We start from the raw sequence: 55,129 nt of genomic DNA, 5'->3' as shown, positions 1-55,129 counted from the left end.
GAAAGACGGGTATATCGCTTGCACCATTAACACCGACGCACAGGTTCGTGGCTTTCTGCACGTGACAGACCGGAGTGCGTTGCTGGCCGATGTCCGTTTCGCCACGGTAGCCAGCCGGGCCAGATATGTATTGGACTGGTTTGAAGTACGGGGGGCACCGCTGGAAGCCAGAACAACGGCTGAATGGCTTGCCCTGTTTCGGGAGGCCGACCTGCCCGCCATGCCCTGCCATACGCTCCAGACCCTGGTAGAGGACCCGCACCTGAAAGCCGTTGAACTACTGGACTACGAAGACCACCCCACCGAAGGCCGAACCGCCGTGATTCGCTCTACCATCCGCGTCGATGGGCAGTATCCATCCGCTCGTTCTGCTGCCGCCCCCTGTGGCTGGGACACGGGCGAATTGCTGGGCGAACTGGGCTTTTCACCGGCTGAACTGGACCGGTTTGTCGCGCAAAAAGCAGCGTACATTTATGAAAAATAACCCGCCGAACGAGGGCCAGCCATACAATTATCGGCTGCTGGATGACCAGGTTTGTGTTATTGTTGGGGTCGCATCGCTCCGTAGTATCGGCTACGCTACGGCCGCGCTTTTTACCGCCCACGGTGCCCGGCTCGTGCTGCTCGATCTGGCCATGACCCATCAGATCGCCAGCGACCTGACTGCCTCTATCGCGGCACAGGTTGGCCATACCCCAGACGTGCTTTGCCTACCCTGCGACATCCGCTCTGCCACCGACTGCGACAGGGCCATCGAGCAGGCCGTGTTAAGATTTGGCCGCATTGACTGCCTGGTGAATTGCGCGGGCATCGTCAGGTCTGAAGGCATGCTGTCCATCACCGACGAAGCCTATGAAACGATCATGAACGTGAATTTGAAAGGCACATTTAACCTCTGCAAAAGTGCCTTGAAACGCTTCGTTGACCAGAGAAGTGGCGTTATTGTGAATCTGGCCTCTCTGGCGGCCCAACGCGGCGGCGGGCTGGTAGGTGGGGCGCACTATGCCGCCTCGAAGGGGGGCGTGATCAGCCTGACCCGCTCCATTGCCCGCGAATTTGCTCCGCTGGGCATCCGGGCCAATGTAATCTGCCCCGCCATGATCGAAACCAGTATGCTGGATGGGCTATCGGAAGACCAGCTAGCGGCTGTTATCTCGGCGATTCCCTTAAAACGGGTTGGTAAAGCCAGTGAGCTGGCCGGGGCCTGCCTCTTTCTGGCGTCTGACCTGTCGGGGTTTATGACCGGAGCCACGCTTGACGTAAACGGCGGTATGCATATCCACTGAGGCACTGCCAGCTAGAGACCTACAGCATCGTCGTGGGTACTACCTCCTCAAATTTCGGTACCGAAATGACTGACTATCAATGGCCCTCATAGTGCAAAGTATGCCGTCGAGGTGGTCATATTCGTGTTGCAACAGTTCCGACAGCGCATCGGTCATGTGCCATTGCTGGGGTTGAAATTGCTCATCCAGGTAATTGATTGTCAATGACTTATGGCGATGTATGCGGACCAGTAGGTTGGGGAAGCTCATGCAGTCGTCCCAAAGCGTAAACTGCTCATCGCTGAGGTTGGTGAGCGTGGGGTTCACAAAGACCACGGGCTTGTCGATGTGCATATAAATCAGCCGTTTCATAATGCCCAGCTGTGGCGCGGCAATAGCCCGGCCAAAGCCGTAGTGGCTCCGCACGTCCTGCATGGCGCTGTGCAGGTCGGCCACCCAACCGGCCAGTAGTGGCTGCTCGTCGAGCCGTACGGGTTCGCAGGTTTCGTAAAGGCGCGGGTCGCCGAGGAGGAGAATGTCGTGGCGCGTTTTCATGCCAGCTTCTGATGCATCACAATGGCCGAATCGGGGCAGAGGCTGCTGAACTGCCGGGTTTGGGCAATGGCCTCGGGCACGGCGGCGCGGTCGATGATTTCGTAGCCCAGCTGCTCGAAAAAAGGCGCTGCGGTGGTTGTCAGCAAATATATGTCGGTGAAATCATGGGCCAGCGCTGCTTCCTGAACGCCTTCTACCAGCGTATGGCCGAGGTACTGCCCGCGAAAATCAGGAGCCACGGCTACCGACCGCAGCAGGGCCAGATCGCCCACCAGATCAAGCCCGGCGGCACCAACCAGCGTATCGGCCTCGTGGGCCAGCAGGAACGTAGACAGCTCGTCGGGCAGGTCGTCGGTGAGGAGGCTGGCCTGGGTTAGCAGTTCAAGTAGCGCGGGTCGGTCGGTGGCGTTGGCAGCGCGGAAGGTCATGCGATTGGGGTATTTTTGGTGGCGCAAAGGTACACGTTGCCCCGCCACTATCGTTGTTAAACCCCAGGCTATGATCCTCATCCAAACGCCCGACGCGGCCCCACCCGGAGGCCACTACTCGCAGGCCGTCGTTCACGAAAAAACGGCCTATCTGGCTGGTATTCTGCCTATTCTGCCCGATGGTACCAAGCTCACCGACGGCTCTATCACCGCCCAGACCGAGGCTGTTCTGGCCAATCTCAAGGCCATTTTGGCCGCCGCCGGTTCGTCGCCCAATGAGGTAATTCACGTACGCATCTATTTGACCGACATAGCCGAGTGGGGCACCATCAACGCCCTATACGCCGACTTTTTTGGCACCTACAAACCCGCCCGCGCCGTAGTGCCCGTACCCACGCTGCACTACGGTTTCAAACTGGAACTGGAAGCCGTGGCGGGGGTTCTTTGAAGACAGTAAGCAGAAGACTTCCTCTAAAATCGGTACTGTGTTCTGATTGTCAACAGGTTATCAGGGGTGTCGGTTTGATAGCTGTTTAGCGAGGTAGCTTCGTTTACGGGTATTTCGTACCAAAGCACCGTTTTCAGGTTGCTATTAACGGCGTAGATATAACCAATGCCGAAAGTATCGTAGCGGATGTCGGCCCAGGTGAGGGGGGCAGCAAGCTGCTTACCCGCCACCTGTTTGTTGGGGTCGTACCAGTCATATTTCAGCACAAGCTGATGGTTGGTGCTGCCCAGGTGTTGCAGGAAATAGAAATAAGCTCCGTCGAAACGGCGGGTGTAAAGTGGTGCGGCGTTAGGGGTAGATAGCGGGTTGGGAATCGTGCCAGGGGTTTCGCTGCTGTTTGCATTGGCCGTTTGCCAGCCCGTGATATATTCCGCCCGAAACTCGGTAAACCCTTTTCTGTTGGGTATCCGTAGCTGCACATCGACCCCGGTATACCGACGGGGGGCAAGCTGCCCTGTGCTCACCACCGTGCTGTCGCGCACAAAACGGGGCACATCGGCAGGGCCACCCATGCGGTAGAGTTCGTTGGTGAACCGCCCAATGCCACCCCAATAGCCCGATACGCTGCCCGTGATAGTGATACCGGCGTTAGTGAGCCTCTGGGGTTTCACCGAAAAACGGGCAATCACGTCTTTGTGGCCATCATAGTCGCTGAGGCTAGTCAGGCCGGGGCCGTTGAAAAGTCCCAGATCGAGCTTCAGCCAGCGTAGGGGGTGGTTTTTGCGACGGGCTTCCAGCGTCAGCATTGCGCCCAAGTCGCGTTCGGTGCGCATGAGCAACTGTGACATTCGGCCCCGTTCGGGTGATTCACGGTCGGCAGAACTATAGTTGATTTCGAAGCCAAAAGGTCGGGCAAATAAACCGGCCGTAATGTGAAAGAGATCGTATTTTGTCTCGTAGTAGCGGCCCCAGAAATCACGCGTTTGCACACCACGCTCGGTGCCGTCGAACTGGAACACAAAGAGCAACGTCTGTTCGCCATTGGGCGAGTAGGTGGCATAGTCGAAGCGCAGACGGCCCCGCCGCACACTGAATCGGCTATCTACGCCGGGGGCAAAATCACCTCCGTTGAAGCTTTGTTGGCCGGCAGTCTGGCTTACCTGAAACTGCGGCTGTATATAACCCGAAATGTTCAGGGACTCGTATTTCCGAAGCAGCCCGGATAACCGGCGTGTCGTGTCTATCTGACTTTCCGACAAGTTGCCGGTTTGCTGAGCGAGTATAGGGTTAAGGCATAAACTGCTGACAAACAGAATGGCAACTGGCTTGATAAATGACTTCGGATTCATGTTGGTTGATAAACAAGCATCACGAATTAGGGCCACGGTAAGCGCCCGTGTTCAGCTAAGAATAAGCCGGAACAAGAGGAACAGCGATGCCGAGAGGAGCACGGCTACGGGCAACGTGAGCACCCAGGCTAAGGCAATGCTTTGTACCGTTTTGGCCTGTAGGTTCTTAATTCCTTTGCTTGCCACCATGGCCCCCGCAATGCCCGACGACAGGGCGTGGGTGGTGCTAACGGGGGCTTTAAAACCCGGAATCAGGCCCGAGGCCAGACCAATGGTAGTGGCGGCCACGAGTTCAGCCGAGGCCCCCTGCGCGTAGGTCAGGTGCGACTTGCCGATCTTTTCGCCTACGGTGACCACAATGCGTTTCCAGCCAATCATAGTGCCAAAACCCAGCGACAGCGAGATCATCAGGATCACCCAAAAAGGGGCGTGGTCGGTGTATTTGCGCAGGCCCTCTTCTTCAATGGTAGCCGCCTTACGCAAGGCCGATTTGTCGGCATCGCTTAACTTAACATCTTCACTACCAATGAGTTGTTTAGTGTTGCCACTAATTGTAAGCAGCGCCCTCCTGATATTTAACCCGCCGTCTTTTGGGTAGACGCCCGTGGTTACGGCAGGTTGCAAATTGGCAATGCTTGTGTTGATTTTCTGAATGCGCTCAATATCGGTGTTGCTGAGTTGTCGGGTGTTGATCAGGGCAATTTTTTGCTGAACGGTGGCCAGATCAGGCTGAAGGCCCTTAATGTCGAGGCGCGTATCGATGGCAAAGTAAGCGGGCAGAATACCAATTAGAATCAGCATGATAAGACCAATACCTTTTTGGCCATCATTGCGCCCGTGAAAGAAGCTAACCAGCGTACAAGTAAGGATCAGCAACCCCCGTACCCACATGGGTGGCGCCTGACCGGCATGGGGTTCGTCGAATAATTGTTTGCGAAGGTCTTTGCTGAGGCTGCGGCGCAGAATGAACATGAGCACAACGGCCAGGCCGAAACCCAGCAGGGGCGAAAGAAATAGGGCCAAAAATACTTCCTCCGCCTTTGCCCAGTTAACAGCGGCCACCCCGCTGGTGTTTTCCGGCAGCAGCGCGTAGCCTAGGCCCACGCCCAGAATAGCCCCAATCAGGGTGTGCGAACTGGAAGCAGGCAACCCAAAATACCAGGTGCCAAAATTCCAGATGATAGCCGAAAACAGTAGCGCCAGTACCATGGCAATACTGTGGTAAACATTCTGGTCGATAAGCAAATCAACCGGTAGCAGATTGATGATGCTGATGCCCACACCCACCCCGCCAGTGACTACACCAATGAAGTTAACGATGCCCGACCAGATGACGGCCTGAGTGGGCTGGAGCGAGTTGGTGTAGATAACGGTGGCCACGGCATTGGCCGTATCATGAAAGCCGTTGATGAATTCGAAGGCACATGCGGCTAACAGACAGATAGCCAGAAGAATGAAAACGCCGGTCTCTAAGCCGAACATATTGTGTATGAGTTAATTGCAAAAATGCCTCAAAAAGGCTTCCGCAAAGTTGCCCATACTTTGAGGGAGTTCGGCTGACTGTTTGTTAAGAAATTGTTACGGGGGAAGAGGGAGTTTAAAGTCTAAGGTCTAACGTCTAAGGTTGCTGCGCGTCCGGCCCCTGCGAACGCGAAGTAACCTTAGATGTCAGACCTTAGACCTTAGACTTTAAACTCCCTCTTCTTCATCACCCAGCATATCCATTTCGGCTTCGAGCTTGGCTTCGCTGACGTTGTCGAGGTCGTTGTAGAGTTCGGCGGGGAGGTCCGTGTCGTCCAGGGCGGTGTCAGAGACCATGTCTGTCATGTCGGTGGCCACGGCGTTGTCAGTGTAGAGAATAGTGTCGGAGGCTTCTTCGTCGCCGGGGTTCATTACGTCGGGTTGCCCGTCGAGGCCAAATTCGGCGTAAACGGCGTTTTCTTCGTTGACGTCGTTGCCTGGCATGTTCACACTCTGGGGCGACATGCCTTCCAGCGGCCCGCCCGAATTTTGATCAACGCGCTGCTGATCGGGGTTATTTAGATTTTCCATAACGCTTGTGTTTACCGACCTAACACCACGCGGCTGACTTTTGTTGGTTGGCCCTCGGCCACCAGGCGCAGCAGGTACATACCCCCCGGCAGGTTGCCCAGATCGAGCCGAAATTCAGTCTGTTTCGATACCAACTGCCCCGCCAGCACCCGCCGCCCGTCGAGGCTCAGTACGTCGAGCATACCGGCGTTGGGGGCCAGGATCGTCACGAACCGGTCGGAAGGATTAGGGTAAGCCCAGGGCTTGGAAACGGCCTCTGTGGCCAGAATAAGGGGTTTTTCGGAAGTGTTGCGCACAAACCGAAGGCCCCCGGCCTGTGTGCCAATCATGAGGTCGGGCAGGCCGTCGCCGGTGAGGTCGGCGGTGGCGGTGAGCACGTTGAGGCCCGGAAAACCCAGGCCCGTGAGCGAGTCGAGGCGGATGCCGGGCTGTTCGGGCTTGTCGGCTAGTCGGTAGAAGTCTACCGTGCCGGGGCGGCTGATGGTGAGCAGTTCGGGCTTACCGTCGGCGTTCATATCGGCAAAAGCCAGGGTGCGGTTGCGGTTTGTAAAATCCACACCAATGCCCGCCAGCGCCGTGGTTTGCAGCGCAAACGTAACCGTTAGGCTGCTGCTGCCGGTGAGGCCAGTATTGCGCAGGTACGTCACGTTGCCCGGGCTGTTGCCCACCAGCATGTCGGGCTTACCGTCTGCATCGACATCGCCAAACGCCAGGGCTTCGGTAGGCGACATATAGATAGGCAGGCCAAAGCGTTGGGCATTTTTCCAGCTAAACGAAGCGGCTTGCCCCGCCGCCGCGCCGTTGGGTAGCCACCGCAGCAGATTGCCCGTTTGCGAGGCCGTTGAAATGACCAGATCGGGCGAGTTGTTGCCGTCGAGGTCCACGAAATAAGGCCGCAGGTTGGTGAGCGAATCGCTCTTGCTCAGGCCCAGAAAATCGGTGTCGGTCAGCGCAAAAGCAGGTTTGGTGGCCGTGCCGGTATTGTCGAAACGCCAGAGCCGGGCGCGGTAGCCGTTGGTGCCCATCGACCCCGCCTGCCCCACCAACATATCCAGATCACCGTCGCCGTCGAGGTCGGCAAAGGCGGGCGCGGCGTTTTCACCCACGTCGATCATGTCGCCCTGCAAAAAGTCGTTTTGGACGTACGTAAAGTTGGGCTTGGTGGCTGTTCCGGCGTTCTTATAAAACAGCGTAGAAGCCTTGAAGTCAAACAGATACCCTTCGTTGGAGGCCACGTTGGGCGTAGCCAGCAAATCGGCGAGGCCGTCGCCATCGACGTCTTCAAAATAAGCGGCGGGGAAAACGGGGAATCTAACGGGATTCACCTTCGGAAAGTCGGCGTCGAACCGGGTGAAGTTGGCTTTTTCTGAATTAGGACCGGTGTTGTAGATCGCCGCCAGGTTGTTGCAACTCACGTAGCCAAACACGATGTCTTTGCTGCCGTCGCCGTTCACGTCGAAAATTGTCAGCGCATTGCCTGAATGCTCGGGCCGGGCGTTGGGAATGCCCACGCGCCCGCCCGCGTCGCAATTGATGCCGAAGGTGAAATCGTTGCAAAGCTCTTTAGAGAAATTGCCCCAGCAAATGCCCTGCCGTTTGAAATCAAGACCCGGCGCGGCCACCGTCGTTTGCCGTTGCTTGCTCAGATTCTGGTAATACACCGCCGTGTTGCCCCCCGCGTAGTCAAAGGCTATGATGTCTACGTCGCCGTCGCCGTCATAATCCAGAATCGCGGGTACGTCGGTGGGATTGAGGTAAAGATTAGCCTGCCCGTAGAAACTTTCGTGGTAAAGCGGATTCACTGCACTTTGCCAGCTTACTATACCTCCTGCTGATGTGTTGCGCCACACCTGAACGCCCGCCGATGCCCACGAGAACAAATCTTTCTTGCCATCGCCGTCATAATCGCTCAGAATGAACCAGTTGGCCAGTTTAGGAAACGCGGCTTCGTACTGTGGGGCGTACTGCCAGGCGGTCTGTCCCGCGGCGTTAGTGACCGACAGGAAGGTGCTGATTTTATTGTTAGTACGGTCGAACACCACCAGGTCGGGCCGGGCGTCGGCGTTGAGGGGCATAGTAGCAAACTGCGCCGCGTTGAGTCCCCCCGCCCAGGCATTGGTCAGCGGCCGACCATTGGCCGTTACGGCGGGCTGCGTATCATATTGCACCGTAATGCGCGGCGCAGTTTGGGCCAAAGCACCCAGCACCAAAAAGAAGAGCAGTCCCGTAAATCCGTATCGCATACTACTTTTGAAAGAAAAGAAAGTTTATTGTTTGCTGTTTACTGTCTTCTGTTGGTAATCGGCGTAACCCAGACGCGGGACCGCCGATTACCAACAGCAAACTACATTTTATGCAACTATATAACGCATTTTTGGCCTGCCAGGGTATCTCCACCGACACTCGGCAGATTACGCCGGGCTGTCTATTTGTGGCCCTGCGCGGCGACACCTTCAACGGGAACGAATTTGCCCTGAAAGCCCTGGCCGACGGTGCTCGCTATGCCCTCATCGACGACCCCGCCGTAGCCGAGCAAGCTCCCGCCGCTGACCGTGATCGCTGCCTGCTCGTGCCCGATGCCCTTGCGGCTATGCAGGACCTGGCCCGGCACCACCGGCGGCAGTTTACGTTTCCGGTGGTGGGCCTGACCGGGTCTAATGGCAAGACCACCACCAAAGAACTCATTGCGGCGGTGCTGGCCAAAAAATACCGCGTAGAAGCTACAGCGGGCAACCTCAACAACCATATCGGCGTGCCCCTCACGCTGCTGCGCATCGACCCGAACACTACAGAAATTGCTGTGATCGAGATGGGGGCCAACCATCAGCAGGAAATCGCTATGCTCAGCCGAATCTGCGAACCTACCCACGGGCTGATTACCAACATCGGAAAGGCGCACCTGGAGGGATTCGGTGGAGTAGCGGGCGTACGCAAAGGCAAGGGCGAACTGTTTGATTACCTGGCCGAAACGGACGGCACCGTGTTCGTCAATCAGCAGGACGCTACCCTCCGCGACATGGTGGCCGAACGGCAACTTCGAGAGGTGGTTCCGTATTGGACCGACGGCCAATACGCCATTGAGCAGGAAGCCCCGGTAGTCATTTTTGAAGACGCCACTACCGATTTTGCCGCTAAGCCGCGCGTGGTGACGCACCTGCCGGGCCTGTATAATTTCGCCAATATGGCCGCTGCCCTGGCCATCGGGGCCTATTTTGAGGTGCCACAGACCGAGGCTCTGCAAGCCGTAGCCGACTACAACCCTACCAACAACCGGTCGCAGCTACTTACCAAAGGGACAAACACCATCTGGCTCGATGCCTACAACGCCAACCCCTCGTCGATGGCAGCGGCGGTGCAGCAGTTTGGACAGCAGCCCGCCACCCGCAAAGCCGTGATCCTGGGCGACATGTATGAACTGGGCGACGAAAGCGAAGCCGAACATGCCGCCCTCGGCGAACTGGTGGCCGCCCAACATTTCGACCTGGTGATTCTGGCGGGCCACGACATGAAATACGCTCTTTCTGCCCTGCCCAAAGCCTACTATTTCCCCGACAAGTTTTCGCTCCACAACTGGATCGCTGACAACCCCATGCACGACACCCACATCCTTATCAAAGGCTCGCGCGGTATGAAGCTGGAGACAGTAGTGCCGTTTATTTGAATGGAGAGGCAAGAGGTAAGAAACAAGAAGCAAGAGGTAAGAAACAAGAAGCAAGAGGTAAGAAACAAGAGACAAGACCATCTGCTCATGTCTTATCTCTTGTTTCTTATCTCTTGCTTCTTGTTTCTTACCTCTTGCTTCTTGTTTCTTACCTCTTGCCTCTCCGTGTTTAAACGTTTCCTGCCCAAATAAGTCTTACATACATTATTAACCATATAGACCATGACAAGTAAAGCTATAGCACTGCTCCTGTGCACCACGTTCCTGACGCTGTCGGGCTGGGCGCAGCAAACGCCCGCCTCCACAACGGTGGCCAATTATGAGCCAGAAATCGCCGCGTTTGAGGCAACCGACAAATCGACGCCCCCGCCCGCCAACCCGATTTTGTTTGTGGGTAGTTCGTCTATTCGGTTGTGGTCGGGGCTAAGCGAGGCGTTTCCGGGAAAACCCGTGTTGCAACGTGGCTTCGGCGGCTCGGAAGTGGCCGACGTGATCAAGTTTTCGCCCCGAATCATTACGCCCTACAAGCCCCGGCAGGTGGTGGTCTACGCCGGCGACAATGACCTTGGACAAGGCAAAAAGACCGCCCGCGAGGTGTATAATAACGTGCTGACGCTCTACATGCTGGTACGGAAAAACGTACCGGGCGCTACGTTTACCTACATTTCCATTAAACCCAGCCCCGCCCGTCGGCAGCAGATGGCCGTGCAGGCAGAGGCTAATGCATTGATTAAGAATTACCTGGGCGGCCAGAAAAACACGTCCTACGTAGACGTGTACACGCCTATGCTCAACGCCGCCGGGCAACCCCGCCCCGAACTCTTCATCGCCGACAGCCTCCACATGAACGCCGCTGGCTACGACATCTGGAAACAAGCCATCGCGCCGGTGCTGAAATAAAGAAACCAGAAACAAGAGGTAAGAGTCAAGAAACAAGAACTGGCTATTAGCTTGTTGTTCTTGTTTCTTGACTCTTACCTCTTGTTTCTCTCTCATGAAAGAACCCCTCTACGCTGCCTGCATGGCTTATGTGCAACAGCGCATCCAGACCGCTACTGAGGCCATGGTGGCGGCGCAGGAGTCGGCCAACGCCGAGTCGAAAAGTTCGGCGGGCGACAAATACGAAACGGGCCGCGCTATGGCCCAACTTGAGCGTGACCGCCATGCTCAACTCCTGGCCGATGCCCAGCACATGCGGCAGGAACTGGAACACATTGACCCCGCGGCCCCGCCGGGCCCTGTGGTGCGGCCGGGTAGCCTGGTGCAAACGTCGGCGGGGAATTTCTACATTGCTATCAGCGCCGGGCGCCTGCAACTCAACGGGCAATCGTACATGGCTGTCTCGCCCGCGTCGCCCATCGGGGCGTTGCTACGGGGGAAATCAGTTGGCGATACCGTCACGTTCAATCGGCAGGTGTACATAATCGAGAGTATTCTGTAGTGCCTTGTGAGGCTACCGGGGTATTTCGCGTGTCCAGAACTGCATAGGCTTGGCTGTCTCGGTCGTTTCGCCAATGTCGGGCCAGGAGAACGTGGTCTGCAGAGCAGGGTCGGGCCGGTAGCCGCGCTGCTGCCAAAACCTGTTGAGCGGGCGGTAGTTAACCGGACGAAGTAAATGGTTGTCAGGGCGTTGTACGACACAAAAGCACGTAAGCCTATAGGTGCCAAACGACCGGGCATGGGCTTCCCGAACGTCGAAAAAGCGGTGGCCGATGCCCCAACCCCGGTAGTGGGGCAAGAGCAGGCTTTCGCCAAAATAAAACACATAATCGAGGTCAATACCCGCCGTGATAAACGGCGCTTGCACTTCATCGGTCTCATCGCGGAGGGGCAGGCAGGTGGTAGCGCCAACCAGTTTTCCGTTGTTAACAACGGTCAACAACAGCGCCCGCTCCGACTGGGCGTAGGTATTCAGGTACGCTTTTTCGTAATCAACAGAGCCTTCATACAGGTACGGAAATTCCCGAAAAACGGTAATCCGTAACTGCGCCAGCCCATCGAAAACGGTAGCGATGTCAGCACCGGTATAGGTTTGGAAAAGGAGGTCAGTCATGAGTAGTAAACCTATAAGGACGAAGGAGACCTTATAGGTTTACCAACGACTCCCACAACGGCAGGTTATAATACGTCGTTACGCGGGTGATTTGGCCGTTGGCGATAGACAGAAAAGACCCGGCGGGCAGCACGTAGGGTTGACCGTGGGCGGGGGGCAGGTCGCCGTCGGTTTTTTTGTAGGTGCCGTTTACCACAAACTCGCAGGCCACGCGGGTGCCGGTGGGTTCGGTCAGGATTACCAGCTCGGTCAGGGTTTCGTCGTAGCAGTCGTCCATGTGCTGGAGAAACTGCGTGAAGTGGTCCTTCCCCACGTGCGTGGCCCCCTGATTGCTGTCGTGGCGCACGTCGTCGCTCAGCAGCGAAAGCATCATGGCCCAGTCTTTCCGGTTAAAGGCGTCGTAATACGTTGAGGCAATGTCGTGTGGGTTCATTTTAAACTCATTTAGCCATGACATCATAAATCTTCACCTGACTCCAGAGGTGTTTGCATTCGGCCACGAATTCGAGGTGAATAGGGTGGTCCTGATACACGTCGTGGGCGGCTTTGTCGGCGAAGTGCAGGATCAGGCTCAGGTCGTAACTGTGATCAATCACGGGGCGGCGGGTTTCGGCGGGACTACCAATGTAGCTGGCCTGAATGGCCGGAACACCGCGCAACGATTCCAGACCCGCCTGCAAGGCAGCGCGGTCGTCGGTCGACTCAGGGTTGCTGAGCCAGAAATAAACAGAGTGGAGGAACATAGACTACAGGATAGTTAGATACTGGACGTTAGATTTTGGACATCACAGCGTCCAGTATTCAAGATCTAATGTCCAGCGTCCAAGTTAAAGATTCTTCTCTAGCTGCTTCACCAGCGCGGCAAAGTCTTTGGGGTAGGGTGCTTCGGTGGTTAGTTCGTCGCCGTTGAGTTTGGCGAAGGTGAGCGAGTGGGCGTGCAGGGCCACGCGCTGAATCAGGGGCTGCTCGTCGGTGTCGCTTTTCAGGTTGAAGTTGCGTTTGATCTCCGAGAGGTAGACGGGCTTGCCGCCGTAGGTCGGGTCGGAGACGATGGGGGCTTTCAGGCACTGCAAATGCACCCTGATCTGGTGCATCCGGCCCGTGATGGGCTTGCATTCCACCAGCGTGTTGATCCGGTAAGCCCGCAGCGTGTCGAAGATTGTTTCGGCCACTTTGCCCTTTTCGCGGTCGATCTTTACCGAGGTGCCGTCGCGCACGGGGGCAATGGGCAGGTAGACCGAGATGCCTTCAAAATTATGCACGCCGTTGGTCACGGCATGGTAACGTTTAGTAACCTCGCGGTGCTCAAACTGCATGGCCAAGTGCCGATACGCCTCCGGGTGCTTGGCAATGGCCAGAATCCCCGATGTCTCTTTATCCAGCCGGTGCGCCAACTGGGCATCGTCGCTATAGGCCTTAGCCATGCGCAGGATGCTCACCCCCAACCGGTCGGGGGTGCGCTCATCGAGCGAGGCTACGTAAGGGGGTTTGTTGATGAGTATATAGTCATCGTCCTCATAGACGATGAGGTCGGCAAAATTCAGTTTCATACCACAAAGGTAGCCTCTGGGGGCGCAAGCCGATAAGGCCGACATGAAAATGAATAAGGAAGCCCGCGAAGCCGACAAGATGAGCGGTGACAAAGAAGCTCTCAAAGCCGACCGCAAAGCGGGTATCAAAAAAGAAGGTAAGCTGCTGAAAGACCAGGCCAAAAAAGACGTAAAAGTCGTGAAGTCGAAGGTGTAAGCTAATAGTCTGGGAAGTCGTAGAAGAAGGGAGTGCAGGTAGTCTGGGAAGTCGTAGAAGAAGAGACTTTCCAGACTACCTGCACTCCCTTCTTCTACGACTTCCCAGACTATTATTCCTTATCCAACTTAAAACGAAACTCGGTGCCTTTGTCGAGGCGGCTAAGCACGGTGATTTTTGATTTGTGGGCGTTCAGAATGTGCTTCACAATGGCTAGGCCCAGGCCCGTGCCGCCCTGCTCTTTGGAACGGCTTTTTTCTACCCGGTAAAACCGCTCGAAAATGCGGCTCAGGTGCTCGGGCGGGATGCCGGGGCCGTCGTCTTTCACCGACACCTGAACGTGTTTTTTGCCTTCGTCTTCCAGCACCACCACCACCTTGCCGCCGTCGTTGCCATACTTCACCGCGTTCTGAATCAGGTTGGTCATTACCTGCGCAATGCGCTGTTTATCAGCACGTACCCACACCGGGCCGGGCAGCGGCGTTTTCAGCCGTAGGGTGGTTTTTCGGGCTTGCGCCAGGCTCTCCAGCTGCTCGAAAATTTCGTCGGTGATGTGCCGAATGTCTACCCGGTCGAAGTGCATGCGCAGCTCACCAGTTTCTAATTGCGAGAGGGCCACCAGGTCCTGCACCAGGGCGTCGAGACCGTCGAGGCTGCGGGCGGCTTTAGCCAGAAACTTATCGCGCACATATTCATCGTCGACAGCCCCGTCGATGAGGGTATGAATAAAGCCCTGGGCGGCAAAAATGGGCGTTTTTAATTCGTGCGAAACATCGGCCAGGAATTCGCGCCGAAACTGCTCCATTTTTTTTAATTCATCAATTTCTTTTTGCTTACGCGCCACGTAAACAAATATTTCGTCGTTGAGCTTTTTAAACGGATTTCCCGTTTTTAAAATCGATTTTCGTGAAATAGAAAAATCGCGAACTTTTAATTTTCGAATGGCCTCATACAGCTTCGTAATTTCCCGATATACCAGAATATCGATGGTGTAAAGAATCAGGAAAAAGGACAGCAAAAATGCCGACACCCCTACCACAAAAAGCATACTACCCGTGGTACCCGGCACAAACGCCAGAAACACCATAGTCAGCCCCGCAATAAGCGACGCCAGCAACAAGGCAATAAACCGGGGGGAGAGGGACATAAAAGGGGGGAGGAGGGAGAAACGGACTAAAGGAGGAAAGGGAGCTTCGCGATTATACAGTAACTATGTTGGGCTTGCGAAGCTCCCTTTCCTCCTTTAGTCCGTTTCTCCCTCCTCCCTTAATTCGTTTCAAACATATACCCAACGCCTTTGAGGGTACGAATATAGCCTTCGCCGATCTTTTCGCGGAGCTTGCGGATGTGCACGTCGACGGTGCGTTCGAGGACGTAGATATCGGCGCCCCAGATCTTCTGGAGCAACTCGTCGCGGCTGAATACTTTGTTGGGCGTTTGGGCCAGGTAAAACAGTAGTTCGAACTCTTTTTTGGGCAGAATAATGGTCTGCTCGCCCTGGTTGACCGAGTAGTTCTGGCGGCTGATGCTGAGGTCGGCAATCTGAATCACATCGCCGGTGTCGGCTTTCTGGGCTTCGCGGCGGAAAAGGGCGTTGATCCGGCTCATCAACGCCCGCGGCTTAATGGGCTTGGTGATATAGTCATCGGCACCAACTTCAAAAGCAGCCACCTCCGAATACTCTTCTGAGCGGGCCGTGAGGTAAAGAATATACGTTTGCCGGAGTTCGGGAATGGCCCGCAGTTGCCGCCCCGCTTCAATGCCGTCTACGTGGGGCATCATGATGTCGAGCAGGACTAATTCGGGGAGAAAAACACGGCCAACTTCCAAGGCTTTTCGGCCGTCGGGGGCCGTTCTGACGTCGTAGCCTTCTTTTTGGAGGTTGTATTCGAGCAGTTCGAGAATGTCGGGATCGTCATCGACCACCATTACGCGGTGGGCTTGTGGTGAGGCTTTTGCCGTACTCATGGAGGTTATCGACAGGTGTCTTGAGCGCTAAAGGTAGACGGCGTTGTGGGCAAGTTAGCCGGAGGGTTTCATTCTTAACACAAAGATAACGAACAGGATGCCTTCGTTTTGGCACTGGCTTTGCGCCACTACCGCCTCTTGCTCAGCCTGTAAATACGCCCCTGTTCGTTGGTCATCAGCAGGTCGGTGTTGTTGATATACACCAGGGCTTCGGTCTGGGCGCGGGGTACTCGCAGGCAGGCGATGGGGTGACGTAGCCGGACGGGACCGGGGCTGCTGAGGTCGAAAAACAGGATTTTACCATATGTCAGCACCGCCAGCGTTTTATAATCCGGGCTGATGGCCGCCCCTGTCACCATCGACTTGATGTACACTGAATCGAGCGGTGCCAGGGCGCGGTTGCCGGGCTGGGCGGGCATCCCATAGAGCCTCACCGTGTGCCCCGAACGGTTTTTCGACAATAGAAACAGGCTGTCACGCGCATAAAAAACAGCCTCACAGTCGAAATTGCGTCCGGGCGGTGGAAAAGCCGTTTGGTCGGAGAAGGTAAAGGAGGAAAGAAAAAAGGGAGCGGTCCGACGGTTCGGAAAGGAGGAATTACGTAACGGGCTTGTTCTTTCCCCTTCCTCCTTTCCGAACCGTCGGACCGCTCCCTTTTTCCTTTCCTCCTTCACACCATACACCCCCAGATCCCGCCGGGTATTGGCGTTGTTACCCACGTCGGCAATAAAAAGGCGGGTGGTGTCTTGCTGGGCGAGGTCTTCCCAGTCTACATTTTTGGCACCGACCAGCGGCAGCGAGTCAATCAGGGTGCCGGTGAGGGTAATACCGTAGAGCGTGGGCCGCCCGCCGCCGTCGTTATGGGTCCAAAACGTGGGCGGGCTACCGGGCGGACCGTGGCGGCGGGCCAGTCCAGAGCTTTCGTTGACCACCTTCGGCAAGGTCCCCACCCACTCAACCCGATACTGCCCCCGCACACGCGCCACCCCCAGCCGATGAACTTCGGGCGTACACGAACAAAATCCGACCTTTATGCCAATTAAAACGTTGATGAGCCAGGGAAACATGTTTAAAGATAGTCGATAGTCGTAAGTCGTGAGTCGGCTGACGCGCAAGTATTGCTCTCGCGTCAGCCGACTCACGACTTACGACTATCGACTATCGACTTACGACTAGTTTTATGATCAATCGCGCTACTGAAGTGCAACAGCCGCTGTATGTGCGGTTTGCGTCTGTACTTATATCTATCGTTATCATTGTCTACGGCCTCTACGAGCTACAGTCGCTGCTGATTCCGCTGGTGTTTGCTATTCTGTTTTCGGTGTTGCTGTTCCCGCTTTGCCGTCGGCTGGAGACGTGGCGCATTCCCCGAATTGTGGCCATTATTATGTGTCTGGTGCTGGCACTGGCTGTGATCGTATCGGTGTTGTATGCGTTTACGACCCAGATCAGCAGCTTTGCCGAAGTGCTGCCGCAGGTGGTCAAAAAAGGAAACGACCTGCTGGCCAAGCTACAAACCTACGCCGACGATCATTTCAATATTGACCGAAAGCGGCAACTGACCGAAGCCCGTAAATACGTCAACACGCTGCTGGAGTCGGGTGGTACAGTGCTGAAAAACACCTTGTTAGCTACCACGAGCACCCTCACCGATGTGCTGTTGGTGCTGCTGTTTATTTTCTTTTTTCTGCTCTACCGCGACTTTTTCCGGTCGTTTTTCTACAAAGTTTTTGGTCAGCAACACCGCACCAAGGTAGACGGCGTAATGCAGCGGATCTACGCGGTGGTGAAAGATTACCTGGTGGGGTTGGTGCTGGTGATCCTGGTGATTGGTACGCTTATGACCGCCGGGCTGATGATTCTGGGTGTCGACTATGCCGTGTTCTTTGGCTTCTTTGGGGCCTGTCTGGTACTGATCCCATACTTTGGCATCTCGCTGGGGTCGCTGCTGCCCGCCGCCTATACGCTCGTCACGCAGGATAATCCGTTGAAGGCGCTGGGTGTTATTGGGGTGTTTTTGTTTGTGCAGGCGCTGGAGGGCAACTTCATCACGCCCTACATCGTGGGGTCGAAGGTGAGTATCAACCCCCTGGCCGCCATTATTTCGCTGCTGTTATGGGATAGCCTATGGGGACTGCCTGGTCTGATTCTGGCCCTGCCGCTGACGGCCATCATCAAAGTTATTTTCGATTCGGTGGCGGCGCTTAAGCCCTACGGATTTCTGCTTGGTGAGGCCGAAAAGCCCCGTCCGCCCATTAAAAACTTACAGGAACTGGCCGATCAACTGCCTAAGCGGGTGAAAAAAATAGGCAAAGAAGAAGAGAAAGTTGGTGAAGGGAAGAACGATGCCAAATTAGTTGGTTAGCCACTCCCGAGTTGACAGTCAGCGTTTCACTGACTCAATAAGCGAACCTACTACAGGTATTATGCTCATAACCAGCAGCAGGTAAGCGCCATACATATAGGCCGGAATGGGGGGATAATAAGGCGTAAACGTACCCACGGTGGCCAGTATCCCTATCACGTACTCCAGCTGCCGGTACCGCAGCAACAGGTACAGCACCACCAGGCCCAGCAGCGCCAGCGCGTAGTTGAGCCGGTCACCCCCGCCTACCACATACCCCACCGAAAAGGCCTGTAACGTGTTGCAAACGGCATTTTTCAGAAATAGCAACGGGTCTTTTTGAGCAATGTGCAGCACCGCCCGATGTGTTATAACGGCTAACCGCGTTTCCACCGCCGGGTCGGATGTGGCGTTGACCATAGCTTTCCCGGTTTGCTGCTCATACAGGTTGACGATGGCTCTGTCAGACAGGTTATCCTGATACGGATTATGGTACGCCGCAATGCCCAGATACACCACCCGCCATACGACCGAAGTTACGGGTTGGTAGAGCCAGGCACCCAGCAGCAGAGCCAGCGTTACCGAAATACCCGCCAGCACCGGGCGGCGCTGCCGTAGCCAGATCAACGCCAGCCAGCTTTCGGCCAGCAGCATAGACGGGCGCATCACAAACAATAACCCCAGCAGTGGTCCCCAAAGTAGCCCCCAAATGGCCCTCCCTCGCCAACCCAACAAGCATATGACCAGCATAAAGCTGGGGATCACCTGCCAGAAGTAATAAAAATCATAGGTAACAAATTGGATGATCACCGGGTTGCAGGCGTAGGTCAGCCAGAAAAACCAGCCTTGCCAGCCGACCGACAACCGAGACACGATCCAGCCGCAAAGCGCCAGGTGCACCAACACTTGGAGCCAGATAACGGCCATGCCATCGGGTGCAGCCGGGAAGATAGACCGGGCCAGGGCGCAGATATAGCCGTAGCCGATCTGCATGAATACGTACTGTGTCAGCGGCGCGGTGGTCGGGCCAAACCGAAAGGCAAGCTGTTGCGAGGGCGTCAAGCTGTCAAAGGCATCGACCTGTGCGGTGTCGACCAGGAAACGGGGTGCGCTGGGTAGCAGTCCCTGACTTTGTTGCCCGGCCTGTCGTGGCAGGTTAGCGGCGAAGGAGTAGAACGTACCCCGCCAGTGCGCCGCCTGATGTTTATGGGTACTGAACAGCCATAGGCTGACCACCAGCAACGACCCCATGAGCAGGTAAGAGAAGCGGCCGTTGAATCGAGATGGCTGTACAATTCTCATTCGTTGTTGCATTATACTCAGTTATTGTACCACACCGTCTTGGAAGGTTTTAACTTTCGCCCAAATTTCAGTTGTTAATCTCGACGCCAAGTTAACCGGCACATGTTTATTCACGCAGTTAGCCACTATTTGCCTCAGCAAGTAGTTGGCAATGATCATTTTACCCAACTCAACGGACTTTCCGACGAATGGATCACCACTCGGACCGGGATTAGCGAACGCCGAAAGGCCGCCCCCGGCGAGAATACCAATACAATGTCGGTGGACGTAGTGAACCGACTCATGGCCCAAGCCGACCTCTCGACGGTCGATCTGATCGTGGGCGCTACCTACACCCCTCACGACACCATCGTTACCCTGGCCCACGCTATTCAGCATCACCTGGCCATTGCCGATATTCCAACCGTGTCGGTGTCGTCGGCCTGCTCGTCATTGCTCAACGCCATTGAGATCGTAGAGGGGTATTTCGCCCTTAACAAAGCCTCGCGGGCGCTGGTGGTCGTTACCGAACATAACACGGCCTATTACAACGAAGACGACACCGTGTCGGGCCACCTCTGGGGCGACGGTGCCGCCGCCCTGCTCATCACCAAAGAACGCCAGTCGGAGAATGATCTCACCATTATGGGGCTGCTCACGGGCGGGGCTGCCCATGCGGGTAAAGCTGTGGAGGCGGTGGTGTTACAGCCGCTGGTACGGGGGGTAATCATGCCCTATGGCCGCGACGTATTCCAGAATGCGTGCATCTACATGCCCAAGGCCAGCCTCCAGATTCTGGAGCGCCACCAACTCACCGTGGCTGACGTAGACTACGTACTGCCCCACCAGGCCAACCTGCGCATTAGCCGCAACGTGATGCAAACGCTGGGCCTCCCCGAAGAAAAACTGATTTCCAACATTCAGTACTTGGGTAATACCGGTTGCGCGGGTTGCGCCATTGCCCTCTCCGAACGCTGGGACTCGTTCCAAAAAGGCGAGCACATCGTAGTCACAGTCTTCGGCGGCGGGTATTCCTACGGGGCCATGCTGATCGAGGTCTAACCCCAGCGTGGGCGTAGCCAGTAGGTGAGGCCCCCCACGGCTACAATGGCTAGTCCGATGAGGCTTTCGCGAGGTCGGTCGGCGAGGATGAAGCCCAACACGCACAGGCTGAAGAGGATGTAGCCCCATTGCAGCCACGGACGCCAGGGGCTGTGAAAGGCATGGGGTAGGCGAGGGGTGCATAGCAGGCTTGCCACGGCCAGCGTACCCATGAGTTGCAGCACAAACGAGGTGCAGAGCAACACCTGTTCCAGTGTTCCCGAAAAAAGCAACAGCAGCGTGATACCCGTCTGCAACCAGATGGCCCGCACCGGAATTTGCCGGGTCGATTGTTTACCGAAAAAGTGCCATAGCGGGAAATCCTGGGCCATTCGTTGCGTAACCCGGCTGCCGATCCAGACGTAGGAACTCATGGTAGCAACAAGCTGAAAGGCAATGCCCGCGCTCACCCAGCGGCGGCCCGACGGCCCCAGCAGATGCCCAAACGCGATGACGGCTACCTCGGTTTGTCCCTGTAGTTGAGCCAAAGTAGCTTGGCGGAGCATGACCAGTTGCAAACAAATGTAGATGGCCGTTACCCCCAACGTGCCCAGCAGCAGAGCCTTAGGCAAACTCCGGCGCGGGTCGCGGATTTCTGAGACAATGTAAGCCGCCGCATTCCAGCCGACGTAGGCATAGGTGACGTAGAGCAGCGACACCGCAAACGGGGCCGTGAATACTTCATCTTGGTAGCTGTTGTCCCACTGCAAGGCATTACCGGGTAGGGCCGCCATCCCAAAACCCAGGGCTATGATGCCGCCAATAAACCCGATTTTAAGCAATGTGGTCCCGTTCTGAAACACGCTGCTCTGCTTCAGACTGGCCGAATGCAGCACGCCAATGGCCACGATGAGGGCCACCGTCAGCGCTCGCGGGTTGGCCAGCCCGAACGGCGACAGGTAGGCTTCCATGGTTTTACCCGCAATAGCCACCGGTGCCGCAAACCCACCCACCAGCGATACCCAGGCCGACAAATACCCCAGAAATGGGTGTAGTCCTTTGGAGATAAAGACGTAGTCGCCGCCGTTTTCGTCGGGGTAATGGGTGCCGAGTTCGGCGAAGGTAAATGCCCCGATCAGGGCCAAAATACCCCCCAGCACCCACAGCAAAATGATGGACCAGGTGTTTTGCACGGCGCTGAGCTGAAACCCAAGGCTGGTGAACACCCCCGTACCCACCATATTGGAAATCACTAAAGCACAGGCTGTTTGCCAGGAAATTTTGGGGATGTGTGTAGGCATATGGTGTGGTTTGATGGTTATTGGTCATTGGTCCGGGGCGCGTAGCCCTGCGGGCGTCATTGGGCTACGCGCCCCGGACCAATGACCAATAACTGTTTAAAACTGAATTTCCTGGGTCAGGTGAGTAGCCAGGCTATCGCCTTTGATCTGCACCGTCGCCCTGTGCGGCTTTTTAGCCCAGTTGATGGTGATGAGGCCGTAGTTCAGGTTGGCCACCATAGCGCCAACCCGGTGCTTATTGGGTTCTTCATGCGGCTTGGAATAGTGCGTCAGGCCACTGCTCGTGATATCGTATAGGTCGTAGCCCAGGCCCGGCACTACCACCTTCGACACCTCGGCCATGTGTCGGTCGCCGCTGAGTAGTATGGCACCACGGGGCTTCGTTTTGGCCAAAAGGTCTAGCAGCCGCTGCCGGGCAACGGGAAAATTGGCCCATTTTTCATACGGGTGTTCTTCGGGCAGCACCTGAATACCAGAGCCAATCAGGTGGATGTCGGCATCGGAGTTGGTCAGCTGTGCTTCCAGCCATTGCCATTGCGTCTCGCCCATTATATCGCCGGTGGGGTTGGGTACGTTGTCCTTTCCGTTTTTCATGAGCGGGTCGCGGAAATAGCGTCCATCCAGCAAGATCACTTTTACCTGCTGTCCTTTGGGGCCGTACACATGGGCCGAGTACCCACCGGCCTGCGTGCGCAACGGGCTGGTGGTGGGTACGTCCAGAAAATCGAGCATCAGTTGCTGGCTTTCCTGTCGGCGGGGGTATTCTTTACCACCATCGTTAACCCCATAGTCGTGGTCGTCCCAAACGCCAATGATAGCTGCCGACTGGCGAAGCTGCTGGTAGACGGGGTTACTTTTTTGCAGGTCGTATTTGGCTTTCAGCACGCCCATGTCCTCCGAATCGCCGTAGACATTATCGCCAAGCCAGATCCAAACTTGTGGGTTTTGGGCCAGAATGTCGTCCCAGAGCGGCTGGTCTCTTTTTTGGTCGCTACACGAGCCAAAGGCAATAGTATTTATAGGCATATTGGTTGGTGTTTCCGCTTCCAGGCCAACGGGCGGTTCGGTAGAGACCAGCTTTGTGCTGGCCCGGTGGCAACCGCTTAACAGGAGGCCACCAAGCAGGCTGATTAGGAGCAGATTCTTCATCTTTGTTTGTGCGTTTGTCTGTTGTGGCCTTCCGGCTGCTGCGTCGGCAACAAACAAACGCACAAACCGCCAAACAACCGAACGTTCATGCTTTACCGCCACACGGTTCACCACCATACCTACGTGTTCGACGACCTGAAAACGCTGCTGGCGCGGGCTACGCCCCGGCGGTCGGGCGATGAGCTGGCGGGGGTGGCGGCGCAAACGGCCGAAGAGCGCGTGGCGGCACAAATGGCCCTTGCCGACCTTCCGATGGCTGTTTTTCTGAACGAAGCCGTTATTCCCTACGAGCAGGACGAGGTGACGCGCTTGATTCTGGACAGCCACGACCGGGCGGCATTTGCGCCCATCAGCCACCTCACCGTGGGCGATTTTCGCGATTTTCTTCTGTCTGAAACGGCTACGTCGGCGGTATTGGCGCAGCTAAAATGGGGCCTCACGCCCGAAATGGTGGCGGGGGTTTCTAAGCTCATGCGCAATCAGGATCTGATCACCGTGGCAGCTAAGTGCCAGGTAGTCAGTCGATTTCGCAACACGCTGGGCGGAAGAGGGCGGCTGCACACGCGCCTGCAACCCAACCACCCCACCGACGACCCACGCGGCATTCTGGCCAGCATTATCGACGGTCTGCTCTACGGCTCCGGCGACGCGGTCATCGGCATCAACCCCGCTACCGACAGTGTGCCCGCCACGGTGCAGCTGCTGCATATGCTGGACCAACTGCGCGTTCGGCTCCGCGACATACCCACCCAAACCTGCGTGCTGAGCCATATTACCACCACGCTCCGGGCCATTGAGCAGGGTGCCCCGGTCGATCTGGCGTTTCAGAGCATTGGCGGCACGGAGGGGGTAAACCGGTCATTCGGCGTTGATTTGGCCCTGTTGCGCGAAGGCTATGAAGCCACGCTGGCCCTGAAACGGGGCACTGTGGGGCAGCAGGTGATGTATTTCGAAACGGGGCAGGGGAGTGCACTCTCGGCCAATGCGCACCACGAGCTTGACCAGCAAACCGCCGAGGTGCGGGCCTATGCCGTGGCGCGGGCGTTTGATCCGTTGCTGGTGAATTCGGTGGTGGGGTTCATTGGGCCGGAGTACCTCTACAACGGCAAGCAGATCATCCGCGCCGGTCTGGAAGACCACTGCTGCGGCAAGCTATTGGGACTGCCCATGGGCATCGACGTATGCTACACCAACCACGCCGAAGCTGATCAGGACGATATGGACACCCTGCTAACACTGCTGGCCACGGCGGGTGTAACGTTCATTATGGGCCTGCCCGGTGCCGACGACGTGATGCTACACTACCAGAGCACCAGCTTCCACGACGCGCTCTACGCCCGCAACCTGCTCGGCCTGCAACCCGCCCCCGAATTTCAGAAGTGGCTGACCGACAACGGCTTATTTGGTAATAACGGCCGTCTGCTAACCGGACAGTCCCGCCAATGGCTGCTGGATACGGCAATGGGGAGGTGAGTTGGTAGTTGGTGGTTGCTTCGCGCCAGCCTCGACGCGAAGTAACCACCAACTACCAACCACCAACTCACTTCCCCGTTTGCGCTACAAACGTGCTTTCAAAGATTTTATCAGCGTTGGCGGCTTCGAAGCCTTCGCGGCGGTGTTCGCGGGTGAGCTGGCGCGTGGGCAGGTGGGCAAACTGGGGTAACACGCGCCGCTCGGCGAACTCCACGTAAGAACCCGCAATGCGATGCGTTTCGCCCCCGGCAAACTGAGCATCTACCAGCTGCGCCACGGTCGAGGCCTGCCTCAACCCACCGTCGGGGCTTACTTTAATCACCCCACCCGATGAGTTGAGCTTGAACCCCCGCGCCTGTAGAAACGCCACGAATTCGTCGATGGTGTTGTAGCCAATGGGCAGGTTATGCACACTGATGGTGAAGTGGTTGAGGTAGTAGCGGTTGTAGATCACCCAGGCGGCGTACTCGCTTTCGGCCAGCAGCGTCTGGTATTCGGTCAGCGTGGGTGTGGCCCAAAGTGGCTGGTGTAAAAACTGGTCAACGGCGTCGCCATCAGTTAAATCCAGGGCATCAACAGGATCTTTATCCACCGTGCTGGTGTACTTGTGGATAATGTCCTGTGCTTTTGTGGATAACTCATGCACCCGCAGTTCGCTGGCGAAAATCCGGGGCAGGTTATCAGCGGCGCGGTCGGCGGGCGGGGCGTACCAATAGGCACTCAGCTTCTTTTCAGCGAAGTTGTACGGCTCGCGTTTTTCGTAGCCATAGGCCAGAAAAATCTTCTCGAAAGACGCCAGCCCCAGGTTGGGTACGCCCATGGTACGGAAGGCGATGTGGTCATTTTCAATCTGGCCCGACGAATGGATCATGCCTTCGTCAATCATGGCATCAATAATGCCCTGCACGTCAGGAACGCGCTCGGTGTAGCGGCGCATCAGGCCGGAGAGAACAGTGTCGAGGGGGGACATTTTTTAAGGGAGTTTACAGTTTGCTGTTTTGAGTCTTCTGTTGCTTGGCGCAGTCGAGGGGCCGCCAGCGCGAAGCTAACTAATGCGCCAAGCAACAGAAGACTCAAAACAGCAAACAGAAGACTAATCTACAAACCGTTATTTTTACTGTATCGTTGCCCTAACGTACATGACCGAACGGACCACCTTTTTTGATACCCGACTTGACTACCTCAAGGGCCTCGGACCGCAACGGGCTGAGTTACTGAACAAAGAGCTGCACCTGTTTACGGCCGGCGACCTGATTCAGTACTACCCCTTCCGGTACGAAGACCGCACGCGCTTCTACACCATTGCCGAACTGATGGAGTCGATGCCCTCGGCGCAGGTGCGTGGCCGCCTCCGCGACTGGCATACGGAAGGTGAAGGGCCAAAAAAACGCCTCGTCGGCAGTTTCACCGATGGCACCGGCACTATGGATTTGGTCTGGTTTCAGGGACTGTCGTGGCTTGAAAAAACGCTCCGGCGCGATGGCGAATACGTGGCCTTTGGCAAGCCGCAGGAGTTTCAGGGCAAGTTCAGCATCGTTCACCCCGAACTCGACGCCATCCGCCCCGAAGCCGAACCGGAGGCCACGCTGTCGCCGGTTTATAACCTGACCGAAAAGCTCCGCCGCCGCTTTGTCGACAACAAGGTGATGGCCAAAGCGATGCGGTCATTGCTGGAACAGGCATGGCCGCACATCAGCGAAACGCTGCCCGCCAGTTTGATCGAAAAATTCCGGCTCGTGGGCAAACGCGAGGCTGTCTGGAACATTCATTTGCCCCAAAGCCCCGCGTGGTTGCGGCAGGCCGAACGGCGCCTAAAATTCGAGGAACTGTTCTACAATCAGCTGCGGCTCATTGCGAACAAGCTGATTCAGAAGGAGGAACATCCCGGACAGGTGTTTACCAAGACGGCCCTGCTGGCGCATTTCTACAAAACCATGCTGCCTTTTCCGCTCACGGGCGCGCAGCAACGGGTCTTGCGCGAGATTCACAAAGACTGCCTTACGGGTCGCCAAATGAACCGGCTCTTGCAGGGCGACGTGGGCAGCGGCAAGACCATCGTGGCGTTTATCACTATGCTCCTGGCTATCGACAACGGGGCGCAGGCCTGCCTGATGGCCCCCACCGAAATTCTGGCCGATCAGCACTACAATGGCCTGAAACCCTTCGCCGACGCGATGGGCCTGAACCTCGGCATCCTGACGGGCAGCACCAAAACCAAACGCCGCCGGGTGCTCCACGATGAACTGCTCACGGGCCGGATGCACATTCTGGTGGGCACCCACGCCCTGCTCGAAGACATCGTGCAGTTCCGCAATTTGGGCCTGTGCATTATTGACGAGCAGCACCGCTTTGGTGTGGCACAGCGGGCCAAAATGTGGGCCAAAAACCCGGTGGTGCCGCCGCATATTCTGGTGATGACCGCCACGCCCATTCCGCGTACGCTGGCCATGACCCTTTATGGTAACCTCGACATTTCGATCATCGACGAGATGCCCGCCGGACGGAAGCCCATTAAAACCGTGCATAAGTACGACAAGCACCGCGCCGAGGTCTTTGGCTTCATGCGGCAACAAATCGAACTGGGGCGGCAGGTGTACGTGGTGTATCCGCTCATTGAAGAGTCGGAAACGCTGGATTACAAGGACTTAACCGACGGGTTCGAGGGTATGCAACGGGCGTTTCCACAGCCGCAGTACCAGGTAGGCATCCTCCACGGTAAGATGGACCCCTACAGCAAAGACTATGAAATGACCCGCTTTGCCAAAGGTGAGGTGAACATTTTGGTGGCTACCACGGTGATTGAAGTGGGCGTGAACGTACCCAACGCCAGCGTGATGGTGATTGAAAGTGCCGAACGCTTTGGCCTGTCGCAACTGCATCAGCTACGCGGCCGGGTAGGCCGGGGCAGTGACCAGTCATACTGTGTGCTGATGACAGGCTACAAACTCAGCGCCGACACCAAACTACGCCTGGAAACGATGGTGCGCACCAACAATGGCTTCGAAATCGCCGACGTAGACCTGCAACTCCGCGGCCCCGGCGACCTGGCCGGCACCCAGCAGTCGGGCCTGATGGACCTGCGCCTCGCCGACCTCGCCAAAGACGGCCCGGTGCTGACCGCCGCCCGCGAATCGGCCCAGATCATCTTGGAAACCGATCCCCAGCTGATCCTCCCCGAACACGCCCCCATCCGCAACCACATCGACGCCATCGGCCGCACCCAATCCGACTGGAGCCGAATTTCGTAGAGACGCAACATCTTGCGTCTCCTTCGCGTCAGCCCACACGCGTCAGCAACCTTCTACCAACTATCTCACTGCCCACTGCTACTTCCTTTTTCTGTTTATTTGTGCTGTGAAAAAGGGCGTTAGCACCTGTTTCGGTTGTTGTCTTGACTTTAATCCAAATTTTTGTTCGTAAAGCACAATGAGTACTATTCAAAGCATCCATGCCCGCCAGATTCTTGACTCGCGCGGCAATCCGACCGTTGAGGTCGACGTTCGTACCGAAACCGGTGCCCTAGGCCGCGCCGCTGTGCCGTCAGGCGCCTCGACTGGTACGCACGAAGCCGTTGAACTCCGCGACGATGATGCCAAAGTGTACGTTGGCAAGGGCGTGTTGAAGGCTGTTGAGAATGTGAACGAGCTGATTTACCCCGAACTGGTGGGTATCGACGTGACGGATCAGGGCATGATCGACAAGATTATGCTCGAACTCGACGGTACGCCCAACAAGGGTCGCCTGGGTGCCAACGCCATTTTGGGGGTGTCACTGGCCGTGGCCAAAGCCGCCGCCATCGACTGTGGTATGCCGCTGTACCGCTACATCGGCGGGGTGAATGCCAACACGCTGCCCGTGCCGATGATGAACATCCTGAACGGAGGTTCACACGCCGATAATTCCATTGATTTTCAGGAGTTTATGGTCATGCCCGCCAACGCCCCCAGCTTCTCGGAAGCGTTGCGGATGGGTACCGAAATCTTCCATAAACTGAAGGGTGTACTGAAGGGTAAAGGCATGAGTACCAACGTGGGCGACGAAGGTGGTTTTGCGCCCAATATCAAGTCGAACGAAGAGGCGATCCAGATCGTGATCGAAGCGATTGAGAAAGCAGGCTATCGTCCCGGCGAAGACGTCTGGATTGCGATGGATGCCGCCGCGTCGGAGTTCTACAACCCCGAAACGAAGGAGTACCACTTCAAGAAATCGACCGGCGACAAGCTGACCTCGCCCCAAATGGCGCAGTACTGGGCCGACTGGGTAGCTAAATACCCCATTATGTCGATTGAAGACGGCATGTCGGAAGACGATTGGGATGGCTGGAAACAACAGACCGAACTGGTGGGTAAGAAGATTCAACTCGTTGGTGATGACCTGTTTGTGACCAACGTAACGCGCCTGCAAGAAGGTATCGACAAGGGTATTGCCAACGCTATTCTGGTAAAAGTAAACCAGATCGGCTCGCTCACCGAGACCATCGACACGGTGAATCTGGCCAAGCGCAACAGCTACAAAAACATCATGTCGCACCGCTCGGGCGAGACTGAAGATGCCACCATCGCCGACCTCGCCGTGGCCCTCAACACCGGCCAGATCAAGACCGGCTCCGCCTCCCGTTCCGACCGCATGGCGAAGTACAATCAACTCCTCCGCATCGAGGAAGAACTAGGCGAAATGGCCTATTTTCCGGGACTGAAATTTTAAAAATTTACGATGTACGATTTACGATTTATTGCTTTCGCCAGAGTATTCATGCTCTGGTGAAAGCAATAAATCGTAAATCGTAAATCGTACATCGTAAATCAGAACATGACTCTCCTCAACCACCGCCGCAAGTTCTACATCTTCACGGGCCTCGGGTTCGCGTTGTGGATGTTGTTTTTCGATGCCAATGACCTGCGTTCGCAGGCCCGTAACTGGTGGAAACTGCGCGAACTGGAGCAGGAGAAGGCCTTTTATCAGGAACAGATCGAGCTAACCAAGGCCGAACAAAAAGAGGTGCTGGGCAGCCAACGCCTCCGCATCAAATACGCCCGAGAAAAGTACCTGATGAAAAAACGCAACGAAGATGTGTTCGTGCTGGTGGATGAAAATGATGAACCCTTAGAAAAGTAATGTACAATGCACAATGAATAATGTACAATGAGCTGACGCTCGAATACGCTTGCGTGAGCCTGGAAACGTCAGCTCATTGTACATTATTCATTGTGCATTGTACATTAAAAAATATGATCTCCCTCCTCTTCGCTTGTCTCGGAAATATTTGTCGGTCGCCGGTGGCGGAGGGGGTGTTTCGACAGTTGGTGGCCGAGGCGGGGCTGAGCGACAAAATCCGGTGCGATTCGGCGGGGACGGCCTCGTACCACATTGGCCAACTACCCGATTTGCGGACCCGACAGAATGCCCTCTCGCATGGGCTTACCCTCACGCACCGCGCCCGCCGCATGACCGGCGAAGACCTGGCCCAGTTCGACTACATCATTGCCATGGACGAAAGCAATTTCGAGGCGGTGATGAAACTCAGTCAGCGGTCGGTCGGGCTAACGCACGACGACTCCATCTTCCTCCTGCGCGAATTTGACCCCGCCATCAGCGACGAACCCAGCGTACCCGACCCCTATTACGAAGGCCCCGAAGTCTTCGAAGAAGTCTACCAGATTGCCCACCGCTGCTGTGGTGAGCTGCTTAAGTACATCATTTCTAAAGAGCGAACGAGTGAACGAGTGAAAGAGTGAGAGGCCTGCGCCAACTTCTTTCACTCGTTCACTCGTTCACTCTATCACTCTTTATGAATAAGAAAGTTATCCTCGTCATTATGGACGGGTGGGGTATGACCACCCAAAACGACCGGTCGGCGCTGGCGGCGGCGAAAACACCCTTTGTTAGCGACGCCTGGAACCGCTACACGCATAGTACGCTGGCCGCATCGGGCCTGCCAGTTGGCCTGCCCGACGGGCAAATGGGCAACTCGGAAGTGGGGCATATGAACCTCGGTGCCGGGCGGATTGTGTATCAGGACCTGGTGAAAATTAACCTCGCCGTTGAGCAACATACCCTCGAACACGAACCCGTTTTAGCCGATGCCCTGGCCCGCGCCAAAGCCGGTAACAAAAAAGTCCACCTCATCGGGCTGGTGTCTGACGGGGGCGTTCACGCGCACATCGACCACCTCAAGGGCCTGCTGAGCATTGCCCACGAGCAGGGGCTGACCAACGTGTTCGTCCACGCTTTCACCGACGGCCGCGATACCGACCCCAAAAGCGGCCTGGCTTATTTAACCGACCTGTCGGCACACATGGCCAGCACCACCGGAAAGCTCGCCACCGTGGTGGGTCGGTTCTACGCCATGGACCGCGACAACCGCTGGGAGCGCGTGAAGGTAGCCTACGATGCCATGGTCAACGCCGTGGGTGACCGGGCGCAGGGCGACGGCGTGTTCCAAGCTATCCGCGACGGCTATGAAGCTGGTACTACCGACGAGTTCATTTCGCCCATTGTGATGGAAACGGCTGATCATCAGCCCGTTGCAAAAATCGAAAACGGCGACGTGGTGATCTGCTTCAACTTCCGTACCGACCGGGGCCGCGAGATTACGATGGCCCTGACGCAGAAAGATTTCCCGGAACAGCAGATGTACAAGCTCAACCTCGACTACATCACGATGACCAACTACGACTCCGATTTTGTGGGCGTGAAGGTCATTTACGAAAAAGATAACCTCGAAAAGACCCTCGGCGAAGTGGTGGCCGAAGCAGGCCGGAAGCAAATTCGCATTGCCGAAACCGAGAAATACCCCCACGTTACGTTCTTCTTTTCGGGTGGGCGCGAGGCTCCCTTCGCGGGTGAAGCACGGCTACTGGTGCCCTCGCCAAAAGAGATGACAACGGTCAACGAGCGAGGCGAAACCGTGACCATACCCGTGAAGACCTACGACCAGAAACCCGACATGTCGGCAGAAGGTATTCGTGACGCGATTGTGGCCGAACTGAAGAAAGGAGAGGTCGATTTTGTATGCCTCAACTTCGCCAATACCGATATGGTGGGCCACACGGGTGTGTTTGCTGCCGTGGTGAAAGCCGCCGAAACCGTTGATGCCACTACCCGTGACGTAGTCACGACCGGCCTGGAACACGGCTACACCTCGATCATCATTGCCGACCATGGCAACGCCGATTACATGGTCAACGACGACGGCAGCCCCAACACCGCCCACACCACAAGCCTGGTACCGTGCATCTTAGTGGATAACGACTACCAGCCTGCGCTGAAAAACGGCAAACTCGGCGACATAGCCCCCACCATTCTAGCCCTGATGGGTATTCCGCAGCCACCCGAAATGACCGGCGAAAGCCTGTTGGCGTAAACGCAATGGCAGCAAGAGATTTATACCATACTATCGTCGTGGAAGCGTTAGTGAAAGACGGCTGGACAATTACTGATGACCCGTTGTATCTGGACTACGACTCACATAATTTGTATGTCGATCTGGGAGTTGAACGAAATACAATTGGTGTTCAACGGGGTAAGGATAAGTTGGCTATAGAGGTTAAAACATTAGCTGGAGCGTCGATAGTGACGGAAGTCCAAAAGGCAATAGGCCAATATGAAATGTACGAGTCAGTTCTCACTGATATTGAACCTGACCGAATCGTATACTTGGCTGTTCCAAGAACAGAGTTCGAGATTTTCTTCACGCAGAAATTGGGACGACGACTAATTGAACACCGTACCTTACGAATTATGGTTTATGATGTCGAGGCTAAACAGATTTCGCAATGGATAAACTGGCACAGTACAGACAGGCAATAAAGTCAACGTTGCCCTGGTATATCAGTGGCTCATCGCCTGCAACAGACCAAATTGTAAGGGAGCTGGTCATTGATGAAGAGCATGATCGTTACCAGGTCATTCGTATGGGATGGCGGGGAAAGACAAGAATATTTGGCCCTTCCATTCACGTAGAAATCAGAAATAACAAAATCTGGATTGAGTACGACGGTACTGACCGGCCTATCGCCGATGAGCTGGTAGAGGCAGGTGTGCCCAAAGAAGATATCGTGCTAGCCTTTCAGCCAGAAGAACTTCGGGCACATACGGGTTTTGCTGTGCGCTGACGCCGAACGACTCACGCTTCATTGCTGTTGCCAAACCAGCGACGTGCTACTCACAACGCGCCCTGACCCACCGGGTTCGGTCTACGCAATCTGGGGCGATTTTTATTTATGAAATACGTTCTTAGCCTTCTACTTCTGGTAACTTTCTCTGCCTGCGACAATACGGCTAGGCAGCAAACCGCCCCTGTCTATTACGATGTGCTGGGGTATGTGAAAGGACAAATTGAGGCGCTGTCGAAAACAAAGCCGATGGTGAGCAAGCAGGCGCAGATGGGTGCTAAAACTCAGCAACTGACCTCCCGTACTGTCAACTGGAAACGTGAATTGGAACTGTTCACCCAGGCCGACATCAATAAGCCCGCCCTGCGCCAAAGTTACACCATTGCCCGCCCCGATTCGCTCACGTACCGATACACGCTGAAGCCGTCGGAAAAGAATTTGACTGTGCGTTCATTGACCGTGCAACTCGATTCTGCCACGCGCCAGCCCCGGCAGATTGAAGCCGTACTGGTCACCAAAAACTTCCTCTACGAATCAGAACGGCATATTTTATTGGAAAGTGGTCCGGTTAAGTCCGGCGGTTGGGGTGTTCGGCACTACCGGCTGCGGGGGTTCCAGCACCTGTCCGTTTCCGATGCTCACCCGTTTGATGTGGAAGGTACGGTGAATTAACCATCAGAGAAACAACACCATCGTTTCTTCATCAACGTAATTTCCCTGCCATTTTATGGCCCGCTTTTCCAGCGAAAATGACTGGAATCCAAAGCGTTCGTAGAGACGTTTGGCTGGGTTGGTATGTACTACCGTCAGGTTGATTTGCTCAATGTCGCCCAGGTTTCGTGCCCGGTCAATCAGGCCTTGTATCAGCAGCCCGGCAATTCCCCGGCCCCGGCACTCAGGCGCGACATACATACGAAACAACAGCCCCTTATGCCGCAGCTTGACCCGGTCCTGACCCTCGCGCTGAAACGAGACGACGCCCGCCAGTTGTTCACCCAAATACGCCCCCAGCGTGAAACTGTCAGGTTCGCCCCGCGTGGGAAATGAGGCGTTCTCTTCGTCGGGCGGGGCAATACGAAAACTGTCGGCATCAGCCACAAGGCCGGGTAGGAGGAGGGCGCGATAAGCAGGCAGGTCGGTCGTGGTCAGTAGGCGTAGGGTTGGTATCATGAAAGGAAACAGATTGACTTGATGAAATGTCGATTCATTTTACTTAACTTTTGTGTAGCAATCCTCACCCGACACCTTTATGCGCATCTTCTTGCTTCTTTTTGCGGTATTAATATCGGCCTGCTCGGCCAAATACCAGCCCCTGCGAGTGCAACCCAACCGCTTGCTTACTAGTAGCGCAGCCCTGAATGACCCCGCTACCGCCCCCGACACCACCATCAAGCGTATTCGAGCCGCCGGGTGGTTGTCCCGAAAGATTGTCATCAAGAAGCAGGATGGCAGCGTGGTGCGCATTCCTAAAAACACGGTTTGGGGCTATTCCGACAAAAATGGCAAAGTGTGGCGTCGCTATCGGGCCACTTTTTATCAGGTCATTCGCATAGCCGACGTGGTTGAATACCAAGATGTGGTTGCGCAGACCTACGCGGTAAACGGCCAACCCTACACGGTTCAACAAACCGTCACGCGCTACAGCCGAACCCTCGACAGCCCTATTTACGGCACCAAACGGCGTGCCCTGCGCGACGAAAGCAAATGAAGTCTTCTGATTAAAAAAGCCATTTCAGCCGCAGCGACACGTTGCGGCCCAGGTCGTTGGTATAATAGCGGAAGCGGTTCATGTAGTCGCGGTATTGAACGTCGAAGAGGTTGGTAGCCGAAAGGCTGATGTCAACACTCTGCTTGTCGGAAATAGCCCACAGACCACCCACAGCCACATTCCAAAGCGAATAGGCAGGTGGGGGCGGGGCGAAATCGCTGTTGGCTGGTACGCGCCGCTGCTGATCGACCAGTAGATTCCCCACGCTCACAAATGAGTTGCGCCAGTGGCCCAGGGTGGCTTCGCTGCGCAGCAGGTCATACCGGAGGGTGTTTTCCCAGCGGTTGGGCGGAATCATCACCAGCGGCTGTTGCTGCTGAGTGTCCTGCACGTAGAGGTACGACGGTTTGGTGGTCCACTGCCAGCGCATGCCCATCCGCCAGTTGAGCGTAGCGTCGAAACCGGTGTAAATGGCATCGGTCTGGGTGTATTTGAAAAACGGAAATGCCCCCCGAACCGTCAGGATGGGTGCCGCCTGGGGTTTCAGGTAAATGTAGTTCTGGATATAGTTGTAGTACAGATCAAGGTCCACCTGCCACCGGGCGCTGTGCCATTCGGTGCTCAGGCTGGTGCTAAAATTCGTTTCCGGGTGCAGGCTAACGTCGCCCTGTTCGTAGGCGGCCGCGCCGTGGTGCACCCCGTCGCTGAATAATTCGCTGATGTTGGGTGCCCGCCAGGCCGTGCCTAAGTTCAGGCGGGTGGTCCAGTGGTCGTTGTGGTACCGGGTGATACCAAATGTGCCAGAGGGGTTGGCAAACCGAAAAACGGGGTCGTCATACACCTTGCCCACATACCGGTATATCTGCATCCGCCGCCAGTCGTAGCGCAGGCCAAGCTCATATTCCCACTGCTGCTGACGGAGCTTTTCAATCACAAACACCCCCACCGTATAGGTCTGGAAATTGGGAATCAGCGGTCGGCCCGCCATAATATTGTATTGGAACAGACCGCTCAGGCCCGCCGTGTGGCTCCAATTGCCCCGCTGCCGCGACGTTCGTACCAGATCGGCTGTGTAGGTGGTGAGCTGAAAACGCAGTTCGGGTAAATCGAGCGCGGCCAGGGAGTCGTTGCGGGGGCGGTGCAGGTCATACTCCATGCGGTCGTCGGTTTGGCGAGCCAGGGTCAGGTTCCAGTCGGTGCCAGCAGCGGTTTTGTAGGCCGTCCGCCACTTCAGTAGGTCGTGCTGTATCTGCTGGTAAGGTCGACCAATATCATAGCGAAAGCCCGTTTTCACCAGCGGTTCACCCGATTGCAGCACCTGTTGCAGGTCGGCCAGGCTACCAATGTGCGATCCCGTGAAAATGCCGATTTTGCTCTGGAAACGGCTATAAAACACCTCCGTCTGCCAGCCGTTGCCCCGGTAAGCCAGCGCCGCCGAGCCATTTTCTTCGCGGATGCCCGTGTTGTCTACATAATACGTCGGCGTTTGCTGGTTGCCACCGGCTCTCAGCGTGCCCTGCAACCGCCACCCAAACCGGGTTGTGCCGCCGGGCAGGGTCGGGCCAAAAACGCCTTCTACCTGGGCCGAGGCCACGCCCTGCCGCCCATTGCTGAACCCCATCAGGTTCACCTGCCCCTGTACGGGCCCGGCCGTGGGCAGTAGCGCAGGCTCGACCAGAATCACACCGCCAATGGCGTCTGACCCATAGCGCACCCCCGCTGCGCCCTTGATCACCGACACCCGGCTAGCCACAAACGGATCAATCTCCGGCCCATGTTCCGACCCCCACTGCTGCCCCTCCTGCCTGATGCCATTGTTCAGGATCAGCACTCGGTTGCTGTGCATGCCGTGAATAACCGGCTTCACTACCGATGACCCCGTTTGCAGGGTGGTCACGCCCGTGAGTGTTTTCAAGAGATCACCCAGAGTTTGTCCACGTGCCTGATCGAGCGTTCGGCCTTGAATAGCCACAACAGCCTGACTACTCAGCGCGTCCGTTTTTTGGGCCGACACATTCACGTTTTGCAGGTGCTGTACTTCTTCACCCAACATGATATCCTGCTCAGCTTCGTCGCCCTGGTGGCGTAGAACAACTGGCTGACGTGTTTCGGCATAGCCCACAATGTGACCAATAAGGGTGTAAGTGCCTTCGCAGAGATGCTCGAACCGATAGGCCCCCTGACCGTCGGCTATTACCCCTTGCCCTGTTTCTTTAATGAGCAGGGTTGCGCCCGGAATGGGCTGGCGCGTTTCGCGGTCAAGTACTACGCCTTTTACAAAACAACGGCAAGCGCCCGACTGCGCCTGAGAGGGGAGATAGCTCCCCAATGCCAGCAACAAGACGATTAGGCTATAGGTGATTGAAAGTAAACTAGGTCTCATCAACGGGGTAAGCCAACGCTGAATACGTTCTCGCAACAAAGTTGCAACAAGAAGTTAACGCGATTCTGAGCCAATAGGACTGTTTTGTGAAAAATTTTTTGTAAATAATTTTTTTTGTTGAACTTATGCCGTAGAATTGTTCAACAAAATACACACGGCCAATTCCACAAAGTGGGGAAATATCTACCCATATGGTGCTTAAAGTGAGCATCTACCCATAGTGGCACGGAGTAGCTTGGGTATTTTAAATGACTGGTTTTGAGTGTATTAACCTAAACTTTGTTAGCCTTAGTCAGTGATCGAAAAGTCTGGTCAAGTAATTGTCTAAGGGTAAGCAAGATTGATTCAACAAAAAACTTTTCGTAATCATGACAGCGCTCGAATTCACCAACCATATTGGCAAAGTTTCAAAGTCATTGCGTCCTTTCGCGCTTCGTCTAACGAAAGACAATGAAGATGCCAACGATTTGTTGCAGGATACCCTTTTGAAAGCCTACACCAACCGTGATAAGTATACCGATGGTACAAATCTTAAAGCATGGTTGTATACAATTATGAAAAATACGTTCATTACAAACTATCAGCGTATGGTGCGTAAAAACACCTTCATTGATACAACTGATAACCTGCATTACATCAATTCGACAGATAGCAGCACAGACAACCTGGCCTATTCGTCATTTGCGCAGGAAGATATTGCTCGTGCCGTAAACAACCTTGATGACACCTACCGGACACCGTTTATGATGCACTTCCGGGGTTTTAAATACCATGAAATTGCCGCTAAACTGGATATTCCCATCGGGACGGTAAAAAACCGCATCCACATTGCGCGGAAAGAATTAAAAACGAAGTTGCACGTATATGCCCACTTCGCTTCGTAGTGTCGTAGCTACGCTTCATCACTGGGGCATAACTACCCCACTTCCATATTTTGAGTAGTTTTTGGTTAAAAAAGAGGAAGGTTCCGAAAAGTTAGATGCCCTGCGTCTAACTTTTTTTGTGCTTATATCCATGTCCAACGTTTAAAGTTTAATGTCTAAAGTTGCACTGCTAAACAGGCGGAGTGATATTGTAGCAAAACTTTAAACATTGGACCGCAGCGGCGGACCGTGTTAAACTTTGAACCAGTTTTTATGCCCCAACGCGTTGCGGTAATCGGGTCCGGCTTTTCCGGACTGTCTGTTGCCACGAGTCTGGCCCACAAAGGCTACGACGTCACGATTCTAGAAAAAAATGAGATGCCCGGTGGCCGGGCGCGGCTATTCCGGGCCGAGGGTTTCACCTATGACATGGGTCCCAGCTGGTACTGGATGCCCGACGTGTTCGAGACCTATTTTGCCCGTTTTGGTAAAACCCCCGCCGATTATTACAACCTGGTCCGGCTCAACCCATCGTATAAAGTGGTATTCAGTCCTACCGAGGCTGTTGACATGCCCGCCAACCTGGATGAACTAAAGGCCCTTTTCGACAGTATCGAACCCGGCAGCGGGGCGCGGCTAACTGAATTTCTGCGGCAGGCATTCTACAAGTACGATGTGGGCATCAACAATTTTGTGTGGAAACCCAGCCGGTCCGTCACCGAGTTTATGAGCATTAAGTTGCTCTACGACGTTACCCGGCTCGACGTGTTTCAGTCCTTCGCCAGCCACGCCCGCAAGTTTTTCACGCACCCACGGCTGCTGCAACTGATCGAGTTTCCGATTCTGTTTTTGGGTGCCACGCCCCAGAATACCCCGGCCATGTACAGTATGATGAACTATGCCGAAATGGTGGGCGGCACCTGGTATCCCATGGGCGGGATGCACAAGATCATCGAGGGTATGGTGGCCCTGGCCCAGGAGAAAGGCGTCAAAATCCTGCTCAACCAGACCGTGCAACGCATTGAAACGGTGGGCGATACGGCCAAACGCGTTCATACCACCCAAGGCGTGTTTGAGGCCGACGTAGTGGTAGCCAGTGCCGACTATAACCACGTAGAAACCAGTCTGGTAGCCCCCAGTGAACGTAACTATTCCGATGAATATTGGGCTAAGCGCGTGATGGCTCCGTCGTCGTTGCTGTTTTATTTGGGCGTAAATAAGCGCATTCCGAAGCTGGAACACCATAACCTGTTTTTCGACGAAGATTTTGGGCTGCATGCCCAGGAGATTTACGAAACGCCGAAATGGCCTAGTAAGCCCCTGTTCTATGCCTCGGCCCCCTCGAAGACCGACCCCAGCGTGGCCCCGGCAGGTATGGAAAACCTGTTTCTGCTTATACCCGTAGCGCCCGACCTTACCGACGACGAGGCCACTCGCGAACGCTACTACCACCTGATCATGCAGCGGCTGGAGGCCTACGTGGGCGAAAACATCCGCGACCATGTGATCTACAAACGCAGCTACGCCCACCGCGATTTCAAAGCCGATTATAATGCCTTCCGTGGTAATGCCTACGGCTTGGCCAACACGCTGATGCAGACCGCAATCCTGAAACCAACCCTTAAAAACAAAAAAGTGCGTAACCTGTTCTATACTGGTCAGCTTACCGTTCCGGGACCGGGTGTTCCGCCGTCGCTGATCTCTGGACTGGTCGTTGCCGACGAAGTAGCGAAAGAATTTTCTGTGTAGCCACCGTTGCGCCGATGCGTAGCCTTTTGCGTACGTACCTAACCCTTTCCTAACCGTAGCCCTGTATGTTAGCCTTATTCAACCAGACCGCGCTGGAATGTAGCAAACTCATCACTGAACGCTATAGTACGTCTTTTACGCTGGGAATCAAGACGTTAGATAAAAAATATCACCTGCCTATCTACGCCATCTATGGCTTCGTACGGTACGCCGACGAGATCGTAGATACGTTTCATGACTTCGATAAGCAGGCGTTGCTGGATCGGTTTCGGGCCGACACCTACCTGGCTATCGAAGAGGGTATCAGCCTGAACCCGGTGCTGCATTCGTTTCAACTGGTGGTGCGGCAATACAACATTGAGCGGGCACTAATCGACGCGTTTTTGCGGAGCATGGAAATGGATCTGCAACGCTCTGACTACGACGAGGCGGGTTATTCAGACTATATCTACGGCTCAGCAGAAGTGGTGGGGCTAATGTGCCTGCGGGTGTTCTGCGAAGGTGACGCCGCCGAGTATGATCGCCTGCGTGAGCCTGCCCGCAAACTGGGTTCGGCATTTCAGAAGGTAAACTTCCTCCGCGACATCAAGAGTGACTACCAGGAGCGGGGCCGCACTTATTTTCCCGGCGTAGACTTCACCGACTTCACCCGCGACGCCAAAGCGTTGATCGAAGACGACATTCAGCGCGACTTCGACGATGCGTATCAGGGTATTCTGGCCTTGCCTCGTGGAGCTAAAATGGGCGTTCACCTGGCTTATACGTATTACCTGAAGCTATTCTGCAAGATCAAAAATCTGCCTGCCTCGCGCATCCAGCAGGAGCGTGTCCGGGTACCCGACCCGCAGAAATTCGCCCTCCTGGCACAGACCATGCTACGCTATCGGCTGAACTTGTTGTAGAATAGACGGTGCCATTAGTGCAACCCAAGCGCGTTGACCAGTGTTTTTACTAAAACACCTCATGTATTATGCTGCGCACGTTGCTTCTTTCCTCCGTTCTTCCGTTCCTCCTCTCCTCCATTTTCTCGTGCAACTCCGAACGCCTGCAACAGTCTGACAAGCTGAAGCAACAGATGGCCGACATGCGCATCAAGCGCGTGACCGATGCCGATTTAAGCGAGGCGGTAAACAGTTGGGGTGAACAGATTGTGGCCATTGCCGAGAAAGAGGCTGCCACCAAACTTGCCAGTTTAAAGGACAAAAACGTAACGAAAGAAGCCGCCTGCGACATTCGGAATTTGCCGAAAACGCAGGCGGTAGCCAGACGTTATGGCATGACTATCAGTTTGTTGACTGCCGCAGATGTGCAGAACTTGACATTGGCGAAGAAAGAACGCGAGGTGCTGGACGCCTATGCGTACAATGCCGAAAATAACCAACCGCAAACCAGCAACATTCAGCGGGTTGGCGATACACTCTTTGTCTACAACAATGCCGTGCCGGCTAACAGCGCATTTTGCCAGCAGTGCTTTGGTGATCAGAAAACCCCGTTGGCGGTGTGGCGGCTGGCCTTTCCCAAGCGTGAGGTAATCCGCCATTTCAATGCAAAAAAGCTCTAAGTAAATCGTGTATTTTTGGTGAAAAGAGACCTGCTATGGAAGCAACTACGATTCAATTGCCAATGACCCTGGCCGAACGCGACGCGGCCAAGGATGAATTGCGTGTGTCGGCGACTTGGGAGGAGTACGTGGAGTTGGCTGAGGAGATTCCCTACAATATTGAATTCCTAAACGGTGAAATCATCTCCATGAGTCAGGCAACCGATTTGCACGAACAGCTTATTGCACAGTTGATTACTATCTTCACTAACCTGTTCGACGATCAACCCGATTACCGGGTGTTGGGCAGCAGCGTGAAAATTTGCATCATTGAAGGCGAAGCTGAATTCAATGCTGATTTGTCTGTTGTACGTGGGCCGTCGGAGTATGTAACGTTGCCAAGTGGGCGGGTATCTACGGCGCGGATCAAGAACCCGGAGATTGTGGTGGAGGTACTATCGAAGAGCACCAAAGCATATGACCAATCGGATAAGCTGGACCAATACAGACTTATTCCGTCGCTACAACACATTCTGTTTGTGAGTCAGGAGGCCGTTTTCGCCCGCGTTTACTCCCGTACCACCCAGCCCGATCAGTGGGTCGATACCGACTACCGGTCTATCACCGACGTTGTTCGGCTGGGGGAATGGGAACTGCCGATGCAGAAAGTCTATAAAAAAACGCCTTTTACTGTCTAGGCGTTCTCGACTTTAGTTTACATTTCATCTGCCCAGGCAATCAATTGCGTAGCCGTTTCTGCGGGGGTATCGCGTTGAATATCAATAGGATACACGTTGGTTTGATCGCGCAGGCTGAGGCCGTAGAGGTAGGCCTTGTCGTAATAATCGAGGGTGAGGTTAGCCACCGTGGCGTAATCCTGCTGTTCCAGCGCTGCCAGACAATCTTTGGTAGCCTGCCCACCCAGCCGTTTCTTGATCCGCTCGGTAGCTTCTACCAGTAGCGCGTGGTCAATGCCGGTGTACTCGCGCACAAGGCGCTCTACCCGCACGGCCTTGGGCACGTCAACGAAGGCCACCGGCGCGGCCCGCATTTGGGTCCACAGCGGCGGGGCAACAAAGCAGCTACCCACGTTACGACTTTCGTCTTCAAGCCAGATACGTTGGGTAGGGTCCAGCCGCCGCCATTTGTCATAAATCAAGTTCTCAAACATCTCGCTCGATGGCTGCGGCAACTGCCCGATGGCTCCGTACGATGAGCCTTTGTGGTGCGCAAGTCCTTCAAGATCAATGATTTGCTCGCCCTGTGCGGCTAATTCTTTCAAAATGTCGGTTTTGCCAGACCCCGTTTTTCCGCCCAGGATGATCAGATTACGCGGTTCGGCGAGGCCCGCCAGCACGGTGTTCCGGTAGGCTTTGTAGCCGCCTATCAGCGTGTCGGCCTGCACACCGGCGGTGTTGAACAGCCAGGCCATCGAGCCTGACCGCATGCCTCCGCGCCAGCAGTGCACCAGCACCTGCTTGCCCTGGGGATTCAGCTTTTTAGCCGCCCGCACAAAATGGGACATCTTTGGCCCCACCATATCCAGCCCCAGCAGCACGGCATGATCTTTTCCGGCCTGCTTGTATTTAGTACCCACCAGCGCCCGCTCTGCATCATCAAACAGGGGCATACTCACCGCCCCCGGCATGTGCGCATGTCCAAACTCCCCCGGCGACCGGACATCAATAATGGGCAAGTTTTCAGATTGGGCCAGGAAATCGGGGACGGAGAGGGGCATAGAGTAAAGGTACGGCTTTGCGCACTCATCAATCAAACAAGGTCGCCCACGGGATCACGAAGGGTAAGACCAAGACCCACACCAAAAAAAACAAGGCCATGGATTTGGGGTAAGGCTGATGCCTGAGTAGGGCGGGCAGCGCCACCACCACTAGCCAGGTCGACTTGTAGATGAGTTGAAACAACAGTACCAGGCTCATTTGTCCGGGATAAAACAGCCCCAGCGCCGACAGCACGAAAATAGCTCCCCACAACGCCCCAACCAGCCGGATGGCTTCGGAATAAGCCAGATCATTGGTAAATACGGTGGTCAGTGCCGTTCGGGGGGCAAACAAACTGGTTAGGCTGATCCAGCCAGCCACAATGACGTTAGCGAAATACAGGTAGATCATACTGCTAAAAGCGTTTGCCAACGCCCACCTTAATTACTGGATAAACACTGTTTTTGTCTGCATTGAGAGTTGGCCCCACGCCCAGACGCCCGTCAAACACCCAGTCTGAGCCAAACACGTGCGCGTAGCCGCCACCGGCATAGGGTAACCACGTACCCGCCCCGTCGCGCCGAAGCAGGGCACTGCTCACCAACGCCGACCCGACGAATGCATAAGGCCCGGCTAGGGGTGTTTGGGTATAATATTTCAGATTCAGGCCATGCGTATGCTGGAAATTTGTTTCGCTCTGTAGCGTGAAGCGACCTACCGTGCGGCATTCGATACTGACCAGTGGCGTAATCGGCACTAGCAGCACACTTAGCCGAACCGTGATGACCGGCGTTGACTGCGTCAGGCCTGCCTCTGGTGCGGCACAAAGTAGCCCTAATAGTGCCCATTTCATGACTCGGCCAGGGTTTTAATCTTGGTCATGGCGGTTGGCAAAATGGCCCGATAACGGCGACCCAGCGCACGGCCAAACAGCCCTTTGGTCAAACCCGTAAACCAGACTTCATGCGTAAACGTAGTCCTGCCCGACTGGCTTGTCAGGTATCGCTTCACAAACAAAGCGCCCAGCGGCAGCTTTGTGCGGAAGGTGTATGAGACGCCCGGAACCACCTCAGTTAGCTTGAAATGGGCTTTCGGTCCCTTATCAGGCAGGAGTATACCCGTGCTGCCAATAGCAAACGGACCGTTGAGGACGGCAGATTTCAGGCCGTCATCCCATAACTTCCAGTTGGGAACATCGGTCCACAACTGCCAGATCGTATCGGGTAGGGCCGTGGTTTCGAGCGCATGGCTGAAGTGCGTGTTGGTAGGTAACTTCTGCCCATTGGCCCACGAGACGGTTAGGAGAGCAATGGTTAGTGTGCTGATAAGGTGCTGCATAAGTACGTGGCGATTGAGCTACAAAAGTCAGCCGCCCAATTGCCCAAACACTGCACCTATGTTAACTTCGAAAGGGGCTACCAAATTTTTCTTCGAATCCGGCTTAGCGACTGCTGCGCAATGCCCAGGTAGGAGGCCAGGTGTTTCAGTGGCACCCGCCGCACCAGGGCAGGTTGGCTACTGAGCAGGTTGCGGTAACGGTTTTCTGCTGTTTCGGTCTGTAAGGCTTCCAGAATTTCTTCGGTGTACTGTTGCACTTCCTGAATCAGTAACCGGATAAACGTGCTCCATGACTCCAGGCTCAGCAGTGCAAACGCGTCGGTGTATGTCATCCGCCACAACACACTGGCTTCCAGCGTATCAATACTCTCTTTGGCGGGTTGCTGAGTCGTAAAACTCTTTTGCGACGTGAACACGTAAGGTACGTCGGTGAAATACTTCGTAACCTCCTCGCCATCTTTCAGGATAAAAAAGCGCAACAGACCGCTTTCCAGAAAATAGAGGTGTCGACAAACGGTGCCCTCACTCAAAATCAAGGTGCTTTTAGCCACTTCGTGCCGGTCAATGCACACCTCTATTCGCGCCCAGTCAGCTTCGGGGAGCGGCACGTAGGTCTCGATAAATTGGCGAAATGGGTGCATGGTCAGCTAGGTCAACTCCCGCCGGTACATCTGGATCGTGTTCTCCAGCCCAAAGTAAAGCGCATCGCAGATGAGGGCGTGACCGATGGATACTTCGAGAAGACTGGGGACTTTTTCGGCAAAAAAACGAAGGTTTTCCAGACTCAGGTCATGCCCTGCGTTAAGACCTAAACCCAGCTCCTGTGCTTTCTGAGCCGCTTTTATGAAGTCAACCACGGCGGCGGCGGGGTCGGTGGGGTAGTGGGTGGCGTAGGGTTCGGTGTAAAGCTCAATGCGGTCGGTGCCCACGGCTTTGGCGCCTTCCACCATTCGCGCATCGGCATCGACAAAAATAGACACCCGGATACCATCGGCCTTGAAAGTATCGATTAGCCTCCGCAAATGATCGGCGTGGCGAATGGTGTCCCATCCGGCGTTAGACGTAATAGCGTCGGGGGCGTCGGGCACGAGCGTAACCTGCGCGGGTTTCACACGGCGCACCAGCTCTATAAACCGGTCGTCAGGGTTGCCTTCAATGTTGAATTCGGTAGTGACCACCTCGTGTAAATCCAGCACGTCCTGGTAGCGAATATGCCGCTCGTCGGGGCGGGGGTGAACAGTAATGCCCTGAGCACCAAAACGCTCACAGTCGAGCGCCACCTGCACTAGGTTCGGGTTGTTGCCCCCCCGCGCATTCCGGATGGTGGCTATTTTATTGATGTTGACAGACAGGCGGGTCATTTTTTGAGCGATGAGTGATGAGCGGTAAGTGGTAAGTGCGGCATTCGCATAACTACCGTTGGCTTCAGCCGGTTCGTATTTACCGCTTATCACTTAACGCTCATTGCTAATGCCTGCATTTTCTGAAAGGCCGTTTTGGCCACCTGATCGGCGGGTTGGGCGTAGTAGGATTTGTTGAATACCTCAAACGAAAGCACCACGGGCCGGTCGGGGTTTTTGATCATGGTCAGTGTCTCGCGCAGAGGAGCCACGCCGTCGCCGGGGTAGATCCGGTCGGCATCGGTGATCTGGGCGGCGGGCAGGTTGGCGGGGTAGTCATTCACGTGGAATACCTCGATGGCCGGTTTGCCCACCAACGGCAGTGCCGTAATGCCCGAGCCGCCTTTGTAGAGGTGATACACGTCGAGCAGCAGCCGGGCGTTGGGAAGGTTGGCTTCGGCGGCTACAAAGAGCACGTCGGAGAGCCGGTTGAGGTTTTTGGCGAAGCCCCACAACTCCAGCAGCGGGGTAACGCCTGTTTGTGCGCCCAGTTCCAGCAGTGCCCGGTAGCGTTCGGCAATGCGGTGCAGGTCAAGCACGGGGGCGTCGGCCTGTTGCGCCCCCACGGGCGGGGCCGCCACACGTTTGCAGCCAAGCTGCGCAAGCTGCTCCATTTCGACTTTCATCTGGTCGAGGCCTTTCTGGCGGGCGGCGGCATCGTCGATGATCCAGGGAGCAAAGCCAATGGCGTTTTCGATGGTAAGGCCCAGGTCAGCGATGCGGCGGCGGGCTTCGGCGGGGGTGTTTGTTTTCAGGTAGGTCTGCATCGTGCCCACCCACACCTCTACCGACCGGAATCCGGCTTTGGCGGCCGTTTCCAGCTCACCCATGAAGCCCAGTTTCTGACCCATGATTGTGCTCATGTTCAGGCAGACGGTGAATGGCGCTGCTTTCGGAGGCTCAACAGGCTGAGCGAAGGCGACTTTCGTACCTAAAACGGCAGGTAAGGCGGTAAGCGCAGCAAGGGTTTGGCGGCGGGTAGGGCGAGGTGTTAGCATAGTGAGAAAAGAGCAGGCAGGCAGACGTATACTTTTCAATGACTTGCTATCACTGGCATTAAATCCAGCAGAGAAGCAATTGCTGGTGTGGTACATCAGTTGACAGATTTTAAACACCGAAGCCCAACCGAGTGGGGTTGGGCTTCGATAATCTATACAGAAAAAAGTAACTTTCGGAGTGTAAGGTCTGGTGGAACAGACCCTTGCTCCCGTTGTCGTGCGCGGAGCGCACGGATTGTTTGGCACTCAAAACATGTACCACCATGCAGAGAGAACCGAGACGAGGCGTGAAACAGCAAATTTCACGCTTCCTCAAACAGAACCAGCACCTGATCTCTACGATAGGGACGCTGGTTCGGACCGCTTTTTCAATGTTGATGTCTTGGCATCGGCATGACTAAGTAGTCCAACGCGTACCGAAAGCCCTCTGTTTTGCCGACAGGGGGCTTTTGCTTGGTTTTCAGGTACTTCTCTGCGAAGTGCCTAAGACAAAGCTAAACAAAGGTAAGCAAAAGGTAAGCAAACATAAACAAGGTCTAGCAAACGTAAACAACGTTTTCAGTACTGTTTAAAGCACTGGTTTTCATAGAGAATAACGTCTGTTTGAAAAAAGCTCCCTCGCTTCCAACAGTAGCATAGGCACTATTCATCATATCCTTTCAAGGCCAATTATAGTTTACCTCCTAACTAAACAACGGACTCAGCGATATGGATACTATAGCCAGATCATTTCTCAGCGGCCTTGCCGGGGCCGTGGCGCTCAACGCCCTCCACGAAACCGTTCGGCAACTGGAGCCAAAAGCCCCTCATGTGCAGAAACTGGGCGAACGTGGTGTTGTGAAAATCACGAAAGCCACCGGCCTGCCCACGCCCACCGGCAACGCGCTTTATGCCACGGCTATGGCGGGCGATCTGCTGTCTAACACCCTGTATTATAGCCTGATAGGGTTGGCGAAACCGCCGGCTATTCTGCCCCTTGGCGCTGTGCTGGGTGCGCTGGCCGGTGCGGGTGCCGTTACCCTAGCCGGGCCGCTGGGGCTGGGCGATGCCCCCGTTCGTCGCACGGCGGCTACGGCTTCCATGACGGTGGCCTGGTATGTGGTTGGCGGGCTAACGGCGGCTGGTATCTTTAGCTGGTTAAACCGGCTCAAATGAACCCACCCAACACCTTTCTGCTCTACGGAGCCAACGGCTATACCGCCCGCCTGATACTGGAAAAAGTAGCCCAGTTTGGCCTGACACCCATCTTATGTGGCCGCGACGAAACAAAGCTCCGCCCGCTGGCCGGCCAGTATGGCTTCGCTTACCGCGTGGCCGACCTTGCCGACAGCGTGGCGCTGGGTGCCGCGTTGCAGGGTGTTGCGGTGGTGTTGCACTGCGCGGGGCCATTCTCCAAAACAGCCTTGCCCATGCAACAGGCCTGCCTGCGCAACGGCGTTCATTACCTGGATATTACGGGCGAAATAGCCGTCTTCGAGCAGGGTGCGGCCCTGGACGCCGAAGCCAAACGGGCAGGCGTCATGCTTATGTCGGGTGTGGGGTTCGACGTGGTACCAACCGATTGTATAGCCCGCTACCTGAAAGACCAACTGCCCGATGCCACGCACCTGCAACTGGCCTTTGCCAATGACGGCGGCGCGGTGAGCCACGGCACCGCCCAAACCGCCGCCGACGGCCTGGGGCAGGGCGGACTCGTGCGCGAAAATGGCAAACTAAAAACTGTTGATTATGCACATAAGGTCTTGACTGTTAAGTTTCTAAATGAACAGACTTTGCCCTGTATGAGCATTCCTTGGGGCGACGTATCGACGGCTTACTATACCACGAGCATCCCCAATATTGAGACGTTTATGGCTGCCGAACCCATGGCCATCCGGTTTGCGCGGGCGGGAAATTACCTGGGTTGGTTACTGCGCCAAAAATGGGTGCAACGGTTTGTTCAACAGCAGATTACGAGGCGCATCACCGGCCCCAACGCAACCAAACGCAGCCGCGCCAGTACACAGGTGTGGGGCCGCGCCTGCAACGCCGCCGGACAATCTGTCGAAGCGCGGCTCTTTGGTCCCGACGGATATGACATGACCGTGCTGGCTTCGTTGCTGATCACCCAAAAAGTGCTTCAGGGACAAGCCCGGCCCGGTTTTCAGACCCCCGCCGGCCTATTCGGTGCCGATCTGGTGCTGGAAATAGCCGGAGTGAACAGAGTTTAAAGTCTAATGTTTAAGGTTTAAAGTTGCCGCCCCACCAGCATTCCGGTACGGCAACTTTAAACCTTAAACATCAGACCTTGAACATTATACACCCCTGGCCCGATAGCCCCGAAGCGGCGGTTACGCTGCAACAGCAACTGCGCAATCAGATACGCATTCAACCCCTGGACCGGCCTGCCGAGACCATTGCGGGCTGCGATATTTCGTTCAACAAGTTTGAAGAGACCGTCTACGCCGGTATTGTCGTGCTGCGGCTCGACACACTCGAAACCATCGCCGAAGCCACGGCCATCACCACCACGTCGTTTCCCTACGTACCTGGCCTGCTGTCGTTTCGCGAGATACCCGCCCTGCTTGAGGCTTGGGCCAAGCTGACCATCCTGCCCGACGTAGTGGTATTCGACGGCCACGGCATTGCCCACCCCCGCCGACTGGGTATTGCCTCGCACGCGGGCCTGCTGCTGGACCGACCCACATTGGGCTGTGGCAAATCGGTGCTGGTGGGGCGGTATGAAGAGCCAGCCTTAGAGCGTGGCTCGTGGTCGCCAATGATGCACCGGGGCGAGGTTATTGGCGCGGCACTTCGGACTAAAAACAAGGTCAATCCCGTTTACGTCTCACCCGGTCATCTCATTGATTTACAGACCGGTATCGACCTCATGCTGCGTTGCGATGGTGGCTACCGGATTCCCGAAACCACGCGCCGGGCGCATAATCTGGTCAATGACGTTCGACGGGCAAACCTATAAGGTTTTAAAAACCTTGTAGGTTTACGAGAAGCGGTAACTTCGCTTTCCAATCACTTATTCTACAATCCATGTCATTAAAAGCACAAATCGACGCCGATGTGAAGGAGGCCATGAAGGCCAGAGATCAGGACCGCCTGCGGGCGTTGCGGGCCGTGAAGTCTATGATCCTGCTCGAAGAAACTAAAGAAGGGGCCACCGGCGGCGACCTCAAACCCGAAGACGAGATCAAACTCCTTTCAAAAGCCGTGAAGCAGCGCAAAGATTCGGCCGATATTTACCGGCAGCAGGGCCGCGAAGACTTGCTGGCCACAGAAGAAGCTGAAATTGCCGTGATTGAAAAGTATCTGCCCAAGCAGCTTTCAGAAGACGAACTCCGCTCGGCGGTGCAGGCCGTGATCGCGCAGGTAGGCGCCACCGGCCCCGGCGATATGGGCAAGGTGATGGGTGCCGCCAATAAAGCGCTCGCCGGACAAGCCGATGGCAAATCCATCTCGGCTATGGTGAAAAGTTTATTATAATGAGAAATGTAAAATGAAGAATGGAGAATGAAGAATGTAAAATGGCTTCGCGCTTTAGAATGTAATGCGCGAAGCCATTTTACATTCTTCATTCTCCATTCAATCCTATGGTCACTCTCGATATTCTCATCTTGATACCCCTGGCGTGGGGGGCGTATAACGGCTACCGAAAGGGGTTGCTGGTGGAGATTGTGGCCATTATTGCGTTTGTCATCGCGCTCATTGTGGGCTTCAAATTTCTGCAATTCGGGATTGACCTGCTGGCTCCCTACATCAGTCGCGAACTGGCGCGGAAGTTTTTGCCGTGGCTGGGGTTCTCCATCATCTTTTTCCCCGTTGTGTTCATGATCAACCGCATGGGGTTTGCCCTGCGCCGGTCGCTGAAATATACCCTGCTGGGTACGTTTGACAGTGTGGCGGGGGCGGCGGTGGGCATATTCACCTGGGTGTTTGGAATTAGTGTGATTCTCTGGCTGTTTAGTTTTATGAACGTCAAAATGCCTGCTAATCAGGCCCGCGACAGTTTCATGTACCCCCTGCTGCGGCCCGTAGCGCCCAAAGTGATGAACGTGGCCACCGTCTGGATGCCGAAAGGCCTGGAAGCTGGCCGAAAGTTTAAACGCGAACAGATCACTACGCCATGATAACCACTGAAGAACCCGTACAAACGTCGGCCATTCCGGCCCGGCTCATACGCGAAGTGCTCAACGGCAGACCGTTATATTATAAAGGCTACCGTGACGTACTGGCGGGCCAGGTCAAATCAGAAGAAATTATGGGGAGTAGTGATTTACAGAGTGTTATTGTTGGTGCTATCTATGGCTACTTATGGAGTCAGATTAATCGAAGGCAGTATCGAATGGTTACTAGCGAAGCGGGTTTGCACATCAGCAAGGGTAATAACTTCGCCGCCGACATTGCTATTTTCGATAAAGCCACATTACCTGTTTTAAAAGGTAAATATTTCGATGTGCCACCCAAAGTGCTGGTTGAGGTAGATATCCGAATCGACTGGGACGAAGACGTGGCCAATGACGTGAACTATATCCTCGAAAAATCACAAACGTTATTCGATTTCGGTGTTGAGCGGGTGCTTTGGGTACTGACGGCTTCTCGAAAAGTAGTTGTCATGCAACCCGGAAAAGACAGTATTATCACCGACTGGAGTAACGACATAGTTGTATTAGACAATTGTGTATTGAATATCAAAAACTTACTCGACGAGGAAGAGATCGTATACTAATGGGTGAAAGAGCGAAATAGTAAATGAGCGAAAGGTGCCTACGTCGATTACTGCTCTAGGGTAAGCCCCATTCGCTCATTCACTATTTCGCTATTCACTCGTTCGCTTTCATGAAACAAGACATTAGAAAATATACGCCCGCGCAACTCACCGACTGGTTCAAGCAGAACGGCGAACCGGCGTTCCGGGCGAAGCAGGTGCAGGAGTGGATCTGGAAAAAATCGGCGCGGTCGTTTGGACAGATGAGCAACCTCAGCGTGGCCCTGCGCGATAAACTCGACACCGATTTTGCTATCAATTCATTAACAGTAGCTACCGAACAACGCAGCAATGACGGCACCATTAAATCGTCGTTCCGGCTGTTTGATGGTAATTTGGTGGAGGGCGTACTCATTCCAGCCCTTCGCCAGGACGACCAGGAGCGAGATCGCACCGGCGCACCGGTCGCACCGAGAATGACGGCTTGCGTGTCGAGTCAGGTGGGGTGTTCGCTCACGTGCAAGTTTTGCGCCACGGGTTACATGGACCGCAAACGCAACCTCGACGCCGCCGAGATCTACGATCAGGTGGTAGAGATTGACCGGCAGGCCAAAACTACGTTCGACGCTCCGCTCACCAACATCGTCTACATGGGCATGGGCGAGCCGCTGCTGAACTACAAAAACGTGCTCGAATCCGTAGACCGGATCACCTCGCCCGACGGGCTGGGCATGTCGCCGAAGCGGATTACGATCTCCACAGCGGGTATTGCCAAGATGATCCGGCAACTGGGTGACGATGGCGTAAAGACCAACCTGGCTCTGTCGCTACACGCGGCTAATGACGTGAAGCGCGATCAAATCATGCCGATCAACGAGAGCAATTCGCTGGCAAATCTGGCCGACGCGCTGGGCTATTTCTACCGCAAAACCGGTACCCGCGTCACGTTTGAGTACATCGTGTTCTACAATTTCAACGACACACTGCAAGACGCCAAAGAGCTTTGGGAGTTTACTAAAAAGGTGCCCGCAAAGATCAATATCATTGAATATAACCCCATTGCCGAGGCTAGTTTCAAGAATACCGACCCCCAGACACTCGATAAATTCGCGGGTTATCTGGAAGATCGCGGCGTGACCGTGAGCATTCGCCGGAGCCGGGGCAAGGACATCGACGCCGCCTGTGGGCAATTGGCAGGGAAGAAATAGGCATTCGGTGGTCATTGAATGACAGGGCAGCGAAATGACCAATATCTAATCATTCTATAGATTTAATAGAACATACATGACGACTGCCGGTTAGGTCTGTGATAATACACCCAAAACCACAGTTCGTTATGATCCTGAAAATGGACCGGTTGCCTATTGAGCTGCCAAAACCAACTAACCCTTCGGCTAATGATGCCGCCGCCGTCCAGGAATTGCTGGGTGGTAAATTCGGGGAAATGTCTACCCTGATGAACTACACCTACCAGTCGTTCAATTTTCGGGGACGTAAGAAACTCAGACCGTTCTATGACCTCATTTGCAGTATTGCAGGGGAAGAGTACGGCCACATCGAGGTGGTGTCGTACACGATCAACCTACTGCTGACGGGCGTGTCGAAACGGGGCATTGACCCTACCATTGCGCCACTGGCCGAGGGTGTTAACGCCCGCAACACGTATCACTTCAATGCCAGCGGCCAAACGGCGCTGCCCATGGACTCGATGGGCAAGTTCTGGGATGGCTCCAATGTCTTTAGCAGCGGCAACCTGAAGCTCGATCTGCTTCACAACTTTTTCCTGGAATGTGGTGCCCGTGCCGGTAAGATGCGCACCTACGAGATGGTAACTGATCCCACAGCCCGCACCATGGTAGGTTACCTGCTGGTACGCGGTGGTTTGCATGTGGTGGCCTACGCTAAAGCCCTGGAGTTACTCACGGGCGTGCAGGTAACCAAACTGCTGCCGATTCCTGACCTCAGCAACGATAAATTCCCCGAAGCGAAGAAGTTCATGGACGACAAGATGCACCTGAAACTCTATACCTTCAGCCAGGACGACTATAAGCAGGCGGCCCTGATCTGGCATGGTAACCACCCAGAAGATGGTCAGCCGCTGGAAGTAGTGCAGGGTGCTATTCCCGGCCATCCTATCCCCGACCTGGACGAGGAGCCACAACTAAACGCGCCAGGGTCAGACGATTACGAATATGACCCGCAAATGTTTGCCGACATGGCGAAGAAGATGGGTATTTCTTTGTAGAAAGCAAAATAACGTTGGTTTGCCCTAGCTGGTAAATGCCTACGCGGCAGTACCCAACCCGGCCCAACTCTACCGCTATGGTATTTGTTGAAGCCTAATGGCGAGGGCCTGTTATGAACGAGCGGAAGAGACCGCTCGTTCATAATAAGCGTGATTTAGAGTCGGCAAAGTTTGAGGGGCAAAGGCCTGATACGGGGACTAACCATCTTGTCAGTAGTGGCCCATAGAATAGCGCGCGAACTGGTTGTAAGAATATGGATGCTCAGTACGTATACCGCTCTAAGTTGATAGCCCCGAATATACCCAGCCCGCCGTTAACGTTGCTATAAATGGGAGTTACTTCGGCCAAGGTTAGGCCGATTGATTTTGTATAGGATTGTCGTTTTTTAACAGCAGTTGTCAGCGTATCTTATCGCAACAGCGCCACCTGCCCCAGGTACACGCCTGCCCCGGCGAGATAACCCAGCAGGGCCAGCCAGCTGATTTTGCGCAGGTACCAGCCGAATTCGAGCTTTTCCATACCCATCACGGCCACGCCCGCCGCCGATCCGATCAGCAAAATGCTGCCCCCCGTACCCGCGCAATAGGCCAGAAACTCCCATAACTGATTGTCGGTGGGGAAGGTCTGCAAATCATACATGCCCATGGCCGCCGCCACAATAGGTACGTTATCGACCACGGCCGACACCAGCCCGATAAGCAACACAATCACGTCGAGTTGCCCTACCGACTCGTTCAGTGAGTCGGCCAGCAGGCGCAGGCCCCCCACGGCCTCCAGCGCTCCCACGGCCAGCAGAATGCCCAGGAAGAAGAGAATTGAGGGCGAATCGATGTTCTGGAGGGCATAGGCGGGGGTAAGCGGTTCGCGGGCGGCCTCGTCTTTGTCTTTGTGTATCACCTCCGAGGCCACCCAGATAACCCCTAGCACCAGCATCATACCCATGTAAGGCGGTAATCCGGTGAGAGTTTTAAAAATGGGAACGAACAGCATGCCCCCCAGCCCAATGGCCAGCATCAGCCGCCGGTCGCGCCGCCGTACCCGCGTCACATACGGGCGACTGACCCCTTCTTCCTCCTCCGACGGCACAAAAGCCGTGGTGGCGGCGGGGTAGCGCATGGTAAGAATGCCCAGTGGTACCAGCATGGCCACCAGGCTGGGCAGGAGTAGTGTCTTGATGATGTTGAGCGTGGTAACCTGCCCCCCGATCCAGAGCATGGTGGTGGTCACGTCGCCAATGGGTGACCAGACGCCCCCGGCATTACAGGCCACGATGGTCATGCCCGCCATGATACGCCGCTGCTGCGGGTCGTGCACGAGCTTCCGTAACACCGACACCATCACAATGGCCGTGGTGAGGTTGTCGAGCAGGGCTGAGAGGAAAAAAGCCAGGAAACTGCTGATCCAAAGCAGGGTACGGGTGTTGCGGCTGGCAATACGGTCGGTGATGAGCGTGAAGCCGTCGTGGGCATCAATCAGCTCAACGATGGTCATAGCCCCCAGCAGAAAGAAGAGGATTTCGGCAATATCGATCAGGTGGTGCCCCAATTGTTCGCTCACCGCGTGCCCGTCTGCTACCCCCGACAGCGCGTAGATTGTCCAGCATAAAACGCCCGTAATGAGCGCCGTAGCCGTTTTATTGAGGTGAATAACGTCTTCGAGCGTGATAAGCAAATAGCCCAGCAGGAAAACGAGCAGGAGGGTAAGGAGCATGGTGGGTTAGGAAATTAAGAATTAAAAATTAAGAATTAACGGCAGGAATGATAGCAGTGGCCCCCTGCGTTATAGACACATGACACAGTCGTATAGTTTACCGGATGTGGAAAGCCGATGTATCGAACTGATTCTTAATTCTTAATTCTTAATTGATTATTGTAACCCCCTGGCTCTGGGTCAATGGCATGACCATTTGGCCGTTTGTGTTGGTGCAGCAACCGAATCCCTCGGCGCGGCTGCTCAACCATGAGCGTATTCACCTGCGGCAACAGCTGGAACTGCTGCTGTTGCCGTTTTATATCTGGTACTTCGCCGAGTACGGCTACTACCGCCTGCGGGGCCTCCGTCACTACGAAGCCTACCGATCTATCCGCTTCGAGCGCGAAGCCTTCACCCACGACCATAACCTCGACTACCTCAACAAAAGGCCATTTTGGGCGTTTCTGAATGTACAATGAACCGCAGCGGCGGACCGTAATGTATAATGTACAATGCGGTCCGACGGATTGGCTTCGCGCCCAGGCTTATTGAGCAAGAGTCATTGTA

Annotated in this window: 60 protein-coding genes (1 of these 60 cut by a window edge); 33 read left to right on the top strand and 27 right to left on the bottom strand. The window is 55.2% G+C overall.

All coding sequences use genetic code 11. From position 1 onward, the window contains the following. A protein-coding gene (locus J2I48_RS26110) for a CaiB/BaiF CoA transferase family protein (protein WP_207338476.1) crosses the window boundary here: on the top strand, nt 1-484 show its end. The gene continues 719 nt to the left of window position 1, outside the view; 484 of the gene's 1,203 nt are visible here — the last part of the coding sequence; the start codon falls outside the window, past its left edge; the stop codon is at nt 482-484. Continuing rightward, entirely contained in the window at nt 474-1,286 is an 813-nt protein-coding gene (locus J2I48_RS26105; RefSeq protein ID WP_207338475.1) for an SDR family NAD(P)-dependent oxidoreductase, read from the top strand. Before J2I48_RS26110 ends, J2I48_RS26105 begins: the two co-directional genes overlap by 11 nt. Before the next feature lie 39 nt (nt 1,287-1,325). Here the strand turns inward: J2I48_RS26105 and J2I48_RS26100 are convergent, their stop codons facing one another. Together J2I48_RS26100 and arsN2 are read right to left on the bottom strand one after the other, a co-directional pair. Continuing rightward, complete coding sequence (locus J2I48_RS26100; RefSeq protein ID WP_207338474.1) at nt 1,326-1,820, bottom strand: peptide deformylase; 495 nt, start codon at nt 1,818-1,820, stop codon at nt 1,326-1,328. Beyond that, nucleotides 1,817-2,248, bottom strand: a complete 432-nt coding sequence (arsN2, locus tag J2I48_RS26095) for an arsenic resistance N-acetyltransferase ArsN2 (protein WP_207338473.1) — start codon at nt 2,246-2,248, stop codon at nt 1,817-1,819. Before arsN2 ends, J2I48_RS26100 begins: the two co-directional genes overlap by 4 nt. A 70-nt stretch (nt 2,249-2,318) precedes the next feature. Here arsN2 and J2I48_RS26090 point away from each other — a divergent pair, with 70 nt between their 5' ends. Next, the gene (locus tag J2I48_RS26090; RefSeq protein ID WP_207338472.1) at nt 2,319-2,696 is read left to right on the top strand and encodes a RidA family protein; all 378 of its coding nucleotides are present in this window, start codon (nt 2,319-2,321) and stop codon (nt 2,694-2,696) included. Between the two features lie 23 nt (nt 2,697-2,719). Here J2I48_RS26090 and J2I48_RS26085 read toward each other — a convergent pair whose 3' ends face one another. The 4 genes from J2I48_RS26085 to J2I48_RS26070 all read right to left on the bottom strand — a co-directional run bounded on the left by J2I48_RS26085 (nt 2,720) and on the right by J2I48_RS26070 (nt 8,340). Continuing rightward, the gene (locus J2I48_RS26085) at nt 2,720-4,045 is read right to left on the bottom strand and encodes a putative porin (RefSeq protein WP_229376799.1); all 1,326 of its coding nucleotides are present in this window, start codon (nt 4,043-4,045) and stop codon (nt 2,720-2,722) included. Nucleotides 4,046-4,096: 51 nt separating this feature from the next. Beyond that, nucleotides 4,097-5,527 carry an inorganic phosphate transporter gene (locus J2I48_RS26080; protein ID WP_207338471.1) on the bottom strand — a complete coding sequence of 477 codons (1,431 nt, stop codon included), beginning with the start codon at nt 5,525-5,527 and terminating at the stop codon, nt 4,097-4,099. Nucleotides 5,528-5,734: 207 nt separating this feature from the next. Next, nucleotides 5,735-6,097: a hypothetical protein gene (locus J2I48_RS26075; protein WP_207338470.1), complete on the bottom strand. Its 363-nt coding sequence runs from the start codon at nt 6,095-6,097 to the stop codon at nt 5,735-5,737. Nucleotides 6,098-6,108: 11 nt separating this feature from the next. Beyond that, on the bottom strand, nt 6,109-8,340 hold the full coding sequence (locus J2I48_RS26070; RefSeq protein WP_207338469.1) for an FG-GAP-like repeat-containing protein: 2,232 nt from the start codon (nt 8,338-8,340) through the stop codon (nt 6,109-6,111). Between the two features lie 110 nt (nt 8,341-8,450). Between J2I48_RS26070 and J2I48_RS26065 the strand changes: the two genes are divergently transcribed. From J2I48_RS26065 to J2I48_RS26055, 3 genes are all read left to right on the top strand, one after another. Next, nucleotides 8,451-9,758 carry a UDP-N-acetylmuramoyl-tripeptide--D-alanyl-D-alanine ligase gene (locus J2I48_RS26065; RefSeq protein WP_207338468.1) on the top strand — a complete coding sequence of 436 codons (1,308 nt, stop codon included), beginning with the start codon at nt 8,451-8,453 and terminating at the stop codon, nt 9,756-9,758. Nucleotides 9,759-9,980: 222 nt separating this feature from the next. After that, a complete protein-coding gene (locus J2I48_RS26060) occupies nt 9,981-10,658 on the top strand; it encodes a GDSL-type esterase/lipase family protein (RefSeq protein ID WP_207338467.1) in 678 nt (225 codons plus the stop codon). Nucleotides 10,659-10,752: 94 nt separating this feature from the next. Next, nucleotides 10,753-11,199, top strand: coding sequence for a 3-oxoacyl-ACP synthase (locus J2I48_RS26055; protein WP_207338466.1), 447 nt, complete (start codon nt 10,753-10,755; stop codon nt 11,197-11,199). Nucleotides 11,200-11,211: 12 nt separating this feature from the next. On the opposite strand, the gene J2I48_RS26050 is transcribed toward J2I48_RS26055, so the two are convergent. The 4 genes from J2I48_RS26050 to J2I48_RS26035 all read right to left on the bottom strand — a co-directional run bounded on the left by J2I48_RS26050 (nt 11,212) and on the right by J2I48_RS26035 (nt 13,361). After that, a complete protein-coding gene (locus J2I48_RS26050; protein WP_207338465.1) occupies nt 11,212-11,811 on the bottom strand; it encodes a GNAT family N-acetyltransferase in 600 nt (199 codons plus the stop codon). A gap of 31 nt (nt 11,812-11,842) precedes the next feature. Continuing rightward, entirely contained in the window at nt 11,843-12,244 is a 402-nt protein-coding gene (locus J2I48_RS26045; RefSeq protein ID WP_207338464.1) for a ketosteroid isomerase-related protein, read from the bottom strand. Between the two features lie 7 nt (nt 12,245-12,251). Continuing rightward, entirely contained in the window at nt 12,252-12,554 is a 303-nt protein-coding gene (locus J2I48_RS26040; RefSeq protein ID WP_207338463.1) for a Dabb family protein, read from the bottom strand. A gap of 84 nt (nt 12,555-12,638) precedes the next feature. Beyond that, on the bottom strand, nt 12,639-13,361 hold the full coding sequence (locus J2I48_RS26035; RefSeq protein ID WP_207338462.1) for an RluA family pseudouridine synthase: 723 nt from the start codon (nt 13,359-13,361) through the stop codon (nt 12,639-12,641). A 43-nt stretch (nt 13,362-13,404) separates the two neighbouring features. Here J2I48_RS26035 and J2I48_RS26030 point away from each other — a divergent pair, with 43 nt between their 5' ends. Further along, a complete protein-coding gene (locus J2I48_RS26030; RefSeq protein ID WP_207338461.1) occupies nt 13,405-13,557 on the top strand; it encodes a hypothetical protein in 153 nt (50 codons plus the stop codon). A 112-nt stretch (nt 13,558-13,669) separates the two neighbouring features. On the opposite strand, the gene J2I48_RS26025 is transcribed toward J2I48_RS26030, so the two are convergent. The 3 genes from J2I48_RS26025 to J2I48_RS26015 form a co-directional block, all read right to left on the bottom strand. Then, a complete protein-coding gene (locus J2I48_RS26025) occupies nt 13,670-14,704 on the bottom strand; it encodes a sensor histidine kinase (RefSeq protein ID WP_207338460.1) in 1,035 nt (344 codons plus the stop codon). A 119-nt stretch (nt 14,705-14,823) separates the two neighbouring features. Continuing rightward, entirely contained in the window at nt 14,824-15,525 is a 702-nt protein-coding gene (locus J2I48_RS26020; RefSeq protein ID WP_207338459.1) for a response regulator transcription factor, read from the bottom strand. 128 nt (nt 15,526-15,653) lie between these two features. Beyond that, complete coding sequence (locus tag J2I48_RS26015) at nt 15,654-16,592, bottom strand: hypothetical protein (protein ID WP_207338458.1); 939 nt, start codon at nt 16,590-16,592, stop codon at nt 15,654-15,656. A 113-nt stretch (nt 16,593-16,705) separates the two neighbouring features. Between J2I48_RS26015 and J2I48_RS26010 the strand changes: the two genes are divergently transcribed. Beyond that, nucleotides 16,706-17,890, top strand: coding sequence for an AI-2E family transporter (locus tag J2I48_RS26010; RefSeq protein ID WP_207338457.1), 1,185 nt, complete (start codon nt 16,706-16,708; stop codon nt 17,888-17,890). Nucleotides 17,891-17,908: 18 nt separating this feature from the next. Here the strand turns inward: J2I48_RS26010 and J2I48_RS26005 are convergent, their stop codons facing one another. Further along, nucleotides 17,909-19,171: a hypothetical protein gene (locus J2I48_RS26005; protein WP_207338456.1), complete on the bottom strand. Its 1,263-nt coding sequence runs from the start codon at nt 19,169-19,171 to the stop codon at nt 17,909-17,911. A 102-nt stretch (nt 19,172-19,273) separates the two neighbouring features. On the opposite strand from J2I48_RS26005, the gene J2I48_RS26000 reads away from it, so the two are divergent. Then, entirely contained in the window at nt 19,274-20,212 is a 939-nt protein-coding gene (locus J2I48_RS26000) for a 3-oxoacyl-ACP synthase III family protein (protein WP_207338455.1), read from the top strand. On the opposite strand, the gene J2I48_RS25995 is transcribed toward J2I48_RS26000, so the two are convergent. Both J2I48_RS25995 and J2I48_RS25990 read right to left on the bottom strand, forming a co-directional pair. Continuing rightward, entirely contained in the window at nt 20,209-21,492 is a 1,284-nt protein-coding gene (locus J2I48_RS25995) for an APC family permease (RefSeq protein WP_207338454.1), read from the bottom strand. The two genes, J2I48_RS26000 and J2I48_RS25995, sit on opposite strands and share 4 nt — an antisense overlap. Nucleotides 21,493-21,588: 96 nt before the next feature. Beyond that, nucleotides 21,589-22,641 carry an alkaline phosphatase D family protein gene (locus tag J2I48_RS25990; protein WP_207338453.1) on the bottom strand — a complete coding sequence of 351 codons (1,053 nt, stop codon included), beginning with the start codon at nt 22,639-22,641 and terminating at the stop codon, nt 21,589-21,591. Nucleotides 22,642-22,728: 87 nt separating this feature from the next. Here J2I48_RS25990 and J2I48_RS25985 point away from each other — a divergent pair, with 87 nt between their 5' ends. After that, complete coding sequence (locus tag J2I48_RS25985) at nt 22,729-24,114, top strand: ethanolamine ammonia-lyase subunit EutB (protein ID WP_207338452.1); 1,386 nt, start codon at nt 22,729-22,731, stop codon at nt 24,112-24,114. A gap of 67 nt (nt 24,115-24,181) precedes the next feature. Here the strand turns inward: J2I48_RS25985 and J2I48_RS25980 are convergent, their stop codons facing one another. After that, complete coding sequence (locus J2I48_RS25980; RefSeq protein WP_207338451.1) at nt 24,182-25,084, bottom strand: DUF1338 domain-containing protein; 903 nt, start codon at nt 25,082-25,084, stop codon at nt 24,182-24,184. Between the two features lie 169 nt (nt 25,085-25,253). Here J2I48_RS25980 and recG point away from each other — a divergent pair, with 169 nt between their 5' ends. The 8 genes from recG (at nt 25,254) to J2I48_RS25940 (ending at nt 32,900) form a co-directional block, all read left to right on the top strand. Next, entirely contained in the window at nt 25,254-27,362 is a 2,109-nt protein-coding gene (gene recG / locus J2I48_RS25975; protein ID WP_207338450.1) for an ATP-dependent DNA helicase RecG, read from the top strand. A 178-nt stretch (nt 27,363-27,540) separates the two neighbouring features. Next, a complete protein-coding gene (gene eno / locus J2I48_RS25970) occupies nt 27,541-28,818 on the top strand; it encodes a phosphopyruvate hydratase (protein ID WP_207338449.1) in 1,278 nt (425 codons plus the stop codon). A gap of 105 nt (nt 28,819-28,923) precedes the next feature. Continuing rightward, complete coding sequence (locus tag J2I48_RS25965; protein WP_207338448.1) at nt 28,924-29,229, top strand: septum formation initiator family protein; 306 nt, start codon at nt 28,924-28,926, stop codon at nt 29,227-29,229. A gap of 113 nt (nt 29,230-29,342) precedes the next feature. Further along, complete coding sequence (locus tag J2I48_RS25960; RefSeq protein ID WP_207338447.1) at nt 29,343-29,849, top strand: low molecular weight protein-tyrosine-phosphatase; 507 nt, start codon at nt 29,343-29,345, stop codon at nt 29,847-29,849. A 53-nt stretch (nt 29,850-29,902) separates the two neighbouring features. Then, complete coding sequence (gpmI, locus tag J2I48_RS25955) at nt 29,903-31,477, top strand: 2,3-bisphosphoglycerate-independent phosphoglycerate mutase (protein ID WP_207338446.1); 1,575 nt, start codon at nt 29,903-29,905, stop codon at nt 31,475-31,477. A 5-nt stretch (nt 31,478-31,482) separates the two neighbouring features. Further along, complete coding sequence (locus J2I48_RS25950; RefSeq protein ID WP_207338445.1) at nt 31,483-31,923, top strand: element excision factor XisH family protein; 441 nt, start codon at nt 31,483-31,485, stop codon at nt 31,921-31,923. Continuing rightward, nucleotides 31,890-32,228: a XisI protein gene (locus J2I48_RS25945; protein WP_207338444.1), complete on the top strand. Its 339-nt coding sequence runs from the start codon at nt 31,890-31,892 to the stop codon at nt 32,226-32,228. The genes J2I48_RS25950 and J2I48_RS25945 overlap by 34 nt, the downstream gene beginning before the upstream one ends. A gap of 108 nt (nt 32,229-32,336) precedes the next feature. Then, nucleotides 32,337-32,900, top strand: coding sequence for a hypothetical protein (locus tag J2I48_RS25940; RefSeq protein ID WP_207338443.1), 564 nt, complete (start codon nt 32,337-32,339; stop codon nt 32,898-32,900). Between the two features lie 3 nt (nt 32,901-32,903). On the opposite strand, the gene J2I48_RS25935 is transcribed toward J2I48_RS25940, so the two are convergent. After that, on the bottom strand, nt 32,904-33,398 hold the full coding sequence (locus J2I48_RS25935; RefSeq protein WP_207338442.1) for a GNAT family N-acetyltransferase: 495 nt from the start codon (nt 33,396-33,398) through the stop codon (nt 32,904-32,906). Nucleotides 33,399-33,477: 79 nt separating this feature from the next. Here J2I48_RS25935 and J2I48_RS25930 point away from each other — a divergent pair, with 79 nt between their 5' ends. Further along, the gene (locus tag J2I48_RS25930) at nt 33,478-33,936 is read left to right on the top strand and encodes a hypothetical protein (RefSeq protein WP_207338441.1); all 459 of its coding nucleotides are present in this window, start codon (nt 33,478-33,480) and stop codon (nt 33,934-33,936) included. Nucleotides 33,937-33,946: 10 nt separating this feature from the next. Here J2I48_RS25930 and J2I48_RS25925 read toward each other — a convergent pair whose 3' ends face one another. After that, complete coding sequence (locus J2I48_RS25925) at nt 33,947-36,319, bottom strand: TonB-dependent receptor (RefSeq protein ID WP_207338440.1); 2,373 nt, start codon at nt 36,317-36,319, stop codon at nt 33,947-33,949. A 368-nt stretch (nt 36,320-36,687) separates the two neighbouring features. Here J2I48_RS25925 and J2I48_RS25920 point away from each other — a divergent pair, with 368 nt between their 5' ends. The 5 genes from J2I48_RS25920 (at nt 36,688) to J2I48_RS25900 (ending at nt 41,169) form a co-directional block, all read left to right on the top strand. After that, nucleotides 36,688-37,203 (top strand): RNA polymerase sigma factor, encoded by a 516-nt coding sequence (locus J2I48_RS25920; protein WP_207338439.1) that lies wholly within the window; start codon nt 36,688-36,690, stop codon nt 37,201-37,203. 252 nt (nt 37,204-37,455) lie between these two features. Beyond that, on the top strand, nt 37,456-38,931 hold the full coding sequence (gene crtID / locus J2I48_RS25915; RefSeq protein WP_207338438.1) for a bifunctional phytoene desaturase/3,4-desaturase: 1,476 nt from the start codon (nt 37,456-37,458) through the stop codon (nt 38,929-38,931). 65 nt (nt 38,932-38,996) lie between these two features. Then, complete coding sequence (locus tag J2I48_RS25910; RefSeq protein WP_207338437.1) at nt 38,997-39,833, top strand: phytoene/squalene synthase family protein; 837 nt, start codon at nt 38,997-38,999, stop codon at nt 39,831-39,833. A gap of 68 nt (nt 39,834-39,901) precedes the next feature. Continuing rightward, nucleotides 39,902-40,492, top strand: a complete 591-nt coding sequence (locus J2I48_RS25905; protein WP_207338436.1) for a hypothetical protein — start codon at nt 39,902-39,904, stop codon at nt 40,490-40,492. Between the two features lie 35 nt (nt 40,493-40,527). Next, nucleotides 40,528-41,169 (top strand): Uma2 family endonuclease, encoded by a 642-nt coding sequence (locus J2I48_RS25900; protein ID WP_207338435.1) that lies wholly within the window; start codon nt 40,528-40,530, stop codon nt 41,167-41,169. Between the two features lie 17 nt (nt 41,170-41,186). On the opposite strand, the gene mnmH is transcribed toward J2I48_RS25900, so the two are convergent. From mnmH to J2I48_RS25865, 7 genes are all read right to left on the bottom strand, one after another. Further along, complete coding sequence (mnmH, locus tag J2I48_RS25895; RefSeq protein WP_207338434.1) at nt 41,187-42,209, bottom strand: tRNA 2-selenouridine(34) synthase MnmH; 1,023 nt, start codon at nt 42,207-42,209, stop codon at nt 41,187-41,189. Between the two features lie 28 nt (nt 42,210-42,237). Then, nucleotides 42,238-42,600 carry a hypothetical protein gene (locus J2I48_RS25890; protein WP_207338433.1) on the bottom strand — a complete coding sequence of 121 codons (363 nt, stop codon included), beginning with the start codon at nt 42,598-42,600 and terminating at the stop codon, nt 42,238-42,240. Nucleotides 42,601-42,604: 4 nt separating this feature from the next. Then, nucleotides 42,605-43,042: a hypothetical protein gene (locus J2I48_RS25885; RefSeq protein WP_207338432.1), complete on the bottom strand. Its 438-nt coding sequence runs from the start codon at nt 43,040-43,042 to the stop codon at nt 42,605-42,607. Next, nucleotides 43,039-43,527, bottom strand: a complete 489-nt coding sequence (locus tag J2I48_RS25880) for an SRPBCC family protein (RefSeq protein ID WP_207338431.1) — start codon at nt 43,525-43,527, stop codon at nt 43,039-43,041. Before J2I48_RS25880 ends, J2I48_RS25885 begins: the two co-directional genes overlap by 4 nt. Before the next feature lie 77 nt (nt 43,528-43,604). After that, nucleotides 43,605-44,168, bottom strand: a complete 564-nt coding sequence (locus tag J2I48_RS25875) for a Crp/Fnr family transcriptional regulator (RefSeq protein WP_207338430.1) — start codon at nt 44,166-44,168, stop codon at nt 43,605-43,607. Between the two features lie 6 nt (nt 44,169-44,174). Continuing rightward, nucleotides 44,175-44,888 carry a pyridoxine 5'-phosphate synthase gene (locus tag J2I48_RS25870; RefSeq protein WP_207338429.1) on the bottom strand — a complete coding sequence of 238 codons (714 nt, stop codon included), beginning with the start codon at nt 44,886-44,888 and terminating at the stop codon, nt 44,175-44,177. Between the two features lie 89 nt (nt 44,889-44,977). Further along, nucleotides 44,978-45,925, bottom strand: coding sequence for a sugar phosphate isomerase/epimerase family protein (locus J2I48_RS25865; protein ID WP_207338428.1), 948 nt, complete (start codon nt 45,923-45,925; stop codon nt 44,978-44,980). 708 nt (nt 45,926-46,633) lie between these two features. On the opposite strand from J2I48_RS25865, the gene J2I48_RS25860 reads away from it, so the two are divergent. The 8 genes from J2I48_RS25860 (at nt 46,634) to J2I48_RS25825 (ending at nt 52,869) form a co-directional block, all read left to right on the top strand. Beyond that, nucleotides 46,634-47,080: a hypothetical protein gene (locus J2I48_RS25860; RefSeq protein ID WP_207338427.1), complete on the top strand. Its 447-nt coding sequence runs from the start codon at nt 46,634-46,636 to the stop codon at nt 47,078-47,080. After that, nucleotides 47,077-48,135: a saccharopine dehydrogenase family protein gene (locus J2I48_RS25855; RefSeq protein WP_207338426.1), complete on the top strand. Its 1,059-nt coding sequence runs from the start codon at nt 47,077-47,079 to the stop codon at nt 48,133-48,135. The genes J2I48_RS25860 and J2I48_RS25855 overlap by 4 nt, the downstream gene beginning before the upstream one ends. Nucleotides 48,136-48,212: 77 nt before the next feature. Continuing rightward, nucleotides 48,213-48,884, top strand: a complete 672-nt coding sequence (nfi, locus tag J2I48_RS25850; RefSeq protein WP_207338425.1) for a deoxyribonuclease V — start codon at nt 48,213-48,215, stop codon at nt 48,882-48,884. A gap of 68 nt (nt 48,885-48,952) precedes the next feature. Further along, nucleotides 48,953-49,402, top strand: coding sequence for a GatB/YqeY domain-containing protein (locus tag J2I48_RS25845; RefSeq protein WP_207338424.1), 450 nt, complete (start codon nt 48,953-48,955; stop codon nt 49,400-49,402). Nucleotides 49,403-49,509: 107 nt separating this feature from the next. Next, on the top strand, nt 49,510-50,046 hold the full coding sequence (locus J2I48_RS25840) for a CvpA family protein (RefSeq protein WP_207338423.1): 537 nt from the start codon (nt 49,510-49,512) through the stop codon (nt 50,044-50,046). Then, nucleotides 50,043-50,645 (top strand): Uma2 family endonuclease, encoded by a 603-nt coding sequence (locus tag J2I48_RS25835; protein WP_207338422.1) that lies wholly within the window; start codon nt 50,043-50,045, stop codon nt 50,643-50,645. Before J2I48_RS25840 ends, J2I48_RS25835 begins: the two co-directional genes overlap by 4 nt. 110 nt (nt 50,646-50,755) lie before the next feature. Beyond that, entirely contained in the window at nt 50,756-51,832 is a 1,077-nt protein-coding gene (gene rlmN / locus J2I48_RS25830) for a dual-specificity RNA methyltransferase RlmN (RefSeq protein WP_207338421.1), read from the top strand. A 128-nt stretch (nt 51,833-51,960) separates the two neighbouring features. Further along, nucleotides 51,961-52,869: a manganese catalase family protein gene (locus J2I48_RS25825; protein WP_207338420.1), complete on the top strand. Its 909-nt coding sequence runs from the start codon at nt 51,961-51,963 to the stop codon at nt 52,867-52,869. Between the two features lie 409 nt (nt 52,870-53,278). On the opposite strand, the gene nhaD is transcribed toward J2I48_RS25825, so the two are convergent. Continuing rightward, complete coding sequence (gene nhaD / locus J2I48_RS25820; protein ID WP_207338419.1) at nt 53,279-54,580, bottom strand: sodium:proton antiporter NhaD; 1,302 nt, start codon at nt 54,578-54,580, stop codon at nt 53,279-53,281. A 152-nt stretch (nt 54,581-54,732) separates the two neighbouring features. On the opposite strand from nhaD, the gene J2I48_RS25815 reads away from it, so the two are divergent. Beyond that, entirely contained in the window at nt 54,733-55,041 is a 309-nt protein-coding gene (locus tag J2I48_RS25815) for a hypothetical protein (protein WP_310587313.1), read from the top strand. The last annotated feature ends 88 nt before the right edge of the window (nt 55,042-55,129 follow it).

This window comes from Fibrella aquatilis, assembly GCF_017353255.1.
Taxonomy (GTDB): domain Bacteria; phylum Bacteroidota; class Bacteroidia; order Cytophagales; family Spirosomataceae; genus Fibrella; species Fibrella aquatilis.
This window is presented reverse-complemented; position numbering and strand designations above follow the sequence as displayed.

What these genes read in the sequence shown, in the direction of transcription:
- J2I48_RS26105 (WP_207338475.1), top strand. Translation starts at nt 474, where the DNA reads ATGAAAAATAACCCGCCGAACGAGGGCCAGCCATACAATTATCGGCTG.
- J2I48_RS26100 (WP_207338474.1), bottom strand. Translation starts at nt 1,820, where the DNA reads ATGAAAACGCGCCACGACATTCTCCTCCTCGGCGACCCGCGCCTTTAC.
- arsN2 (WP_207338473.1), bottom strand. Translation starts at nt 2,248, where the DNA reads ATGACCTTCCGCGCTGCCAACGCCACCGACCGACCCGCGCTACTTGAA.
- J2I48_RS26090 (WP_207338472.1), top strand. Translation starts at nt 2,319, where the DNA reads ATGATCCTCATCCAAACGCCCGACGCGGCCCCACCCGGAGGCCACTAC.
- J2I48_RS26085 (WP_229376799.1), bottom strand. Translation starts at nt 4,045, where the DNA reads ATGAATCCGAAGTCATTTATCAAGCCAGTTGCCATTCTGTTTGTCAGC.
- J2I48_RS26080 (WP_207338471.1), bottom strand. Translation starts at nt 5,527, where the DNA reads ATGTTCGGCTTAGAGACCGGCGTTTTCATTCTTCTGGCTATCTGTCTG.
- J2I48_RS26075 (WP_207338470.1), bottom strand. Translation starts at nt 6,097, where the DNA reads ATGGAAAATCTAAATAACCCCGATCAGCAGCGCGTTGATCAAAATTCG.
- J2I48_RS26070 (WP_207338469.1), bottom strand. Translation starts at nt 8,340, where the DNA reads ATGCGATACGGATTTACGGGACTGCTCTTCTTTTTGGTGCTGGGTGCT.
- J2I48_RS26065 (WP_207338468.1), top strand. Translation starts at nt 8,451, where the DNA reads ATGCAACTATATAACGCATTTTTGGCCTGCCAGGGTATCTCCACCGAC.
- J2I48_RS26060 (WP_207338467.1), top strand. Translation starts at nt 9,981, where the DNA reads ATGACAAGTAAAGCTATAGCACTGCTCCTGTGCACCACGTTCCTGACG.
- J2I48_RS26055 (WP_207338466.1), top strand. Translation starts at nt 10,753, where the DNA reads ATGAAAGAACCCCTCTACGCTGCCTGCATGGCTTATGTGCAACAGCGC.
- J2I48_RS26050 (WP_207338465.1), bottom strand. Translation starts at nt 11,811, where the DNA reads ATGACTGACCTCCTTTTCCAAACCTATACCGGTGCTGACATCGCTACC.
- J2I48_RS26045 (WP_207338464.1), bottom strand. Translation starts at nt 12,244, where the DNA reads ATGAACCCACACGACATTGCCTCAACGTATTACGACGCCTTTAACCGG.
- J2I48_RS26040 (WP_207338463.1), bottom strand. Translation starts at nt 12,554, where the DNA reads ATGTTCCTCCACTCTGTTTATTTCTGGCTCAGCAACCCTGAGTCGACC.
- J2I48_RS26035 (WP_207338462.1), bottom strand. Translation starts at nt 13,361, where the DNA reads ATGAAACTGAATTTTGCCGACCTCATCGTCTATGAGGACGATGACTAT.
- J2I48_RS26030 (WP_207338461.1), top strand. Translation starts at nt 13,405, where the DNA reads ATGAAAATGAATAAGGAAGCCCGCGAAGCCGACAAGATGAGCGGTGAC.
- J2I48_RS26025 (WP_207338460.1), bottom strand. Translation starts at nt 14,704, where the DNA reads ATGTCCCTCTCCCCCCGGTTTATTGCCTTGTTGCTGGCGTCGCTTATT.
- J2I48_RS26020 (WP_207338459.1), bottom strand. Translation starts at nt 15,525, where the DNA reads ATGAGTACGGCAAAAGCCTCACCACAAGCCCACCGCGTAATGGTGGTC.
- J2I48_RS26015 (WP_207338458.1), bottom strand. Translation starts at nt 16,592, where the DNA reads ATGTTTCCCTGGCTCATCAACGTTTTAATTGGCATAAAGGTCGGATTT.
- J2I48_RS26010 (WP_207338457.1), top strand. Translation starts at nt 16,706, where the DNA reads ATGATCAATCGCGCTACTGAAGTGCAACAGCCGCTGTATGTGCGGTTT.
- J2I48_RS26005 (WP_207338456.1), bottom strand. Translation starts at nt 19,171, where the DNA reads ATGAGAATTGTACAGCCATCTCGATTCAACGGCCGCTTCTCTTACCTG.
- J2I48_RS26000 (WP_207338455.1), top strand. Translation starts at nt 19,274, where the DNA reads ATGTTTATTCACGCAGTTAGCCACTATTTGCCTCAGCAAGTAGTTGGC.
- J2I48_RS25995 (WP_207338454.1), bottom strand. Translation starts at nt 21,492, where the DNA reads ATGCCTACACACATCCCCAAAATTTCCTGGCAAACAGCCTGTGCTTTA.
- J2I48_RS25990 (WP_207338453.1), bottom strand. Translation starts at nt 22,641, where the DNA reads ATGAAGAATCTGCTCCTAATCAGCCTGCTTGGTGGCCTCCTGTTAAGC.
- J2I48_RS25985 (WP_207338452.1), top strand. Translation starts at nt 22,729, where the DNA reads ATGCTTTACCGCCACACGGTTCACCACCATACCTACGTGTTCGACGAC.
- J2I48_RS25980 (WP_207338451.1), bottom strand. Translation starts at nt 25,084, where the DNA reads ATGTCCCCCCTCGACACTGTTCTCTCCGGCCTGATGCGCCGCTACACC.
- recG (WP_207338450.1), top strand. Translation starts at nt 25,254, where the DNA reads ATGACCGAACGGACCACCTTTTTTGATACCCGACTTGACTACCTCAAG.
- eno (WP_207338449.1), top strand. Translation starts at nt 27,541, where the DNA reads ATGAGTACTATTCAAAGCATCCATGCCCGCCAGATTCTTGACTCGCGC.
- J2I48_RS25965 (WP_207338448.1), top strand. Translation starts at nt 28,924, where the DNA reads ATGACTCTCCTCAACCACCGCCGCAAGTTCTACATCTTCACGGGCCTC.
- J2I48_RS25960 (WP_207338447.1), top strand. Translation starts at nt 29,343, where the DNA reads ATGATCTCCCTCCTCTTCGCTTGTCTCGGAAATATTTGTCGGTCGCCG.
- gpmI (WP_207338446.1), top strand. Translation starts at nt 29,903, where the DNA reads ATGAATAAGAAAGTTATCCTCGTCATTATGGACGGGTGGGGTATGACC.
- J2I48_RS25950 (WP_207338445.1), top strand. Translation starts at nt 31,483, where the DNA reads ATGGCAGCAAGAGATTTATACCATACTATCGTCGTGGAAGCGTTAGTG.
- J2I48_RS25945 (WP_207338444.1), top strand. Translation starts at nt 31,890, where the DNA reads ATGGATAAACTGGCACAGTACAGACAGGCAATAAAGTCAACGTTGCCC.
- J2I48_RS25940 (WP_207338443.1), top strand. Translation starts at nt 32,337, where the DNA reads ATGAAATACGTTCTTAGCCTTCTACTTCTGGTAACTTTCTCTGCCTGC.
- J2I48_RS25935 (WP_207338442.1), bottom strand. Translation starts at nt 33,398, where the DNA reads ATGATACCAACCCTACGCCTACTGACCACGACCGACCTGCCTGCTTAT.
- J2I48_RS25930 (WP_207338441.1), top strand. Translation starts at nt 33,478, where the DNA reads ATGCGCATCTTCTTGCTTCTTTTTGCGGTATTAATATCGGCCTGCTCG.
- J2I48_RS25925 (WP_207338440.1), bottom strand. Translation starts at nt 36,319, where the DNA reads ATGAGACCTAGTTTACTTTCAATCACCTATAGCCTAATCGTCTTGTTG.
- J2I48_RS25920 (WP_207338439.1), top strand. Translation starts at nt 36,688, where the DNA reads ATGACAGCGCTCGAATTCACCAACCATATTGGCAAAGTTTCAAAGTCA.
- crtID (WP_207338438.1), top strand. Translation starts at nt 37,456, where the DNA reads ATGCCCCAACGCGTTGCGGTAATCGGGTCCGGCTTTTCCGGACTGTCT.
- J2I48_RS25910 (WP_207338437.1), top strand. Translation starts at nt 38,997, where the DNA reads ATGTTAGCCTTATTCAACCAGACCGCGCTGGAATGTAGCAAACTCATC.
- J2I48_RS25905 (WP_207338436.1), top strand. Translation starts at nt 39,902, where the DNA reads ATGCTGCGCACGTTGCTTCTTTCCTCCGTTCTTCCGTTCCTCCTCTCC.
- J2I48_RS25900 (WP_207338435.1), top strand. Translation starts at nt 40,528, where the DNA reads ATGGAAGCAACTACGATTCAATTGCCAATGACCCTGGCCGAACGCGAC.
- mnmH (WP_207338434.1), bottom strand. Translation starts at nt 42,209, where the DNA reads ATGCCCCTCTCCGTCCCCGATTTCCTGGCCCAATCTGAAAACTTGCCC.
- J2I48_RS25890 (WP_207338433.1), bottom strand. Translation starts at nt 42,600, where the DNA reads ATGATCTACCTGTATTTCGCTAACGTCATTGTGGCTGGCTGGATCAGC.
- J2I48_RS25885 (WP_207338432.1), bottom strand. Translation starts at nt 43,042, where the DNA reads ATGAAATGGGCACTATTAGGGCTACTTTGTGCCGCACCAGAGGCAGGC.
- J2I48_RS25880 (WP_207338431.1), bottom strand. Translation starts at nt 43,527, where the DNA reads ATGCAGCACCTTATCAGCACACTAACCATTGCTCTCCTAACCGTCTCG.
- J2I48_RS25875 (WP_207338430.1), bottom strand. Translation starts at nt 44,168, where the DNA reads ATGCACCCATTTCGCCAATTTATCGAGACCTACGTGCCGCTCCCCGAA.
- J2I48_RS25870 (WP_207338429.1), bottom strand. Translation starts at nt 44,888, where the DNA reads ATGACCCGCCTGTCTGTCAACATCAATAAAATAGCCACCATCCGGAAT.
- J2I48_RS25865 (WP_207338428.1), bottom strand. Translation starts at nt 45,925, where the DNA reads ATGCTAACACCTCGCCCTACCCGCCGCCAAACCCTTGCTGCGCTTACC.
- J2I48_RS25860 (WP_207338427.1), top strand. Translation starts at nt 46,634, where the DNA reads ATGGATACTATAGCCAGATCATTTCTCAGCGGCCTTGCCGGGGCCGTG.
- J2I48_RS25855 (WP_207338426.1), top strand. Translation starts at nt 47,077, where the DNA reads ATGAACCCACCCAACACCTTTCTGCTCTACGGAGCCAACGGCTATACC.
- J2I48_RS25845 (WP_207338424.1), top strand. Translation starts at nt 48,953, where the DNA reads ATGTCATTAAAAGCACAAATCGACGCCGATGTGAAGGAGGCCATGAAG.
- J2I48_RS25840 (WP_207338423.1), top strand. Translation starts at nt 49,510, where the DNA reads ATGGTCACTCTCGATATTCTCATCTTGATACCCCTGGCGTGGGGGGCG.
- J2I48_RS25835 (WP_207338422.1), top strand. Translation starts at nt 50,043, where the DNA reads ATGATAACCACTGAAGAACCCGTACAAACGTCGGCCATTCCGGCCCGG.
- rlmN (WP_207338421.1), top strand. Translation starts at nt 50,756, where the DNA reads ATGAAACAAGACATTAGAAAATATACGCCCGCGCAACTCACCGACTGG.
- J2I48_RS25825 (WP_207338420.1), top strand. Translation starts at nt 51,961, where the DNA reads ATGATCCTGAAAATGGACCGGTTGCCTATTGAGCTGCCAAAACCAACT.
- nhaD (WP_207338419.1), bottom strand. Translation starts at nt 54,580, where the DNA reads ATGCTCCTTACCCTCCTGCTCGTTTTCCTGCTGGGCTATTTGCTTATC.